Origin of the sequence: Saccharothrix longispora, from assembly GCF_030852425.1 — a bacterium.
Lineage (GTDB): Bacteria > Actinomycetota > Actinomycetes > Mycobacteriales > Pseudonocardiaceae > Actinosynnema > Actinosynnema longispora.
Window position 1 is genome coordinate 115,343 of the sequence record NZ_NSDM01000002.1, and the last position, 57,671, is coordinate 173,013.

Below are 57,671 nucleotides of genomic sequence, written 5' to 3' on the forward strand. Positions count from 1 at the left end.
GGGAGTCCACGGACAGCACCGGCCCGCCGGTGGCGTCGGCGATGTGCAGCGAGATCGAGTCCGGACCGGTCGGCGACACGCGGACCCGCAGCTCCGACGCGCCCGCGGCGTGCAGGGTGACCCCGGTGAAGGCGAACGGCAGCATCGGCCGGGCCCCACCGTCCTCCGGGCCGTCCTCCGGGGCCGGGCCGAGGAGCTGCGCGTGCATCGCGGCGTCGAGCAGCGCGGGGTGCAGGCCGTAGTCGCGCGCTTCGGCGCCGCCGGGCAGGGCGACCTCGGCGTACACGTCGTCGCCGTGCCGCCACATGGCGCGCAGGCCCCGGAACGCCGGGCCGTAGTCGTAGCCGAGTTCGCCGAGCAGCGCGTACGGGTCGGTCAGCCCGACCTCGACGGCGCCCGGGGGCGGCCACTCGGCGAGGTCGAACGACGGCGGGTCCGCCTCGGGCGCCACGAACCCGCCGGCGTGCCGGGTCCACGCGTCCGCGCCGTCGGGTCGGGAGTGGACGGTGACGCGGCGGCGGCCGTCCTCGTCGGCGGCGTCGACCAGGACCTGGATCGCGGCGCCCGCGTCGGGGGCCAGGGCGAGCGGCGCTTCGAGCGTCAGCTCCTCGATGCGGGCGGCGCCGGCCTCGTCGGCGGCGCGCTGCACCAGTTCCACGAACGCCGTGCCGGGCAGCAGGACCGTGCCGAGCACCACGTGGTCGGCCAGCCACGGCACCGTCCCGGCGGACAGCCGCCCGGTGAGCACCAGGGCGTCGGTCTCCGGGACGCGCACGACGGCGGTGAGCACCGGGTGCCCGGCGGGCGACTGGCCGTGGTCGGCGGGGTCGCCGGTCGGCGTCGTGGCGGGCAGCCAGTAGCGGGTGCGGCGGAAGGCGTAGGTGGGCAGCGCGACCCGGCGTGCGCCGGCGTAGAACGCGGGCCAGTCCACCGGCACCCCCCGGGCGTGCAGGGTCGCGAGCGCGGTCACGGCGGCGCGGGCCTGTCCCCGGTCACCGCGCTGGGCGGGGACGAACGCGAGCGCGTCGTCGTCCAGCGCGGCCTGCCCGGCGGCGGTGAGCACCGCGTTCGGCCCCACCTCGACGAACGTGCGGACGCCCTCGTCGGCCAGCACGCGCAGGCCGTCGTGGAACCGGACGGTCGCGCGGACCTGGCGCACCCAGTACTCGGGCGAGGTGAGGTCGGCGCCCTCGGCCACCGTCGAGACCACCGGGATGGCGGGCGCGGAGTAGGCGAGCCCCTTCGCGACGGCGGAGAACTCGGCGAGCATGGGTTCCACGAGCGGCGAGTGGAAGGCGTGCGACACCCGCAGCCCGGTGGCCTTGCGGTCGGGGAACGCGGCGGCCACCGCCCGCGCGGCGGCCTCGGTGCCCGAGACCACCACCGAGTCGGGGCCGTTGATCGCGGCGATGCCCACGTCGTCGGTGAGCAGGGGGGTCACCTCGGCCTCGGTGGCGCGGAGCGCGATCATCACGCCGCCCTCGGGCAGGGCCTCCATCAGCTTCGCGCGGGCGGCGACCAGCGCGGCGGCGTCGTCGAGGGTGAGGATGCCGGCGACGTGCGCCGCGACCAGCTCGCCGATCGAGTGCCCCAGCAGGTGGTCCGGTCGCACGCCCCACGACTCCAGCAGGCGGTACAGGGCGACCTCGACGGCGAACAGGGCCGGCTGGGCGGCCCCGGTGCGCGCCAGCGCGTCCTCGTCGTCGAGCACCGTCCGCAGTGGACGGTCCAGGTGCGGGTCGAGCGCGGCGCACGCGGCGTCGAGCGCCTCGGCGTACACCGGGTACCGCCGGGCCAGCTCCGCGCCCATGCCGGCGCGCTGGGCGCCCTGGCCGGTGAAGAGGAACGCGGTCCGGCCGCCGCCCGCGCGGTCGCGCACCACACCGGGCGCGTCGGCGCCGTCGGCGAGCGCGGCGAGGCCGGCGAGCAGTTCGCCGCGGTCGGCGCCGACGACGACGGCCCGGTGGTCGAGCGCCGAGCGGGTCGTGGCGAGCGACAGCCCGACGTCCGCCGGGGCGTGCTCGGCGTCGACCCGGGCCGCGAGCCGCCGGGCCTGGGCGGCCACCGCGTCCGCGGCGTCGGCCGACAGCGGCCAGGCGAACACCGGGAGCGCCGGCGGGTCCGCCGGCACCGAATCCGCCGGCCCGGGGTCGGCCTGCTCGACGATCACGTGCGCGTTGGTGCCGCTGATGCCGAACGAGGACACCGCGGCGCGGCGGGGTCGTCCCGCGGCGGGCCAGGCGCGGGACCCGGTGAGCAGCTCCACCGCGCCGGAGGACCAGTCGACGTGCGGCGACGGCGCGTCGACGTGCAGGGTCCTGGGCAGCACGCCGTGGCGGAGTGCCTGCACGACCTTGATCACGCCGCCGACCCCGGCGGCGGCCTGGGTGTGGCCGATGTTGGACTTGAGCGACCCGAGCCACAGCGGCTCGTCGCGGTCGCGGCCGTAGGTCGCCAGCAGCGCCTGCGCCTCGATCGGGTCGCCGAGCTTCGTGCCCGTGCCGTGGGCCTCCACGAGGTCGACGTCGGCCGCGGTCAGGCCGGCGGACTCCAGGGCCCGGCGGATCACGCGCTGCTGCGCCGGGCCGTTGGGCACGGTGAGCCCGCTCGACGCGCCGTCGGAGTTGACCGCGCTGCCCCGCACGACCGCGAGCACGTCGTGGCCGAGCCGCCGGGCGTCGGACAGGCGTTCCACCACGAGCACCCCGACGCCCTCGCCCCAGCCCGTGCCGTCGGCGGCGGCGGCGAACGCCTTGCAGCGGCCGTCGTCGGACAGGCCGCCCTGTTCGCTGAAGTAGACGAACGTGTCCGGCGTGGCCATCACCGTCACGCCGCCGACCAGCGCCAGGGAGCAGTCGCCGCGCCGCAGCGCCTGCGCCGCCCAGTGCAGGGCGACCAGCGAGGACGAGCACGCCGTGTCCACCGACACCGCCGGGCCCTCCAGCCCGAGCGCGTAGGCGACCCGGCCGGAGACGACGCTGCCGGCGGCGGCGTGCCCGGCGTAGTCGTGGTACATCACCCCGGCGAACACGCCGGTGCTGCTGCCGCGCAGGGTCTCCGGCACGATGCCCGCGCGCTCCAGCGCCGTCCAGGAGACCTCCAGCAGCAGCCGCTGCTGGGCGTCCATCGCGAGCGCCTCGCGCGGCGAGATGCCGAAGAACTCCGCGTCGAACTCGGCGGCGTCGTGCAGGAACCCCGCCTCGCGGGTGTTCGTGGTGCCGGGGCGCTCGCCCGTCGGGTCGTAGAGGCCGCCGAGGTCCCAGCCCCGGTCGGTCGGGAAGCCGCCGACCGCGTCGGTGCCGGTGGCCACGAGGTCCCACAGGTCCTCGGGCGAGGCGACCCCGCCGGGGTAGCGGCAGGACATGCCGACGATCGCGATCGGCTCGACGTCGCGCTCCCGCGTCTCCCGCAGGGCGCGCTTGGCCTCGCGGAGGTCCGTGGTGGCGCGCTTGAGGTAGTCGAGCAGCTTCTGCTCGTTCTCGGTGGTCACGTCGTCGCCCCCGTTCCGGCGGCGAGCCGGGAAATGGCCGGCCGGCAATTCCTGCCGGCGCAGTTTTCGGTACTCACGTAATCGACCCACCTAACCGAGAAAAGGGGTGGAACGTGCCACGCGGAAAACGCTACCCACGCATCGGGGGTGCGCCGTACCCCTAACGGGGCCGCGCGGCCCCACAATGGGGTTCCCCGGCGCGGGACGGGCCCGCGCGGCCCGCCCCCTACCGGGCGCACCCGGTCACCGGGTCAGTTCGGCCACCACGGCGCGCGGTGCGGGGAGGGCGGCGATCTCGTCCCGGAGCGCGGCCGCGCGGGCGCGCAGCCCGTCGTCGGTCAGCACGGCGCCGATCCGGTCCGCGGGGCCGACCACGCCGGCTCCGGTGTCGGCCACCCGGGCCGCGAGGTCCGACCCGGTGAGGCAGAGCTGGGGCAGGCCGTGGGCCGCCGCGGCCAGCGCGAGGGCCGCGTCGCCGTCGTGGACGAGCGCGACGCACGTGCGCAGCAGCGCCGCGGGCGGGGCCGAGTCGACGAGCTTGACGTTCACCGGCACGGTGACCCCGGCCGGGACGCGCCCGGGGTCGGTGGCGCACAGCAGTTCGACGCCCAGGCCGGTGACGGCCTCGAAGACCGGTCCGAGCGAGGCGGGGTCGGCGAGCGAGAGCAGGACGCGGTCGCGTCGCGCCGTGCGGCGCAGCCAGCCCGGCACCTCGACCGGGCCGAAGTACGGCACGTGCCGGATCGGGCGGGTGTCCGCGCCGGCGGGCCGCAGCGACGGCGGCACGGCGTCGAACGTGACGTCGGCGTCGAACGCGTCCGTGCCGGAGGGGTCCGCACCGGCCGCGCCCGGTTCGTCCAGTGCGCCGAGCAGCCGCACCGCGCGGGCCGACACGGCGCGGGCGGCGGTCACCCCCGCCGGCGCCAGGCCGTCCGAGACGACGACGTCCGGCCGCCACAGCTCGGCGAACGCGACGAGGGCCGCGGACTCGGCGAGCGGGGTCCCGTCCCCGTCCTCCAAGTCCACCGCCACGCAGCCGGTGCGGAGGACCTCGTCGACGAACGACGGCCGGCCGGCGATCTTCACGTCGTGACCGGCGGTCCGCAGCGCCCACGCCAGGGGAACGAGGTTGTGCAGCCGGGCGGCCGACGACGGAGCGGCCAGGAGTACGCGCATGGGAACCACTCCACAAAAGGAAACGGGGCCACCCCCGGGCGGATCAGTCGAATTCGAGACTAATCACCCGGAAGTGGCCCGCGTACCCCTAGAAATCCTTGCCGGTGCCGTTCGGCACCCCTTCCCCGGCTCCAGTGGGAACCGGGTCGGGAGGTCACTGCCCCGGCAGGGTCACCGCTTCGATCGGACTGCTGCGCATGGCGAGCCGCGCGGACAGCGCGGTGACCGGCCAGACGATCAGGAACACCGCGAGCACCACGGCGAGGAACACCCAGATCGGCCCGGACGGGAGGATCTGGCCGGTGGTGAGCGCCATCGGCAGCACGGTGAACAGCGAGATGGCGATCCCGAGGACCAGGCCGACCACCGCGACGGTGCCGCCCTCGATGAACAGCATCCGGCGCACCTGGTCGCGGTTCGCGCCCGCGAGCCGTTGCGCGCCGAACTCCCGGCGGCGGGCCAGCACGGCCACCGCGAGGGTGTTCACCGCCGCGATCGCCGCGTAGGCGATCGCGAGCACGGCGAGCAGGTAGTTGATCATCGCTTCGACGTCCGCGCCGGCCTGGAAGTTCCGGATCAGGGCGCCGTCGTCGTCGACGGTGAGGCCCGGCCAGTCCTTCACCCGGTCCTCCAGCGCGGTGACCAGGTCGTCCGGGTCCTGGTCGGCGCCCGCCACCACCAGCACCTGGCCGGGCAGGCCGCTGCTGCTGTGCTCCGTGAGCAGGTCGGCCGACAGCACCATGCTCGCGTAGCTCGACGGGCTGTCGAGCAGCGCGACGACCTCCACCTCCGCCTGCGCGCCGTCGCCGAGCCGCATGGTGATCCGGTTGCCCAGGGCGAGCCCCAGGTCGTCGGCCACGTCCTCGGGCAGCGCGACCGCGTCGTCGTCGAGGTCCTTGAGCGACCCCTGGGTGACCTCGGTGGCGAGCACCGTGCCGCCCTGTTCCTCCCGGGCGATGCCGAGGAGGCGCAGCGGGTCGCTGCCGTTGCCGTCATAGGGCTGCTCGATCCAGCCGGAGCTGGTGACGAGCGGCGACGCGGCGCCCACCCCCGGCGTGCTCCGGATGCGCTCCAGCGCCTCCGACGCGATGCCCCCGGTGTCCGTGGCGATCACCGCGTCGGCCCGCAGCTGGCCGGCGTAGGCCGCCAGCTGGGCCGACTGGGAGGTGGTCATCGAGTACACGTTGCCGAGCGAGACCGCGGTGGCGAGCGTGATCGGCGTGAGCACCGCGGCGAACGCCACCGCCCGGGCCCGCGAGTTGATCACGGCGAGGGTGGCCTCGCTGCCGGCGAACCGCCGGATGAACGGGCCGTAGCGGTCGACCGCGAACACCATGATCTCCGGGCCGATCAGCGCCACCGCGATGGCGCCGGTGAGCACCGCCGGGCCACCGATGGCCGCCGCCGTGTCGGCCGGCATGAACACCGTCGTGGCGGCGAGCACGACCGTGGCCGCGGCGAACACCAGCGCGCCCGTGCGGCGCAGCGGGTTCACCGCGACGCTCGGGATCGCCGCCTCGGCCAGCGCCTGGATCGGCCGGGTCCGCGACGCGGCCAGCGAGCTGAACCACGCGGCCGCGAAGGTGATCGCGAGGGTGGCCAGCACACCGGCGGCGAACGCGATGACGCCCTGCCGGAAGACCAGCTCCTCGGGGACGATGCCGATCGCCGAGCTGATGCCGAAGATGATGTTGCCGAGCACGAAGCCGAGGAACACGCCGCCCAGGGCGGCGAGCGCGCCGACGGCCATGGTCTCGAACAGCACCATCCGGTGCGCCTGCTTCGGGGTCGCGCCGGTGGCCCGCAGCAGCGCCAGCTCCTGCTGCCGCTGCCGCACGGTGAGGCTGATCGTCGCGGAGACGACCAGCGCCATGACCACCAGCACCATGCCGCCGAACACCGCGGCCAGCAGGATCAGCGGCAGCCGGCTGCCGTCCACGCCGTGGAACTCGGCCGAACCGCGGTCGTCCCCGGTCAGCACGCTGGTGCCCGGCACCTGCTCCGCGATGCGCGCGGCCAGTTCGTCGACGTCCACGCCGTCGTCCGGGAAGACGCCGACGAGGTCGACGCCGTCCGGGTGGGTGCCGAAGCGCTCCACGTCGGACCGCGAGAAGAAGAACGCGGACGCGCGCACGTCCTCGGCCGGCTCGGCGATCCCGCTGACGGCGAAGGACTGCTTCTGCCCACTCACCACCAGCTCGACGTCGGAGCCGACGTCGATGCCGGCCGCCTCCGCCGTGGTCGAGTCGAGCACGACCTGACCGGCCGACCCGGGCTCGCCGCCGTCGCGCACCCGGTAGCCGCCGAGGGCGGCGGACTCCCAGCCGTGTCCGGAGAGGACGGACGTGTCGGGCACCTGCGGCGTGCCGTCGCTCAGCAGCACGGCGGGGAACGAGACGTCCGGCACCGCGCTCCGCACGCCCGGCACGTCGTCGATCCTGTCGACCTGGTCCTCGCCCAGCCTGGCGCGCTCGGCGTAGGGGACGACCTCCGACTCCTCGTCGGGCAGCTTGAACCCGGACGACCCGCCGACCACGACCGGCGCCGCCGCGAGCCGCTGCGGCTTGGCCTCCAGCACGATGGCCGTCTCGAACAGCCCCGCGCAGGCGATCAGCAGCCCGCAGCCGATCAGGATCGCGACGAACGACGCGAGCGACGCGGCGGCGCGGAACCGCAGGCTCGACAGGGCGAGGTCGAGCACCACCCGCCGCGAGTTCACCGCTGTCCCCGTGCCCGCTTGGCCTGGGCGCCGAGCTTCGCCAGGGTCGACGCGACCGCCTCCACGCCCGGGTCGGCCAGCTGCATGACGATCCGGCCGTCCACCAGGAACAGCACGTTGTCCGCGAAGGAGGCCGCCACCGGGTCGTGGGTGACCATGACGATGGTCTGGCCCGCGGCCACCAGCTCGCGCATCAGGTTCAGCACTTCCAGCGCGGTGTTCGTGTCGAGCGCGCCGGTCGGTTCGTCGGCGAACACCACGGTGGGCCGGGCGGCGAGCGCGCGGGCGATCGCGACGCGCTGCTGCTGACCGCCCGACAGCTCGCCGGGGCGGTGCTTCACGCGCTGCGACAGCCCGACGCGCGCGATCACCTGGTCCACCCACGCGCGGTCCGGCTCGCGGCCGGCCAGCAGCATCGGCAGGGTGACGTTCTGCTCGACGTTCAGCGCGGGCATCAGGTTGAAGGACTGGAAGATGAAGGCGACGTGCTCGCGCCGCAGCTCCGTCAGCGTGGTCTCGCTCTTGCCCTTCAGGTCGGTGCCCACCAGTGTGACGCGGCCGGAGGTCGGCTCGTCGAGGCCCGCCGCGCAGTGCAGCAGGGTGCTCTTGCCGGACCCCGACGGGCCCATCACCGCGGTGAAGCTGCCCGCGGGGAAGCCGAAGGAGACGCCGGACAGCGCCTCCACCGCGCTCTCACCGGAGCCGTAGGTCTTGTGCACCGAGTCCAGCCGGACCGGGGACTCGACGGAAGCCATCGTGGGCACGTCGTTCACTCCGTTCGTTCCCGGTCGCGCCGGGCCGGGTCGAGGAACCACCACAGCAGCAGCGCGCCGCCGCCGAGACCGACCGTCCACAGCCAGAAGGGTGTCTTGAACGACGTGCTGATCAGGCTCATCAGCAGCCAGATCGTGAACTGGACACCGCTGATCACCACCCAGGCGATGGTGAGGAAACCCCGGATTCTTCCCCGTAACGACCGGGTCTCCCCTGAGCTCTCCGGCATGAGGCCCCCCAAATATCGGCTCGTGGAGCGGCTAATTAACTGTGTAAAGCACACACAGATTAGCGGAATCGCCACGCCCCGGGAAGCCACCCCCCTACTCCGGGCCTGCTTTCACCCGTTGGGGTAGCAGGGGTTCACGGGGTGCCGTGCACCGCCGCGCGGATGCGGCGGTCCCAGTAGCGGACACCCCAGATGCCGCCGACCAGGACCGCGCCGGCGAGCAGCACCCAGAACAGCCACGTCGGGTCCCACTGCCCGCTGATCGCGCCGATGAGCAGCCAGATGACGACGTTGACGGCACCGACGGACGCCCACACGGCGCCGGCGACGCGCGGGGCGGCCTCCACCATCGGCAGCACGGCGGCGTCGGCCCGTCCGGCGACCGCGACCCGCAGCGCGGCGTGCGTGGTCGCGACGCTGGCGTGCGCGAGCCGGCGGGCGGCCTCCTCGTCGCCGCACTCGCCCCGGGCGCGGGCGTACTCGATCTCGGTCGCGGCCAGGTGACGGTCGAGTTCGGTGACCCGCCCGAGCCGGAACCGGTTGGTCTCACCCACGCCGCTCGCCCCCAACCTCGATCAGTGCAAGACTTGCACAGTTTACTGAACGACCCAGCGGAGCGATAGATGCCGACCGACCACGAACCGCGCGCGCGTCCCGACCCGTCCCCCGGCCTGCCGCCCGGGCTGGTGCCGGCGTGGGCCGCCGCGCCGCGACCCCGCCGCGGCCCGAAGCCGGCCCACACCGTGGCGCAGGTCGTCGCCGCCGCCGTGGAACTGGCCGACGCCGAAGGGCTCGCCGCCGCGTCGCTGCCCAACATCGCGGCCGCGCTCGGGTTGACCACCAACGCGCTGTACCGCTACGTCGACTCGAAGGACGAGCTGCTGGTCCTCCTGGCGGACGCCGGGTTCGGACCACCCCCGCCAGTCGGGGACGACGCCCCCGACTGGCGTGCCGCCGTCCGCGCCTGGGCGCACGCGGCACTCGACCGCTACCGGGCCCGGCCGTGGCTGCTGGACGTCCCGTTCCGCGGCGGGCCGGTGACGCCGCACCGGCTCGCCTGGACCGAGCGGCTGCTGGCCGTGCTCGCCACCGCCGGGGTGTCGGGCGCGGAGGCGCTGGGCTGCGCCACGCTGGTCGCCGACGTCACCCGCACGACGGCCGAACACCTGCGCGCCCGCACCGACCCCGACGCCACCGACCCAGATCCCACCGACGCAGACGCCACCGGGCGGGCGGCCGACGTCCGCGCGTTCCTCCGGCCGCTGCTGGCCGAGCGCGGCTACCCCCACCTCGCCGCGCTGGTCGACCGGGGCGGGTTCCCGGCGGCCACGGCGGTGGACTTCGGCCTGGACCGCGTCCTGGACGGCATCGCCGCGCTCGTCGCCGCCTCCCGCGCCTGACCCGAGACGTGCGCGGACCCCGAGGGCGTGCCCCGGGGTCCGGCGAGTGGTGCGACGGGCTCAGCCGAGGTCGTCCAGCCAGGCGCCGACGGCGGCGGCGGTGGTCCCGGCGTCGGCGGCGACGACGCTGAAGTGGTCGCCCGGCACGGTGACGACCGCGTCGGCGCGGTACCACGTCGTGCGCCACGAGGAGTCGTCCGCCGGGGCCGGCGCGTCACCGCCGGTGGTGAACCGGCGGTCGGGTCGGACGAGGACCGTGGGCACCCCCACGTCGACCAGGTCCGCGGACTCCAGCAGGCCGAGGTAGTGCGCCATCGCGGTCAGCTTGTCCCGGTCGAACGGGCCGTACTCCTCCTCGCGCTCCAGCATGCCCGCCGCCATGTCGGCCGCCGTGTCGGCGGTCGCGTCGCCGCCGGCGTCCATCTCGTAGCTGTCCAGCAGCACGACCGCCGCCGGTGGGAGGCCCGCCTTCTCCATCCTGGCGGCCAGCGCGTACGCCAGCACGCCGCCGGAGGAGTAGCCGAACAGCGCGTACGGCTCGTCACCCGCGCCCAGCCGGACGCTCGCCTCCAGCACCTCCAGCACCGCGTCGATCCCGGCGGGCACCGGCTCGCCGGCGCCGAAACCGGGCACCGGCAGCGCCGCGAGCGCCCGCGTGCCGCGGAACTCCGCCGCGAGCCTCGCGTACTGGTAGGCCCCGCTCATCCCGGCGGGCGGCGGCACCGCCAGCAGCCGGGGACCGCGCGGCCCGTCCGCCAGGGTCAGCGGGCGCGGCGACCCGCCGAAGTCCGCGAGCCCGTCGAACTTCGGGCGCAGGTCCGCCGCCGCGCCCAGCAGCGCGAGGCCCTCCTCGACCCGGCCGTCCCGGACCGCCTCGACGAACGACGCCTTGACCGGGTCGTCCCCCGGGCCGTCGTCGCCGGCGAGCACCTCCAGCAGCCGCGTCGCCAGCCCGGTGGGGGTCGCGCAGTCGAACACCACGGACGCCGGCAGCGCCACGCCGGCCGCGGCCGCGATCCGGTTGCGCAGCTCGACCGCGGTGAGCGAGTCGAAGCCGGACTCCAGGAAGTGCGCGTCCGGGTCGATCGCGCCGGCGTCACCGTAACCGAGCAGCGCCGCGGCCTGGTCGAGCACGAACCGCCGCACCCCCGGTCCGGTGCGGTCGAACGGGGCCGGCTCCGGGACCGCGCCTTCGGCGGCCACGCGACGCCGCACCACCACCGCCGTCGCCGTCCCGGCAGGGGCCGCGACGACCTCGGGGAGCGACACCCCGCGCAGCACCACGGACGCGGCCTCCGCCACCGGCGCGCCGGTGTGGTCGGCCAGCAGGACCGACACCGCGTCCCCGCCCACCGGGGTGATCCGCACGCGCAGCCGCGCCGCGCCGACGGCGAGGAGCCGGAAGCCCGTCCACGCGGCCGGGACCGCGCCGGCGGTGGCGCCGCGGACCAGCGCGGCGGCGTGCAGCGCCGCGTCGAGGGCCGCCGGGTGCAGGCCGAACCGGTCCGCGTCCGCCCCCGGGTCGAGCGCCACCTCGGCGAACACCGACCCGTCCGCGACCCAGGCGGCCCGCAGCCGCCGGAACGCGGGGCCGTGGTGCAGCCCGGCGTCGTCGAGCAGGTCGTAGAGCCGCGTGACGTCCGCGGGCACCGCGCCCACCGGCGGCCACTGCGTCAGCGCTTCCGGCTCGGCGGCGTCGCCCGCGTCGGTGGACAGCAGGCCTTCCGCGTGCCGGACCCAGCCGTGGCGCCCGTACGAGTGGACCGCCACCGGCCTGCCCGCCGGACCGGGCTCGCCGACGACCACCTGGAGCCGCACCTCGTCCGCGCCGAGCACCAGGGGCACGTCGGCGTCCAGCCGCACCAGCGTGGCGCAGCCGACCTCGTCACCGGCCCGCACCGCCAGTTCCACGAACCCGGCGGTGGGGAACACCGCCGTCCCACCGGCCAGGTGGTCGGCCAGCCACGGGTGCGTGGTCGTCGAGACCGCGCCCGCCAGCACGACGGTCGACGAGTCCGCGACGGGCAGCACGGCGCCGACGAGCGGGTGGTCGCCCGCGCTCAGCCCGCTCGACGAGAGGTCGCCGGTCGCCCGGCGCGCCTCCATGTCGACCGCCGGCCAGTAGCGCTCGCGGTGGAACGCGTAGCCGGGCAGCGGCACGGTGCCGGGCGCGCGCCCGGTGAACATGCGGCGCACGTCCAGCCCGGCGCCCGTCACGTGCAGCCGCGCCGCGCTCGTCAGCACGTCGCGGACCTCGTCGGCGTCGCCGCGCAGCACCGGGACGAACAGGGCGTCGACGTCGTCGGGCAGGGCCGCCTGCGCGAGCGCCGTGAGCACCCCGTCCGTGCCCAGCTCCACGAAGCGGGTCGCCCCGCTCGCCCGCACGGCGTCGGCGAACAGGACGGTGTCGCGGCAGTTCGCGACCCAGTGCCGCGCCGTGCGCAGCTCGTCGGCGACCGGGGTCCCGGTCACGGTGGACACCACCGCGATGCGCGGCTCGTCGTAGGTCAGCTCCTCGGCGATCTCCTCCAGCTCGGCGAGCACGTCGTCGAGCAGCGGCGAGTGGACGGCGCAGCCGATCGGCAGGCGGCGCGTGCGCCGGCCCAGCGCGGTGAAGTGCGCGACGACCCCCGCGACCGCCCCTTCCGCCCCGGACACCACCACGGCCCTCGGGCCGTTCACCGCGGCCAGCGCGACGTCCGCGCCGAGCAGCGGCCGCACCTCGTCGGCGTCGGCCTCGACCGCGACGACCGCGCCGGCCGGCGCCTCCGCCATCAGCTCGCCGCGGTGGGCGACGAGCTTGACCGCGTCGTCCAGGGACAGCACCCCGGCCAGGTGCGCCGCCGCGATCTCGCCGACGGAGTGCCCGACCAGCACGTCGGGCCGCTGGCCCCACGATTCGAGCAGGCGGCACAGCGCCACCTCGAAGGTGAACACGGCGGCCTGGCCGAACTGCGTGCGGTCGAGCAGCTGCCCGGCGGCCGAACCGGCGTCGGCGAACATCACCTCGCGCAGCGACCGGCCGAGGTGGGGGTCGAACCTGTCGGCGACCCGGTCGAACTCGGCCGCGAAAGCCGGGAACGCCGCGTGCAGCGCGGCGCCCATGCCGGGCCGCTGGACGCCCTGGCCGGGCAGCAGGAACGCCGTGGCGCCGCCGGACCTCGCCCGGCCCGTCACGACGTTCCCGGCGGGGACCGGAGTCGGCTCGGCCAGCGCGGACAGCGCGGTCCGCACCTCGTCGGGGTCGGTCCCGACGACGGCGGCCCGGTAGCCGAACAGCGGGCGGCGGGCGGCCAGCGAGTGGGCGACGTCCAGCGGGGCGAGTGCCGGGTCGGCGTCCCAGTGGGCGAGCAGGGCCCGCGCCTGGTCGGGCAGCGCCGCGGCGGTCCGGGCCGACAGCACGAGGGGCGGCAGCACGCCGCCGCGGTCCCCGGCCGGCGCGGGCGGCTCGGCGGCCTCGACCGCGGGCGCCTGTTCGAGGATCACGTGCGCGTTGGTCCCGCTGTAGCCGAACGCCGAGACGGCCGCGCGGCGCGGTCGACCGGTCTCCGGCCACGGCCGCGTCCCGTCGAGCAGCCGCACGGTGCCGGCGGCCCAGTCGACGTCGGCGGTGGGCTCGTCGGCGTGCAGCGTCGGCGGCAGCACGCCGTGCCGCAGCGCCTGCACGGTCTTGATCACGCCGGCGACGCCCGCGGCGGCCTGGGTGTGGCCGATGTTGGACTTCACCGAGCCCAGCCACAGGGGCCGGTCCGCGGACCGGCCCCGGCCGTAGGCGGCCATCAGCGCCGAGGTCTCGATGCGGTCGCCGAGCGGGGTGCTGGCGCCGTGGCCCTCCACGGCGTCCACCTCCTCCGGGTCGAGCCCGGCGGCGGCGAGCGCCCGCTGGATGAGCCGCTCCTGGGCCGGTCCGCTCGGCGCGGTCAGGCCGTTGGACGCGCCGTCGGCGTTGACCGCGCTGGACCTCACGACCGCGAGCACGTCGTGGCCGTGGCGGCGGGCGTCGGAGAGGCGCTCGACGACCAGCACGCCGACGCCCTCGCCCCAGCCGAACCCGTCGGCCGCGGCGGAGTACGGCTTGCAGCGGCCGTCACGGGCCACGGCGCCGTCCACGAACTGCGCGAACGGGGCGGGCGAGACGAGCGCGGACACGCCCGCGGCCAGGGCCAGCGCGCAATCGCCGGCCCGCAGCGCCTGCACCGCCTGGTGCAGGGCGACGAGCGACGACGAGCACGCCGTGTCCACCGACACCGCGGGACCCTCCAGCCCGAAGGCGTAGGCGACGCGACCGGAGACGACGCTGCTCAGCGCGCCGGAGCCGCGGTAGATGCCGCCGCCCCGCTCCAGGGCGTCGCCGGGGTCGTAGTCCGTCTGCATCACGCCGACGAACACGCCCGTGGTGCTGCCCCGCAGGGACGACGGGTCCAGCCCGGCGTCCTCCAGCGCCGTCCAGGACGCCTCCAGCAGCATCCGCTGCTGCGGGTCCATCATCACGGCCTCGTTCGGGCCGATGCCGAAGAACGCGGCGTCGAAGTCGGTGGCGTCGTGGACGAAGCCGCCCTGCGGCGTGCCGCCGTCCGGCGCGACCTGGTCGAGCCAGTGCGCCATGTCCCACGCGCGGTCGGCGGGGAAGTCGCCGATGCCGTCGGCGCCCGCGGCGACCAGCCGCCACAGGTCGTCGGGCGACTCGACACCGCCGGGGAAGCGGCAGGCCATGCCGACGATCGCGATCGGCTCGTCGGCGCTCGCGGGCCCGGCGGCCTCCTCCGCGTGCGCGTCGTCGCCGAGGTCGCCGAACAGCGACTCGTGCAGGTGCGCGGCGAGGTCGGCCGCGGTCGGGTGGTCGAAGACCAGCGTCGCGGTCAGGTTCAGGCCGGTGGCCTCCCGCAGGGTGTTGCGCAGCTCCACGGCCGTGAGCGAGTCGAAACCCAGGTCCTTGAAGGCGCGTTCGGCGTCGAACACGTCGTTCGGGCCGTGCCCGAGCACCGCGGCGGCGTGCCGGACCACCAGCTCGCGCAGGTGGTCCAGGCGCCGGTCGGCGGGCAGCCGGACCAGCTTGCCCAGCAGCGTGTCGCCCTCCGCCTCGCGGTCGGACACCGCCCGCCGGGCGGTCGGCACGAGGGCGCGCAGCACGTCGGGGACCGCGCCGGCGGCACGCCACGCGGCGAGGTCGAGCTTGACCGGCACGGACAGCGCGTCGTCCGCGCCGAGGGCGGCGTCGAACAGCGCCAGGCCCTCCTCCGCGGTGAACGCGCCGAGACCGCGCTTGCCGTGGGTCTCCCCGGCCATGCCGTCCGCCGACTCCCACATGCCCCAGGCGAGCGAGTGCGCGGGCTTGCCCTCGGCCCGCCGGTGCGCGGCGAGCGCGTCGAGGAAGGCGTTGGCGGCGGCGTAGTTGCCCTGTCCGGGCGCGCCGAACACCCCGGCGGCCGACGAGAACGTGACGAACGCCGTGAGGTCGCCGGCGAGCTGGTGCAGGTGCCAGGCGGCCAGCGCCTTCGGGTCGAAGACGCGGTCGACCCGCTCGGGCGTGAGCGACGGCAGGATGCCGTCGTCGAGCACGCCCGCCGCGTGGACGACCGCCGTCACCGGGTGCCTGGCCAGCAGCCGCCGGGCCTTCGCCCGGTCCGCGAGGTCGGTGGCGACCACCTTCACCTCGGCGCCCAGGTCGGTCAGCCCGGCGACCAGCTCGGCCGCGCCGGGGGCCTTCGCGCCGCGGCGGCTGACGAGCAGGAGCCGGCGCACGCCGTGCCGCCGCACCAGGTGCGCGGCGACGAGCCGGCCCAGCGCGCCGGTGCCGCCGGACACCAGGACGGTGCCGGCCCGCCAGTCGACGGGCTCGGCGGCGGCACCGGGCACGGCGCGGGCCAGCCTGGGAGCGGACACCGCGTCACCGGAGATCCGGACGGACGACTCGTTCGCGGCGGAGACCGCGGCGAGCTGCCGCGGGGTCGCGTCGCCCTCGACCAGCACGATCCGGCCCGGGTTCTCCACCTGGGCCGAGCGGACGAGCCCGCCGACGGCGGCGCCGGCCAGGTCGCCGCGGGTCAGCACGACGAGCCGGCCCGACGAGGAGCCGGGGTCGGCCAGCCAGTCCTGCACGACGGCCAGCGCGCGGTGGACGGCCGCCTTGGCGGTGGCGGCGTCGGTCCCCGGCTCGACCTCGTGCACGACGACCCGCGGGTCACCGGCCGGGTCCGGCAGCGTGACGGGGACCCAGTCGACCCGCAGCAGCGAGTCGTGGCCGCCGGGCACCGCGCGGGCGGCGGCGAGCTGCTCCTCGCTGATCCGGCGCAGCGCCAGGGCGCCGACCCGGGCGATCGGCGTGCCGGTCGAGTCGGCCAGCCGCAGCTCGACGGTGCGCCCGCCGATCGGCCGGACGTGCACCCGGGCCGTCGCCGCGCCGGTGGCCAGCAGTTCGACGTCGGACCACGAGTACGGCAGCGCGGTGCCCTCGTCCCCGGTCCCGCTCAACCCGATGGCGTGCAGCGCCGCGTCGAAGACGGCGGGGTGCAGCCCGAATGCCTCGGCGGCGAGCCGGTCCTGCTCGGGCAGCGCGACCTCGGCGTAGACGTCGTCCCCGGCGCGCCAGGCGGCGCGCAGGCCCCGGAACACCGGGCCGTAGGCCGTGCCGTGCTCGGCGAGCAGGTCGTACATGCCATCGACGTCGACGGTCTCGGCGCCGGCGGGCGGCCACTCGGCCAGGTCGAACGGCGTGCCCGCCGAGGCGGGGGCCAGGGTGCCGTCGGCGTGCCTGGTCCAGCCCGCGGCGGCGGCGAGGTCGTCCGGTCGCGAGTGGACGCCGATCGGGCGGGAGCCGTCGGCGGCGGGCGGGCCGACCCGGACCTGGATGCGGGCCGCGCCCCGCGCGGGCAGGACCAGCGGGGCGTGCAGCGTGAGGTCCCGGACCCGGCCGCAGCCCACCTCGTCGCCGGCCCGCACGGCCAGCTCGACGAACGCGGTGCCGGGCAGCATGATCGAGCCGCCGACCACGTGGTCGTTCAACCAGGGGTGCGTGGTCGCCGAGACCCGCCCGGAGAGCACCACCCCGTCCGCGTCGGCGAGCAGCGTCGCCGCTCCGAGCAGCGGGTGGTCGATCGCGTCGAGCCCCATCGACGTCGCGTCACCGGCGTCCGACCCGACCTCCAGCCAGTACCGCCTGCGCTGGAAGCCGTAGGTCGGCAGGGCGGCCGGGCGGGCGCCCCGGGAGGCGAAGTGCGCGCCCCAGTCCACCACGACCCCGCGCACGTGCAGGGTCGCGAGCGCGGTGGCGAACGCGACGTCCTCCGGCACGTCCCGGCGCTGCGCGGGCACGGCGACGGCGGTGTCGGCGGCCGAGGCCGGGACCACCGCCGTGAGCGGCGCGTCCGGGCCCAGTTCCAGGAAGCGGTCGACGCCCTCGGCGGTGAGCGCCCGCACGGCGTCCGCGAAGCGCACCGTCCGCCGGACGTTGCGGACCCAGTGCTCGGGGTCGGTCAGCTCGGTGAAGACCTCGCCCCCGGTGACGGCCGACACGACGGTCAGCGACGGTGGCGCGTACGCCACGCTCCGCGCGACCGCCCGGAACTCGTCGAGCACGGGTTCCACCAGGCGCGAGTGGAAGGCGTGCGAGACGCGCAGCCGGGTGGTGCGCCGACCGGCCCCGGCGAACTTCGCGGCCACCGCGAGCACGGCGGCCTCGTCGCCGGAGAGCACGACGGAGCGCGGCCCGTTGACCGCGCCGATGTCGACCGTGCCGTCGGGGTCGTGCGCGGAGACCTCCTCGGGCGTGCCCTCGACGGCGACCATCGCGCCGCCCTCGGGCAGCGCCTGCATGAGCCGGCCGCGGGCGGCGACGAGCCGGGCCGCGTCGGCGAGCGAGAACACCCCGGCGCAGTGCGCGGCGGCCAGCTCGCCGACGGAGTGCCCGCAGAGCGCGTCGGGCACCAGGCCGCACGACTCGACGAGGCGGAACAGCGCGACCTCGAACGCGAACAGCGCCGCCTGGGCGTTCCCGGTGCGTCCCAGGGCTTCGGGGTCGGTGTCGACCACCTCGCGGATCGGCCGGTCCAGGTGCTCGTCGAGCGCCGCGCAGGCCGCGGCGTACGCGTCGGCGAACACCGGGTACGCCGCCGCGAGCCCGCGCCCCATGCCGGGCCGTTGCGCGCCCTGGCCGGAGAACAGGAACGCGGTGGTCACCCCGCCCCGGGCGACCCCCGTGATCGCGCCCGGTCCGCCGTCCGCGACGCCGCCCAGGGCGGCCAGCAGCCCGGCGCGGTCGCGGCCGACGACGGCGGCGCGGTGGTCCAGGTGCGTGCGGGCGGCGGCCAGCGTGCGCGCGACGTCGAGCGGCGGCAGCGCGGGGTCCGCCTCCAGGTGCGCGACCAGCCGGGCGGCCTGCGCCCGCAGCGCCTGCGGCGTCCGACCGGACAGCACGAACGGGATCGCGGCGTCGTCGCCCGGCCGGTCGGCCGCCTCGTCCGGTTCCGGGGCCTCTTCGATGATGACGTGCGCGTTGGTGCCGCTCAGGCCGAAGCAGGAGACGGCGCCGCGGCGCGGGTGCCCGTTGCGGGGCCACTCGCGCCGCTCGGTCAGCAGCTCGACCTCGCCGGCGGTCCAGTCGACCCGCTCGGTGGGCTTGTCGACGTGCAGCGTCTTCGGCAGCACGCCGTTGTTCAGCGCCAGCACGACCTTCAGCACCCCGGCGACGCCGGAGGCGGCCTGGGTGTGGCCGATGTTCGACTTGACGGACCCCAGCCACAGGGGGCCGTTCCCGGCCCGGCTGCGGCCGTAGGTCGCGAGCACCGCCTGCGCCTCGATCGGGTCGCCGATCCTGGTCGCGGTGCCGTGGGCCTCCACGACGTCGACCTCTTCGGCGGGCACGCGCGCGTTGGCGAGCGCCTGGCGGATCACGCGCTGCTGCGCGGGGCCGTTGGGCGCGGTCATGCCGTTGGACGCGCCGTCCTGGTTGATCGCGGTGCCGCGGACGACCGCGAGCACCGGGTGGCCGTTGCGGCGGGCGTCGGACAGCCGTTCGACGAGCAGCATGCCGCAGCCCTCGGACCAGCCGGTGCCGTCGGCCGCGTCGGCGAACGTGCGGCAGCGGGCGCTGCGGGCGAGCGTGCCGTCGAGGCTGAACTCCACGAACGTGCGCGGCGTCGACATCACCGTGACCCCGCCGGCGAGCGCGAGCGAGCACTCCCCGGCGCGCAGCGCCTGCACCGCCATGTGCAGCGCGACGAGGGAGGACGAGCACGCGGTGTCGATGGTGACCGCGGGCCCTTCGAGGCCGAACGTGTAGGCGAGCCGGCCGGAGATGACCCCGGACGAGCCGTAGCTGCCCTGGTAGTTGTGGTACATCGTGCCGGCGAACACCCCGGTCGGCGTGCCCTTCACCGAGTGCGGCGCGATGCCCGCGCGTTCGAAGGCCTCCCACGAGGTCTCCAGCAGCAGCCGCTGCTGCGGGTCCATCAGCAGGGCCTCGCGCGGGCTGATGCCGAACAGGTCGGCGTCGAAGTCGAGGGCGTCGTGGAGGAAACCGCCTTCCCGCACGTAGCTCGACCCCGGTCGCTCGCCGGTCGGGTCGTAGAGCCGGTCGAGGTCCCAGCCTCGGTTGGTCGGGAACTCCCCGATGGCGTCGACGCCGCCGTCGAGCAGCCGCCAGAGGTCCTCCGGCGTGTCCGCGCCTCCCGGGAACCGGCAGGCCATGCCGATGATCGCGATCGGTTCCCGGGCGGCCTCGGTCAACCGGCGGTTCTTGTCACGCAGCCGTTCGGTCTCCTTCAGGGACGCCCGGAGCGCGCCGACGAGTTTGTCCTCGGAGTTGGCCACGTGTCCTCTTTCCTTCCACATCGCCTGTGCTGGAAAGGGGAATTCGCGCGAACCCCCACAGCGGTCGGGTGTGACGATACGAGCGCGGGGTGGGCGCACCCACCCCTAAGCCGGGCGGCACAGGGGCGGTGCGGCCCCTAGTCGGGGACGGCCCGGACGCGCGGCGGCGCGGCGCCGCGGTGCCACGCGGTCCACTCGGGACTTCGCCGGAGGGGTGCCGGTCGGTCCTCCGGGACAAGGGGTTCAGATTCGCCGAAGGTCTGCTTTAGAGCCGCTTTAGGGGTTGTCGGCCGCCCTCGGCGGATGACAGGTTTTCCCCAGCTTCGAAGGACTTCTTCACCTCTCCACCGCACCGCGCCCACCAGTTCCCCCGGCAGTGGCCGGTTCGGAACGGGACCTGCCCGGATCGACCCGGCAGGCCGTCGGGGCTCGCCCATCGGACTAAGGCTGGGGATCGGTATGCACAGGCAGATGCGAAGGCTCCTGGTCGTGGGAGCCCACGGGGACGACGAGACCCTCGGCGCGGGCGGCACGATCGCCCGGCTCGCCGAAGAGGGCGTGACCGTGTCCCTCTGCGTCCTGACCAACGACGACGGCTCGCGCTCGGAGACCGGGAGCGGCGTCATCAACCGTACGGCGGCGATCGAACTCGCGGCGAAGACGCTCGGGATCGAACGGCTGCGCATCCACGAGTTCGGCGACAACCGGCTCGACACGGTCGGCCACCTCGAGCTGAACCGGGTCGTGGAGCGCGAGGTGCGCGACTTCGAGCCGGACACGATCTTCACCACCGGCATGAGCGACCTGAGCACCGACCACGCCCTGGTCAGCCGCGCGGCCCGGGTGGCCGGTCGTCCCGGCAAGGGCAGCGTGCGGGAGCTGCGCACGTTCGAGGTGCGCTCGGCCACCGACGTCGGCGAGGCGTCCGGCCTGCCGATCACGTTCCGCCCCAACTGCTGGCAGTGCCTGGACGAGACGCACCTGGAGCGCAAGGTCGAGGCGCTGCGCGCCTACGGCAAGGAGCTGGAGCCCTGGCCCAACCCGCGCAGCGAGCGGGGCGTCCGGGCCCTGGCCGAGTACCGGGGGTCGCAGATCTCCGTCGGCCTCGCCGAGGCGTTCGAGATCGTCCGGTTCGTCCACCACTGACCACGCCCGCGGGGTCGCGCACCCCGCCCCTCCCGCGATTCCCACTGCCTGCCAGAGACGGGTGACCAGCAATGACCAGTACTGTCGTCGAACACCAGACCGTGGCCGAGCCGACCGAGCTGAAGTCCGTCGCGGTCGTCGGCCTGGGCTACGTCGGGCTCCCGACCGCGCTCGGCCTGCACGCGGGCGGGATCGAGGTGATCGGCATAGACCTCTCCCAGAACAGGTTGGACGCCATCCGCGCCGGCGACGTCGACCTCATCGACTCCGACCAGCGCCAGCTGGAGAAGACCCTGCACCAGGACTTCCGGCTCACCACCGACTCCAGCCGGATGGCCGAGGCCGACGCCGTGCTCGTGTGCGTGCCGACCGGCCTCGACGAGTACCTGATGCCGGACCTCGGCCCGCTGGAGGCCGCGTGCGCGGCCCTGGTCGCCAACGCCCGCCCCGGCCAGACGCTGATCCTGACCTCCACCAGCTACGTCGGCACGTCCCAGCGGCTGCTGGTGGCGCCGCTGACCGCCAAGGGGTTCAAGGTCGGCCGCGACATCTTCGTGGCGTCCAGCCCCGAGCGCATCGACCCGGGCAACGTCACGCACACCCAGGCCGGGACGCCGCGCGTGCTCGGCGGCGTGACCCCGGCGTGCACCGCGATGGCGCAGCGCGTGATCAACGTGCTGACGCCCGCCGTGCACTGCGTCAGCTCGCCGGAGGCGGCCGAGATGACCAAGCTGTACGAGAACACCTTCCGCGCGGTGAACATCGCGCTGGCCAATGAGTTCGCGGAGATCAGCGACGGGTTCTCGATCGACCCGATCGAGGTGATCGAGGCGGCGGCCAGCAAGCCGTACGGCTTCATGGCCTTCCACCCCGGCCCCGGCGTCGGCGGCCACTGCATCCCGTGCGACCCGCACTACCTGCTCTGGCAGCTGCGGGCGACGCGGAGCAACGCGCCCCTCGTGACCCAGGCCATGCACGCCATCGCGGAGCGGCCCAAGCAGGTCGTCGACCGCCTGGCGGACACGCTGTCCCGCAACGGCAAGGGCGTGGTGGGCACCCGCGTCCTGGTGGTCGGCGTGACCTACAAGCCGGGGGTGCGCGACGTGCGGTCGTCCTCGGCCCTGGACATCATCGACCTGCTCGCCGCGAAGGGCGCGGTGGTGGGGTACCACGACCCGCTGGCGCCCAACGTGCGCGTGACGGGCGGCTCGCTGGACAGCGTCGTCGAACCGGACGGCGCCGACTGGGACATCGCCCTCATCCACACCGTGCAACCGGAGCACGACTACCACTGGCTTGCCCGGTGCCCGGTGGTGGTCGACGCGACCTACCGCTTCGACCCTGCCCTGTTCGCGCTCTGAGAGGAACCCGACATGCGCTACCTGATCACCGGCGGGGCCGGGTTCATCGGCTCCCACCTGACCGAGCACCTGCTGGAGCGGGACCACGAGGTCGTCGCGCTCGACAACCTCAGCACCGGCACCCTGGACAACCTCGCGGGCGTGGCCGGGCACGCCGGCTTCCGCTTCGTGCGCGGCTCCGTGACCGACCCGGAGGCGGTCGAGGCCTGCATGGCCGGCGTCGACGCGGTGTTCCACCTCGCGGCGGCCGTGGGCGTGTTCACCATCCTGGACAAGACGCTGGAGAGCCTGCGGACCAACCTGCACGGCACCGAGGTCCTGCTGGAGGCCGCGCTCCGGCACGACGTGCCGATCCTGGTGGCCTCCACCAGCGAGATCTACGGCAAGAACACCGCGGACGGGCTCACCGAGGACTCCGACCGGATCATCGGCTCGCCGCTGAAGACCCGCTGGTCCTACGCCGAGGCGAAGGCGCTGGACGAGACGCTGGCCCACCTGTACGCGGTGGAGCACGGACTGCGCGCGGTGATCGTGCGGCCGTTCAACACCGTCGGTCCGCGCCAGACCGGCCGCTACGGCATGGTGATCCCGCGCTTCGTCACCCAGGCGCTCGCGGGCGAACCCCTCACCGTGTTCGGCGACGGGCAGCAGACGCGCTGCTTCTGCCACGTGCACGACGTCGTGCCGGCGCTGGTGCGGCTGCTGTCCGACGAGTCGGCCTACGGCAAGGTGTTCAACCTGGGCAGCAACGAGCAGACGACGATCTCGCAGCTCGCGGAGCGGGTGATCGCCGCGACGGGCTCCACGAGCGCCATCGCGAAGGTCCCGTACGAGGAGGCCTACGGCGAGGGCTACGAGGACATGCAGCGCCGCATCCCCGACTGCTCCAGGGCCCGCGAGCAGATCGGCTTCGCGCCGGTGCACACCCTCGACGGCATCATCGAGGCCGTGGTCGCCGACCGCCGCCGCTGACCGGTACGACCCCGACCGGCACGACCCCGACCGGGAAGCGCCCGGGGGTCGTGGGTGCGGCCGACTCGCCACACCCACGCCCCTCGGGCGCTTCCCGCGTCCCGGCACGTTCAGCGTCCTCCCTCGGCCGCGGTGAACTCGCCGGCCAGGGCCGAACGGCCGGGCACGCCGAGCTTGCGGTAGACGCGGGTCAGGTGCTGCTCCACCGTGCTCACCGTGATGTACAGCGTCTCCGAGATCTGCCGGTTGGTGCGGCCGGCCGCCGCCAGCTCGGCCACCCGCAGCTCGGCCTCGCTGAGCACCGCCGGCGTCGTCGCCGGCGCGCCGACCGCGACCGGCACGGTGACCGGGGCCGGCACGCCCGCCGTCGCCCGGCTGCCGGCCCGCTCGGGGCGCGGTCCCACCGACCGGGAGACGGCGACCCTCGCGAGCTGCCGCCGCACCCGGACCGGTGCGACCGGGCCCCTGGCCCGCTGCGCGTCCTGGCCCAGCCGGTTGAGCATCCGCGTCGTCCGCGCCAGCTCCAGCCGGTCGCCGGAGGCCCGGAACTCCTCCGCCGCCCGGTTCAGCATGCCCTGGCGCTCCGCGGCGTCACCCGCCTGCGCCAGCACCCGCAGGGCGGCGCCCCGCGAGCCGTGGTCGGACGGCGCCGCGTAGGCGAGCTGCTGGTTGGCCAGCTCCACGGCGAGGGTCGGGTTGCCCAGCCGCAGGTTCGCCTCCGCGAGGTCGGTGCGCCACGGCACGAGCACCGGCACCTCCAGGTCCCACCCGCGCAGGGTCCGCTGGCACTGCTGGAAGTCGCTGACCGCCGCCAGTCCCCGGTTGGTCGCCAGGTGGAACCGGCCGCGCGCCCGCAGGTACCGGACGCCGCCCAGGGTCGTCAGCGCCGCGTCCGGCAAGGGCCTGCGCAGCACCGCCGCGGCCGCCTTGAACGCGCCTGCCTCGGTGTGCGCGCTCAGCAGCGTCGCCAGCGGGTGGCTGATCGCGACGCCCCAGTTCGGCCCGTCCAGCAGGGCCAGCGCCCGGTCCGCCCGCTCGGCGGCTCCCGCGACGTCACCCCGGCGCAGCACCAGGCTCGCGGCGATCGCGTCGAGCATCGCCTTCCAGGTCACCGCGCCGCGGTGCTCGGCCTCCTCGCTGAGCGAGGCGCACCAGCCCTCGGCGCGATCGGCCTTGTCGTCGTGGGCCAGCGCGAGGATCGCCGTGCAGAGCGCTTCGAGCGAGGTGTCCGACAACCGGCAGCTGTGCAGGATGCGTTCCGCGCCGGCCGACGCCCGCTCGGTCCCCTCCGCGCGCCACACGGCGGAGAGCGCTTTCACCGTGTGCAGCCAGGGGTCGTCGCTGTCCGGCAGGGTCACCGACGCGCCGTAGTGCCAGTGGCCGGCGAGGCTCAGCTCGGCCACCGTGCGCGGGTCGAGCGGCTCGTCGTCGACGAGCGCCGCGAACGCGCGCTCGAAGGTGTCCCGGTCCCCGAACCACAGCGCCTGCCGCGCGAGCGCGACCCGGTCGGAGCGGTCCAGCGAGTCGCCCGCCGCCCACCGCGTCCTCAGGTGCGGCGCCGCGGCGGTCGGGTTCACCCGCCAGGTGATCTTGGCGAGCAGCTGGGAGATCCGCTGCCGCACCCACCCCGTGGCCGGTGCCGAGGCGGCGAGTTCCAGGCACCGGGTGGCGAACTCGACGTCGTCGTCGAGCATGACCTGTTCCGCCGCCTCCAGCAGGGTCCGCGGCGCCCAGTCGACGTCCGCCTCGCCCGCGGCCACGAGGTGACGGGCGATGTCGGGGGACGCCAGCCCCAGCGAGTGCTTGACGTCGGCGGCCCGCGAGTGCAGTCGCGCCCTGGCCGGGCCGCGCAGGCCGCCGATGATCGCGGCGGCGGCCGCCGGCTGCCGGAACCGGACGCCCTCGACCAGGCCGGAGTCGGCCAGCCGGCAGGCGGACGCCTCGGCGTCGCCCGGGTCCACGCCGGCGACGACGGCCAGCGCGTCCAGGCCCATGTCGGTGTCCAGCACCGCGATCGCCGTCGCCACCTCGCGCAGCGGCGAGCCGCAGCGGTGCAGCAGCTGCCGCACCGCCTCGGCGTACGCCGCGTCGGCGTCGGCGCCGGCGCGGTGGGCGTCGACCAGCGCGTCGGCCAGCAGCGGGTTCCCGGCGCTCAGCTCGTGGACCTGCCCGGGCAGCCAGTCGGGCCCCTCCCCCACCAGCTCCGCGATGGCCCGCTCCGACAGCGGCGTCAGCTGCACGTGCCGGTGCGGCTGGGCGGCGAACGGCAGGCCGCCACCGGAGCCGGAGCCGCTGAGCACCAGCAGCACGGCGGCGGACCGGGTCCGCCGCTGTAATCGCAGCAGCAGCCGGACCGAGGTCCCGTCCACGTGTTGGAGGTCGTCGACGGCCACCAGCACCGGGCGTTCGCGCGCCAGCCGGTGCAACGCGCCGCACACCCCGGCGATCCGCTCGTCGTCCCAGTCGCCGAACTGCTCCGCCAGCGCCCGGGGCACCCCGGGGCACGCCAGCAGCTGGTCGATCACGCCGCCGTCGACGTCCTGCTCGTCGGCGGCCCCGGACGCGGTGAGCGTGAGGATGCCCAGCTCGCCGGCCCTGGCCACCACCTGGTCCTGCAACCGCGTCTTCCCGCTGGCCGGTGCTCCGTCGACCAGCACGGTCTCCCCCGTGCCCCCCTCGCATCCGATCAGCAGACCCCGCAGGAAGTCCGACGCCTCCCGCGGATCGATCCGGTGGTTCTGCTGCCCCCAGTTCACGCCCATCGCTCACTCCTCGAACGAGGCGGGTCTTCTTCTGGCGGTACCGACGGTCGCAGCACGTCCCTAAGCCGAACCAACCGCAATCTAAATCACACGATGAGGTGAACTTGAGCAGGTGTCGCCCGGCGTGCCCGGCCGCGCGATAGGGGTTGCCCACCAGGGGGAGGTGGCCGAAGACTCCGTGAACTGTGACTGCCGTGAACGAGAGAACGAGCCGATGGATTCGGCGATTCCACGCGGCCGAGGCCGCTGCCGTGCGGTTGGTGTGCCTGCCGCACGCCGGCGGGTCCGCCACGGCCTACTTCCCGTTCTCCCGGGTGGCCGCCGAGGCCGGGGTGGACGCCGACGTCGTCGCCGTGCAGTACCCGGGCCGCCAGGACCGGCGGGGTGAGCGCTGCCTCGACGACCTGGCCACCATGGCCGACGCGGTCGCCGACGACCTCGGCCCGTGGTTCGACCGGCCCGTGGCGCTGTTCGGCCACAGCATGGGCGCGACGCTCGGCTACGAGGTCGCGCGCCGGCTGGAGGCGCGGGGCACCCCTCTCCTGGGGCTGTTCGCCTCCGCGTGCCGGGCGCCGTCCGCGCAGCGCGTCGAGTACGTCCACCAGCGCGACGACGACGGCCTGATCGCCGCGCTCCGGGAGCTCAGCGGCACCGACAGCGCCGTGCTGGGCGACGACGAGCTGCTGCGCATGGTGCTGCCCGCCATCCGCGGGGACTACACCGCGGTCGAGACCTACCGGCACCGGGCGGGGCGGGAACTGGACTGCCCGATCCACGTGCTGGTGGGCGACGACGACCCGGTCACCGACCTCGGCGAGGCGGAGGCGTGGGGCGCCCACACCACCGGCGGCCACGTCGTGGACGTGCTCCCCGGCGGCCACTTCTACCTCAACGCCCAGCTCGACCGGGTCCTGGCCACGGTCGCCGCCCGCCTGCGCGAGTGGCACGACGCCGCCGCCTGACCGGGGGTGGGGAAACCTCACCCCCGGGTTCGGGGGTCGGCCTCATGTCCCGGCGGGGTCGGGTTCGCGACACTGGGTACATCGGGGAGACAGCCCCACCTCTCGGAGGTAGTGATGATGGCAATCCAGACCGCTCCCGGTGTCACCCAGCGGATGCTCCCCAGCGGCCACCTCGAACTCTTCTGCCGCGGCACCGGTCGTCGGATCGACTGCGAGCCCGTCGCCGCCACCATGTGGATCGCGCTCAAGCAGCACAACGGCGACGTCGACCGCGCCGGTGCCGCGCTGGCCGCCGTGTGGGAGACCGACGTCGAGGAAACCCGTTACGACGTCATGGTCTTCGCCGGCTCGCTGTGCTCGCTGGGACTGCTCACCGAGACGTGAGCCCCGCTCCACCGCTTCCCCCGGAACCACCCCCGACGTCCGGGCGACCCCTGGCCCGGTCATGCCGGTGAGGCCACCTCCACCCCCTCGGGTGGCCTCACCGGTCCACTGCTCCCCCACCCCGCACGGCACGGCGTCGAGCCGCCCGGCACCACGCGCCGGGCGGCTCGACGGCGGGAACCCCGTGAGGGGCCCTCAGCCCTGCGACTCCAGTTCCTCGTCCAGGAGGGCGAACAGCTCGTCCGCGCCGACCTCCGCGATCGCCACGTCCTCCGGGGAGAGCGCGGCCACGAGCGCCTTCAGCCGGGCCCGCACCAGGGTGCGGGCGTCCTCGTCCAGCACGCTGTCCCGCAGCGCGGCCTCCAGCCCGCTCAGCCCGGACTCCACCGGGGACGAGGTGTCGGTCAGGCCCTCGCCCAGGAAACCGGCCAGCGCGACCGCGGACGGGTGGTCGAAGATCAGCGTCGCGGGCAGCCGGCGGCCCGTCACCGCGTCCAGCCGGTTGCGCAGCTCGATCGCCGTGAGCGAGTCGAAGCCGAGTTCGATGAAGCCCTTGCGCGGGTCGACGGCGTCCCGCCGCTCGTGCCCCAGCACCACCGCCGCGGTGTCGCGGACCAGGTCCAGCAGGGCGCGGTCCCGTTCCCCGGCGGGCAGCGCGACGATCCGCGGCCACCGGTCGTCGACCGGCTCGGCCCGCCGCCGCGCACCGCCGCGCACCAGGCCCCGCAGCATCGCGGGCACGCCGTGCGCGTCGGCCCGCACCCCGCTCATGTCCAGCCGCACGGGCACCAGCGACGGCTGCCCGCACCCGAGGGTCGCGTCGAACAGTTCGAGCCCGTCCGCGAACGACAGCCCGAGCACCCCGGACCGCGCCATCCGGAGCAGGTCGGTCTCCCCCAGCTCGCCGGACATCCCGCCCTCGGACCACAGCCCCCAGGCCAGCGACACCGCCGGCAGCCCGAGCGCGGCCCGGTGGTGCGCCAGCGCGTCGAGGAACACGTTCGCGGCCGAGTAGTTCGCCTGCCCGGCCGCGCCCAGGGTCCCGCCGGCGGACGAGTACAGCACGAACGCCGCGAGGTCGAGCGAGGCCGTCAGCTCGTGCAGGTGCCAGGCGGCGTCGACCTTGGGCCGCAGGACCGCGTCCACCCGCTCGGGGGTCAGCGCGAGCAGCACCCCGTCGTCCACCACCCCGGCCGTGTGCACGACCGCCGTCAGCGGGTGCTCCGCCGGCACCCCGGCCAGCAGCGCGGCGACCGCGTCCCGGTCCGCCAGGTCGCAGGCCGCGAACGAGACCGACGCGCCCAGCTCCGCCAACGAGGCCGACAGCTCCGCGGCGCCGGGGGCGGCGGCGCCGCGCCGGCTCGTGATCAGCAGGTGCCGCGCGCCGTGCGCGGTCACCAGGTGCCGCGCGATCAGCTGTCCCAGCACGCCGGTGCCGCCCGTGACGAGCACCGTCCCCGCGGGGTCCGGGCGGACCGGGTCGCCGGGTGCGGGCGTGAACTTCGCCAGCCGGTGCACCAGGACCGCTCCGTCGCGGACCGCGACGCCGGGTTCGTCGGCGTACATCGCGCCGAGGACGACGTCCACCGGCGGGGCGGCCCCGTCGACGTCCACGACCATGAACCGGTCCGGGTACTCCAGCTGGGCCGTCCGGATCACGCCCCACAGCGCGGCGTGCGTCAGGTCGTCGACGCCTTCCTCCGGTCGGGTGGCGATCGCCCCCGACGTCACGACGACCAGTCGTGAGGCCGCCGGCACGTCGTCGCCCACCCACGCCCGCGCGAGCTCCAGCAGCCGGTGGGTCGCCTCGCGCGCCCGCTCCGGTGAGGTCCGTCCGGGCGTCGGGAACGGCGCGACCACCACGTCCGGGGCGATCGCGCCGGCCCGCACCGCCGCGACCAGCGCGTCGAGGTCCGCGAACGACGGGCCGCCGAACCCGAACACGTCCTCGCCGAGCACGGCCGACGTGGTCCCGGTGACGGCGTCGCCGGTCCACGGCGTCCACTCGACCCGGAACAGCGAGTCGTCCACCGCCGAGCGGGCCGTCGCGGCGAACGCGTCGTCCGCGATCGGCCGCAGCGCCAGCGACCCCGCGGTCAGCACCGGGACGCCGGTCGGGTCCGTGGCGGTCAGCGACACGGAGTTCTCCACGTCGGAGGTCAGCAGCACCCGCAGGGCCGACGCGCCGGTGGCGTGCAGGGACACCCCGGACCACGCGAACGGCAGCACCGGGACGTCCGCGGTCGGCCCGGCGAGCCCGATCGCGTGCAGCGCGGCGTCCAGCAGCGCCGGGTGCACCCCGTACGACGCGGCGTCCGCGTGCTCCGGCAACGCCACCTCGGCCGCCACCGCGTCGCCCACCCGCCACGCCCGGCGCAGCCCGGCGAACACCGGCCCGTAGTCGAACCCCTGCTCGGCGAGCCGGTCGTAGCGGTCGGCCACGTCGAGTTCGACCGCGCCCGGTGGCGGCCACGCGGCCGGCGCGGCGGGCGCGTCGGCGTCGGGCGAGAGCCTGCCGCCGCCGTGCCGGACCCAGTCGTCGGAGCCCTCGGCCTGCGAGTAGAGGTCCAGCGGACGGCCGCCGGAGTCGTCCTCCGCGCCGACCACCACCTGGAGCCGCACCCCGCCCTCCCGGGGCAGGACCAGCGGCGCGGCCAGCGTCAGCTCGTCGAGGCGTCCGCAGCCCACCTCGTCGCCGGCCCGGGTGGCGAGTTCGACGAACGCCGTGCCGGGGAACAGGACCGAGCCCCGCACCACGTGGTCGGCCAGCCACGGCTGGGTCCGCAGCGAGAGCCGGCCGGTGAGCACCGCGCCGCCGGAGCCGGCCGTGACGACGACGGCGCCCAGCAGCGGGTGCTCCGCGTCGCGCTGGCCCACCTCGGCGACGCCGCGCACGCGGGCGCCGGTCGGGTTCTCCAGCCAGTAGCGCTTGCGCCGGAAGGCGTACGTCGGCAGTTCGACGGCCTTGCCGCCGGCGTGGAAGGCGGGGAAGTCCACCGCCGCCCCGGCGACGAACAGCGACGCCACCGCGGCCGCCGCCGACTCGTCCTCGGGCCGGTCCTCGCGCAGCACCGGGACGAACGCCGCGCGGTCGTCACCGGTCAGGCAGGTCTGCCCCATCGCCGTCAGCACCGGGCGCGGCCCGACCTCCACGAACGTGGTGACGCCCGAGTCGAGCAGCGCCCGGACGCCGTCGGCGAACCGGACGGCGTCGCGCACCTGGCGCACCCAGTAGTCCGGCGTGGCCGGGTCGCCGCCGCCGGCGGCGGGGATGATCGGGATCGTCGGCTCGGCGTAGGCCAACCGCCGGGCGACCGCGGCGAAGTCCGCCAGCATCGGCTCCATCAGCGACGAGTGGAACGCGTGCGACACCCGCAACCGGGACGTCCGGGCGAACGCGCCCGCGACCGCGAGCACCGCGTCCTCGTCGCCCGACAGCACCACGGACGCGGGGCCGTTGACCGCCGCGATCTCCACGCCGTCGGTGAGCAGCGGCGCGACCTCGGCCTCGGTCGCCGCGACGGCGACCATCGCGCCGCCCGGCGGCAGGGCCTGCATCAGCCGCGCCCGCGCCGCCACCAGCTCGCAGGCGTCCGCGAGCGTGAGCACCCCGGCGACGTGCGCCGCGGCCAGTTCGCCGACGGAGTGGCCGAGGAGGTGGTCGGGCCGCACGCCCCAGGACTCCAGCAGCCGGAACACCGCGACCTCGACCGCGAACAGCGCGGGCTGCGCGGTCCCCGTCCGGTCCAGCGCCGCGCCGTCGTCGAGCAGCGCGCGCAGCGGCACGTCGAGGTGCCGGTCGAGTTCGGCGGCCACGAGGTCCAGCGCGGCGGCGAACACGGGGAACGCGGCGGCCAGCCCGGCGCCCATCCCGGCCCGCTGCGCGCCCTGGCCGGTGAACAGGAACGCCGTCCGCCCCGTCCCGGCGACACCGTCGACCACGCCCGCGGGGGTGCGGCCGTCGGCGTACTCCGTGAGCGCCCGCAGGGCCGCGGCCCGGTCGGGGGCCACGACGCCCGCGCGGTGCTCGGCGCGCGTCCGGGTGGTCGCGAGGGAGAACCCGAGGTCCGCGGCGGAGGCCGGGGCCGACCCGGCGAACGCCGCCAGCGCGCCCGCCTGCGCCCGCAGCGCCTCCGGGCCGGTGGCCGACAGCAGCCAGGTGACCGGCCCCGGCCCGTCGGGCGCGGCCGCCTCGACCGGGTCGCCCTGCTCGATGACCACGTGCGCGTTGGTGCCGCTGATGCCGAAGGACGACACCGCGGCCCGCCTGGGGCGCCCGGTCTCCGGCCAGGGCCGCTCCTCGGTGAGCAGGGAGACGGTGCCGGCCGACCAGTCGATGTGCGGCGACGGCTCGTCGGCGTGCAGGGTCCGGGGCAGGACGCCGCGGCGCAGCGCCTCCACCACCTTGATGACCCCGCCCACCCCGGCGGCGGCCTGCGTGTGGCCCACGTTCGACTTGAACGACCCGACGTGCAGCGGCCGTTCCGCCGTGGCCGCCTTGCCGTAGGTGGCGATCAGGGCCTGCGCCTCGATGGGGTCGCCGAGCGTCGTGCCGGTGCCGTGCGCCTCCACGGCGTCCACGTCGGACGGGGTGAGGCCGGCGTCGGCCAGCGCCGCCCGGATCACGCGCTGCTGCGCGGGCCCGTTCGGCACCGTGATGCCGCTGGACGCGCCGTCGGAGTTCACCGCGCTGCCGCGCAGCACCGCGAGCACGTGGTGCCCGTTGCGCCGCGCGTCCGACAACCGCTCCAGCAGCACCATCCCGGCGCCCTCGGAGCAGCCGACGCCGTCGGCGCCGCTGCCGAACGCCTTGCAGCGCCCGTCGGACGACAGCCCGTGCTGCTCGCTGAAGTACACGAACATGTCCGGCGTCACCATCACGGTCACGCCGCCGGCCAGCGCCAGCGAGCACTCGCCGCGCCGCAGCGACTGCGCCGCCCAGTGCAGGGCGACCAGCGACGACGAGCACGCCGTGTCCAGCGACACCGACGGCCCTTCCAGGCCGAGGGTGTAGGACACGCGGCCGGAGACGAGGCTCCCGTCGCTGCTGCCGGTGCCGTAGTCGTGGTACATCACGCCGGCGAACACGCCGGTCCTGGAGCCGCGCAGGGTGGCCGGCACGATCCCGGCGCGCTCCACGGCCTCCCACGCCGTCTCCAGCAGCACGCGCTGCTGCGGGTCGAGCGTGAGCGCCTCGCGCGGCGAGATCCCGAAGAACTCCGGCTCGAAGTCGGCGGCGTCGTGGAGGAAACCGCCGTCCGTCGAGTACGTCGTGCCGGGTCGGGCGCCGGTCGGGTCGAACAGGGCCGGGGTGTCCCAGCCGCGGTCGTCGGGGAACCCGCCGATCGCGTCCACCCCGCCCGCCACCAGGTCCCACAGCCGGCTCGGGCTGGTCACCCCGCCGGGGTAGCGGCAGCCCATGCCGATGATCGCGATCGGCTCGGACGCCGCGGCGGCGAGCTCGCGGTTCTCCGCCCTGAGCCGTTCGTTGTCCATCATGGACTGCCGCAGTGCGACGACGATCTGCTCCGTCGAGGGCGCCTCGGTCACCGTGATCCACCTCGTTCGTCCGTCGGGGTGCCGCCCATCGCCGACCTGACCAGTTCGGCCAGGTCCATGTCGGCCACGGCGGCGATCGCCGTGTCGTCCGTGCCGTTGGCCCGGGCCGGCTCCCGCGCCGGCTCGTCGAGCTCCGGCAGCAGCTCGCCCAGCAGGTACCGGGCCAGCGGGTACGAGCTCGGGTAGTCGAACACCAGCGTGGCCGGCAGGCGCAGCCCGCAGGCGGCGCCGAGCCGGTTGCGCAGTTCCAGCGCCGCCAGCGAGTCGATGCCCAGGTCGGTGAAGCCCTTCTCGACGCCGACCGCGGACGCGTCGTCGTAGCCGAGCACGGCGGCGGCGTGCTCGCGCACCAGCTCGACCGCCGCCGCGTCCCGTTCGTCCGCGGACAGCCCGGTCAGCCGCTCGGCGAAACCGGCCTGCGGTGCGGCGGCCTCGGCGACCCGCCGGGGCGTGGTCGGGACGAGGCCGCGCAGCAGCGGTGCCACCCGGTCGGCGTCGCGGAGCCCGGTGAGCCTCACCGGCACCAGGACCGGCTCCCGCGCCGCCAGCGCGGCGTCGAAGAGCGCCAGGCCGTCGTCCGCGGACAGCTCCCCGACGCCGGACCGGGCGATGTGCGCCAGGTCCACCTCGCCGTCGGTGCCCTCCCACGGTCCCCAGGCCAGCGACGTGGCCGGGAGCCCCCGGGCCGCGCGGTGCTCGGCCAGCGCGTCGAGGAAGACGTTGCCCGCCGCGTAGTTCGCCTGCCCGGCGGCGAGCAGCAGGCCGCCCGCCGAGGAGTACAGGACGAACGCGGCGAGGTCGTGCGACGCGGTCAGCTCGTGCAGGTGCCAGGCCGCGTCGACCTTCGGGCGCAGGACCGCGTCCACCTGCTCGGGCGTCAGCGAACCGAGCACCGCGCTGTCCATCATGCCCGCGGCGTGCACCACCGCGGTGAGGTCGTCGAGCGAGCCGATCAGGGCGGCCAGCTCGTCGCGGTCGGTGACGTCGCACGCCGCCACGTCGACCCGGGCGCCCTGCCCGGCCAGTTCGGCGACCAGCTCCTCCGCCCCCGGCGCGGCGAGGCCGCGCCGGCTGGTGAGCACGAGGCGCCGGACGCCGCGGGCGACGAGGTGCCGGGCCAGCAGGCCGCCGAGCAGGCCGGCGCCACCGGTGATCAGCACCGTGCCGTCGGGGTCCCACTCGACCGGGTCGCCGACCGCGGTGACCTTCGCCAGCCGGGGCACGCGGATCTCGCCCTCGCGGACGACCGCCTCCGGTTCGCCGGAGGCCACCACGGTGCGCAGCGCGCGCATCGACGCGGCCGACCCGTCGACGTCCACCAGCTGCACCCGTCCCGGGTTCTCCGCCTGCGCGGCCCGCACCAAGCCCCACACGGGCGCCTGGGTCAGGTCCACGCCGTCCGGGGTGGGCACCGCGTTCCTCGTGACCACGAGCAGCCTGCCGTCGGCGAGCCGGTCGTCGGCCAGCCACGCCTGCAACCGGGCCAGGGTGTGCCGCACGGTCGCGTGCACCCGGGCCGGCACGTCGTCGCCGTCACCGGAGCCGACCGGCAGCACGAGCACGTCGACCGGCGTCGCCTCCCCCGCGCCGGGGTCGTCGTACGACGGGAGGCCGAGGCCCAGGTCGTCGGCGCCGAGCACCGCCCAGCGGTCCATCGCCACGACCAGCCCCAGGCCGGTCACCGGCTGCCAGTCGACGCGGTGCAGCGAGTCGGGCACCGCGGCGCCCAGTTGGCTGCCGGACACGGGCCGCGTCACGAGCGCCTCGATCCACGCGACCGGCTTGCCGGCGGCGTCGGCCAGGGCCAGCGACGAGCCGCCGTTCTCCGCGCGCACCCGGACCCGCAGGGCGGGTGCCCCGGCGGCGTGCAGGGAGACGCGGTTCCAGGCGAACGGGATCGTCGTCGCGGTCAGCGCCTTCGGGCCGCCGGGGACGAGGAAGTCCGTGGCGCCCAGCGCCGAGTCGAGCAGCCCCGGGTGCAGGCCGAACCCGGTCGTCGCGGTGCTCTCGGGCAGCGCGACCTCGGCGAACACCTCGTCGTCGCGCAGCCACACCGCTTTGAGGTTGCGGAAGGTCGGGCCGTAGTCGAAGCCGAGCCCGGCGAGGTCGTCGTACAGCCCGCCGAGGTCGACGGGCTCGGCCCCGGTCGGCGGCCAGGCCGTGAGGTCGGCCTCCTCCGGGCCGAACCCCTTCGCCCCGTCCCCGGCGGCCAGCGTGCCGGCCGCGTGCCGGGTCCAGGCCCCGCCGGAACCGCCGGTGCGGGAGTGCACGGACAGCTCGCGGCGGCCGGCGGGGTCGGGTGCGCCGACGACCACGCGGAGGTCGACGCCGCCCTCGTCGGGCAGCAGCAGCGGCGCCTGCTGGGTCAGCTCCTCCAGCACGTCGCAGCCGACCTGACCGCCGGCGTGGAGGGCCAGTTCGACGAACGCGGTGCCGGGCAGCATGGTCCGGCCGAGCACCACGTGGTCGGCCAGCCACGGCAGGCCGTCCACGGCCAGCCGACCGGTGAGCACCACGCCGCCGTCGGGCAGCTCCACGAGCGCGCCGAGCAGCGGGTGCGCGGCGGACGTGGCGCCGAGCGAGCCGATGTCGCCGGTCGGCTTGGTGGCGTCGAGCCAGTAGGACCTGTTCTGGAAGGCGTACGTCGGCAGGTCCACCGCGGACGCGCCCCGGCCGGCGAACAGCGCCCGCCAGTCGATCGCCGCGCCGCGCGAGCCGAGCGTGCCCAGCGCGGTCAGCAGCGTGGTCACCTCGTCGCGGCCCCGGCGCAGCGCCGGGACGCCCACGACCCGCTCGGGCCGGTCGGCCCGGGCCGTGCCGCACTCGCGGGCCATGCCGGTGAGCACCGCGTCCGGGCCCAGCTCGACGAACCGGGTCACCCCGGCCGCCAGCAGGGCGTCGACGCCGTCGGCGAACCGGACGGCCCCCCGGACGTGCCCCACCCAGTACTCGGGCGAGGTCAGCTCGGCGGCGGTGGCGATCCGGCCGGTGACGTTCGAGACGACCGGGATCGCCGGCGCCGCGTAGGCCAGTCGCCGGGCGACGGCCCGGAAGTCGTCGAGCATCGGTTCCACCAGGGCCGAGTGGAAGGCGTGCGAGACGACCAGCTGCTTCGTCCGCCGCCCCTGGTCGCCGAAGATCGCCACCGCGGTCCGCACCGCGTCCTCGGGGCCGGAGACGACCACCGAGCGGGGTCCGTTGACGGCGGCGACGTCCACCTCGACCCCGGCGGTCGACAGCACCGCGCGCACCTCGTCCTCCGCGGCCGCGATGGCGGCCATCGCGCCGCCCGCCGGCAGCGCGTCCATGAGCCGGCCCCGTGCCGCGACGAGCGAGCACGCGTCGGCCAGCGAGAACACGCCGGCGACGTGCGCCGCGGCCAGCTCGCCGATGGAGTGCCCCGCCACGTAGTCGGGCGTCACGCCCCACGACTCCACCAGGCGGTAGAGTGCCACCTCGATCGCGAACAGCGCGCACTGCGTGTACGCGGTCCGGTTCAGCAGCCGCCCGTCGGCCGAGTCGGCGTCCGCCCAGACCACCTGCTTGAGCGGCACGTCCAGCTCGGCGTCGAACAGGCCGCACGCCTCGTCGAACGCGCCGGCGAAGACCGGGAAGGCCTCGTGCAGGCCGCGGCCCATGCCCGACCGCTGCGCGCCCTGCCCGGTGAACAGGAACGCGGTGAGGTCGGCGGCGCTGATCGTGCCGCTCACGGTGCCCGCCGGGGTCTGCCCGGCGGCGAGGCCGTCGAGCGCCTTGAGCGCGGCGTCGCGGTCGGCGGCCAGCACCACCGCGCGGTGGTCGAGCGCGGCGCGGCCGGTGCCCAGCGAGTAGCCGACGTCGGTCAGGTCCAGCTCCGGGTGTGCCCGCAGGTGCGCGGCCAGCCGCCCGGCCTGGTCGGCCAGGGCCGCGGCCACCGCGCCGGACACCGGCAGCGGCACCACCGGCAGCGGCGGCGCGGTGCGCCGGGGCGCCTGCGCCGTCGACGGGGGCGCCTCCTCGATGATGACGTGCGCGTTCGTCCCGCTGATGCCGAAGGACGAGATGCCGGCGCGGCGCGGACGCCCGTTCGGCAGCCACGGACGGGCCTCGGTGAGCAGCTCGATGCCGCCGGTGCTCCAGTCCACGACCGGCGACGGCGCGTCGACGTGCAGCGTCTTCGGCAGCAGGTGGTGCCGGAGCGCCTGCACGACCTTGATCACCGCGGCCGCGCCGCCGGACGCCTGGGCGTGGCCGATGTTGGACTTGACCGAGCCCAGGTAGAGCGGCCGGTCGCGGTCCTGGCCGTAGGTCGCCAGCAGCGCCTGCGCCTCGATCGGGTCGCCGAGCTTCGTGCCGGAGCCGTGCGCCTCGACGGCGTCCACGTCGGCGGGCCGCAGCCCGCCGGCGGCGAGCGCCGCGTGGATCACGCGTTCCTGCGACGGGCCGTTCGGCGCGGTCAGGCCGTTCGACGCGCCGTCCTGGTTGACGGCACTCGACCGGATCACCGCGAGCACCTCGTGGCCGTTGCGCCGGGCGTCCGACAGCCGCTCCAGCAGGACCAGGCCCGCGCCCTCGGCCCAGCCGACGCCGTCGGAGGCGGCGGCGAAGGACTTCGACCGGCCGTTGGGCGAGAGCACGCCCTGCCGGCTGGAGTCGACGAACAGGTCGGACTGCGAGAGCACGGTGACGCCGCCCGCGAGCGCGAGCCCGCACTCCCCCGCCCGCAGCGCCTGCACCGCGAGGTGCAGCGTCACGAGCGAGGAGGAGCACGCCGTGTCGACCGTCATGGACGGGCCTTCCAGCCCCAGCAGGTAGGAGATGCGGCCGGAGACGACCGCGCCCGAGCTGCCGTTGGGGATGTAGGCGGCGACGTCGGCGGGTGCGGCGGGGGCCCGGCTGCCGTAGTCGTCGTACATGGCGCCGGTGAAGACGCCGGTCAGGCTGCCGCGCAGCCGGGTCGGGTCGATCCCGGCGTGCTCGATGGCCTCCCACGCGGTCTCCAGCAGCAGCCGCTGCTGGGGGTCCATCGCCACCGCCTCGCGCGGGCCGATGCCGAAGAAGGCCGGGTCGAAGTCGGCGGCGTCGTGCAGGAAGCCGCCCTCGCGGGCGTAGGTCTTGCCGCGCTTGCCCGGTTCCGGGTCGTAGATGCCCTCGACGTCCCAGCCGCGGTTGGTCGGGAAGCCGGTGACCGCGTCGACCTCGTCCACCAGCAGCCGCCACAGGTCGCCCGGCGACCGGACGCCACCGGGGTAGCGGCAGGCCATGCCGACGATCGCGATGGGCTCCTGCATGGCCGCGGCGGTCCGGGCCGGGCCGGCGGGGACCTTGGCGACCGCGCCCAGCAGCTTGCCCCGGACGAACCCGGCGACCGCCTCGGCGGTCGGGTGGTCGAAGACGAGCGTGGCGGGCAGCGACAGGCCGGTCGCGGCGCCGAGCAGGTTGCGCAGCTCCACGGCGGCGAGCGAGTCGAACCCGAGTTCCTTGAACGCCTTGGCCCCGTCCACCTCGGACTTGTCCGCGTAGCCGAGCACGGTGGCCACCTGCGTGCGGACGACGTCGAGCAGGAGGCGGTCCCGCTCGCCGTCGGCCAGGCCGGCCAGCGAGGCGGCCAGCGCGTTCTCCGCGCCCGCCCCGGCCGCGGCCACCCGGCGGGTCTTCGGCGGGAGGAGGCCGCGCAGCAGCGCCGGCAGCTCGTCGGTGCGGGCCAGCAGCGCCGGGACGTCCACCCGCAGCGGGGCGAGCACGGCGTCGCCGGCGCCGAGCGCCGCGTCGAACAGCCTCAGCCCCTGCTCCGCGGTGACCGCGGGCAGGCCGAGCCGCGCCATCCGGGCCAGGTCGGCCTCGGCCAGCTCGCCGCCGAGACCGGTGTTCTCGTCCCACAGTCCCCAGGCCAGCGCGGACGCCGCGAGGCCCGCCGTCCGGCGGTGCTCGGCGAGGCCGTCGAGGAAGGCGTTGGCGGCGGCGTAGTTCGCCTGACCGGCGGGCAGCACCTGGCCGCCGGCGGAGGAGAACAGCACGAACGCGGCCAGGTCCAGGTGCGCGGTCAGCTCGTGCAGGTGCCAGGCCGCGTCCACCTTGGGCCTCAGCACGCGGTCGAGCTGCCCGCCGGTCAGCGAGTCGAAGACCCCGCTGTCGGCCGTGCCGGCCGCGTGCACCACGGCGGTGAGCGGCGCGTCGGCGGGCACCCCGGCGATCAGGTCGGCGACCGCGGCGCGGTCGGTGACGTCGCACGCGGCGACGGTGACCCGCGTGCCCAGGTCGGTGAGGTCGTCGACGAGCTGCGCCGCACCGGGCGCGGCGAGCCCGCGCCGGCTGGTGAGCAGCAGGCCGTCCACCCCGTGCACGGCCACCAGGTACCGGGCCAGCAGGCTGCCCAGGCCGCCGGTGCCACCCGTGATCAGCACGGTGCCGCCCGGTCGCCACGGCGATCCGCCCGCGGACTCCGCCTTGGCGTACCGCGGCACGAGCACCGAGCCCGCGCGGACCGCGGCTTCCGGCTCACCGGAGGCGACGACCGCCGCGACGGTCTCCACCGACGTGTCGGCGTCCGCGTCGACGAGGAACACCCGACCGGGGTGCTCGGCCCGCGCGCCGCGCGCCAGGCCCCACAGCGGGCCTTGCGCGACGTCGACGGGGGTACCGCCGGCGGGCACCGCGCCCCGCGTCACGACCGCGACCTTCGTGTCCGCGAACCGGGGGTCGGCCAGCCACGCCTGGAGTTCGGCGAGCAGCCAGGCGGTGTTCCCGCGCGCCGCGTCGGGCACGTCGCCCACGTGCCCGGGAACGGTCAGTGCCACGAGGTCCGGCGCCGGCGCGCCGCCGTCGAGCGCGTCGACGAGGTCCGCGACGCCGGCGTGGGCGGCCCCGCCCCCGCCGACGGCGACCACGTCGCCCGCCCCGGTGTTCGGGACGGACGCGGACTGCCAGGCGATCCTCAGCAGCGAACCGTCCGCGCCGGAGGCCGGCGACGCGGTGAGTTCCCGCAGCACCGGGCGAGAGACCAGCGCCTCGATCGACGCGACGGGCCGGCCTTCGAGGTCGGCCACCTCGATGGCCGACACCTCGTCGCCGTCCAGCCGGGCGATCCGCACCCGCAGCGCGGTGGCGCCGACGGCGTGCAGCGTGACACCGGTCCACACGAACGGCAGCAGCGTCGAGCCGCCCGGGTCGCCCAGGAGGTCGGCGTGCATCGCGGTGTCGAGCAGGGCGGGGTGCAGGCCGTAGGCCCTCGCCGAGGCCGCCGCCGGCTCCGGCAGCGCCACCTCGGCGAACACCTCGTCACCGCGGCGCCAGGCGGCCCGCAGGCCTTGGAACGACGGCCCGTAGCCGTAGCCGCGGGCGTCGAGCAGCGCGTAGGCGCCCTCGGTGTCGATCGGGCTCGCGCCCGGCGGCGGCCACTCCCCGAGCCCGGCGGGCTCGGGCCGCGTCGCCGACGACAGCGTGCCCAGCGCGTGCTGAGTCCACTCGCCGTCCACCGGCGCGCCGGCCGGGCGGGAGAAGATCGTGACCGGGCGGCGGTCGTCCGTCGCGGGACCGACCACCACCTGGAGCGCGACCGCGCCGTCCGGCGGCAGCACGAGCGGCGCCTGGAGCGTCAGCTCCGCCACCACCGGGTGCCCCACCCGGTCGCCCGCCGCCGTGGCCAGCTCCAGGAAACCGGTGCCGGGCACCAGGATCGCGCCCTTGACCACGTGGTCGGCGAGCCAGGGCACCGACCCGGCCGAGAGCCGGCCGGTGAGGACCGTGGTGTCCGAGCCGGGCAGCGTCACCGCGGCGCCGAGCATCGGGTGCGCCACCGGCTGCTGGCCCACCGCCGTCACGTCGTTGACCGGCGTCGCGTCGAGCCAGTAGCGCTTGTGCTGGAAGGCGTACGTCGGCAGGTCGAGGCGGATCGGGCCGTCGCCGAGCAGACCGTCGAGACGTGCCGCGCCACGGGTGTGCAGGCTGCCGGCGGCGGCCACGGCCGTGCGCACCTCGTCCTGGTCGCGGCGGCCGAAGGGCACGAACGCGACCGCGTCGGGGTCCGGCACGTTCTGCGGCCCGAGGGCCGACAGCACGCTGTCGGGGCCCAGTTCGAGGAACGTCCGCACGCCGTCGGCCGCGAGGGCGGAGATCGCGTCGCCGAAGCGGACCGCCTCGCGCACGTGGGCGACCCAGTAGTCCGGCGAGCACAGCTCCTCGGCGGTCGCCGGGCGGCCGGTGACCGTGGAGACGATCGGGATCGTCGGCGCGGAGAACGCCAACCCGGCGGCGACCTCGCGGAACTCGTCGAGCACCGGCTCCATCAGCGGCGAGTGGAACGCGTGGCTCACGCGCAGCCGGTGCGTCCGCACGCCGGCGGCCGAGGCGGCCCGCTCGATGCCCGCCACGACGTCGGCCACCCCGGACACGACCACCGAGGTCGGTCCGTTCACCGCGGCGACGCCGACCTCGGCCTCGTGGCCGCGCAGCAGCTCGCGCACGGCCTCCTCGGAGGTGGCGAGCGCGACCATCGCGCCCGGCGGCTCGCTCAGCGAGCCCATCAGCCGGCCGCGCGCGGCGACCAGCGTCGCGGCGTCCGCCAGGGACAGCACCCCGGCGACGTGGGCCGCGGCCAGCTCGCCGATCGAGTGCCCGGCGAGCGCGTCGGGGACGATCCCCCAGGACTCGACGAGCCGGTAGAGCGCGACCTCCACCGCGAACAGGGCGGCCTGCGTGTACTGCGTCTGGTCCAGCAGCCCCCGGTCGGCGAGCGCCGTGGTGCCGAAGACGACGTCGCGCAGCGGCACGTCCAGCAACGGGTCGAGCGCGTCGCGGACGGCGTCGAACGCCGCCGCGAACACCGGGTAGGTCTCCCACAGGCGGTGGCCCATGCCGACGCGCTGCGCGCCCTGCCCGGAGAACAGGAACGCGAGCGTGCCCTCGGCGCCGGCGGACCCGGTGCGCACGTGGGCGGACGGCTCGCCGGCGGCCAGCGCGTCCAGGCCGTCGGCCAGCTCGGCGGCGGTGCCGGCGAGGACGACCGCGCGGTGCTCCAGCGCCGCGCGGGTCCTGGTCAGCGACCGGGCCAGCTCGGCGGCCGGCACGTCCTCGTGGTCGGCCACGTACGCCCGCAGCCGCGCGGCCTGACCGCGGACCGCGGCCGGCGACCGGCCGGACAGCGCCACGGGGACGGGAACGCCCCGCGCGGGGGTCGACGGGTCCGCGGGCGCCGGCTCGGTGGGCTCCGGCTCGGCGGGCTCCGGCTCGGCGGGGGCCTGCTCCAGGATCACGTGGGCGTTGGTGCCGCTGATGCCGAAGGACGACACGGCGGCGCGGCGCGGGCGCCCGGCCGTCCAGTCGCGGGCCTCGGTGAGCAGCCGGACGGAGCCCGCGGTCCAGTCGACCATGGTGGACGGGCGGTCCACGTGCAGGGTCCGGGGCAGGTGTTCGTGGCGCATCGCCATGACCATCTTGATGATGCCCGCGACACCGGCGGCGGCCTGCGTGTGGCCGATGTTGGACTTGATCGAGCCGAGCCACAGCGGCTCGTCCTCCGGCCGGTCGCGGCCGTAGGTGGCGAGCAGGGCCTGGGCCTCGATCGGGTCGCCGAGGGTGGTGCCGGTGCCGTGGCCCTCGACCGCGTCCACCTCGGACGCCGCGAGGCCCGCGTCGGCCAGCGCCTTGGCGATCACCCGCTGCTGCGAGGGGCCGTTCGGGGCGGTGAGGCCGTTCGACGCGCCGTCGTGGTTGACCGCCGACCCCTTCAGCAGCGCGAGCACCGGGTGGCCGTTGCGGCGGGCGTCGGACAGCCGCTCGACGAGCAGCACGCCCGCGCCCTCCCCCCAACCGGTGCCGTCCGCCGCGTCGGCGAACGAGCGGCAGCGGCCGTCGGCCGAGAGCCCGCGCTGGCGGCTGAAGTCGACGAACGTGTCGGGGGTGGACATCACCGTCACGCCGCCGGCCAGTGCCAGCGAGCACTCGCCGCGCCGCAGCGCCTGGACCGCCCAGTGCAGGGCGACCAGCGACGACGAGCACGCCGTGTCGATGGTGACCGTGGGGCCCTCCAGGCCCAGCGCGTACGACACCCGGCCGGACACCACGCTGGCGAGGCTGCCGTTGCCGAGGTAGCCGGCGATGTCGTCGGAGACCGTGCCGAGGCGGGTGCCCCAGTCGTGGTACATGACCCCGGCGAAGACGCCGGTGTCGCTGCCGCGCAGGGACACCGGGTCGATGCCGGCCCGTTCGAACGCCTCCCAGGACACCTCCAGCAACAACCGCTGCTGCGGGTCCATGGCGGCCGCTTCGCGCGGGCTGATCTCGAAGAACTCGGCGTCGAACTCGGCCGCGCCGTGCAGGAAGGCGCCGTGCTTGACGTAGCTGTGGCCGGGCTTGCCCGGCTCCGGGTCGTAGAGGGCGTCGGTGTTCCAGCCGCGGTCGACCGGGAACGGGGTGAGCGCCTCCCGGCCGCCCGCGACGAGCCGCCACAGGTCCTCCGGGGTCTCGACCCCGCCCGGGTAGCGGCAGGCGATGCCGACGATCGCGATCGGCTCGTCCGGGTCGCCGGCGACGACCGGCGGGACGGGTGCGACCGGTCCGGCCGGGGCGAGGCCCACCAGCCGCGTGACGATGTGCCCGGCCAGCGCCCGCGGCGTCGGGTAGTCGAAGACGAGGGTCGCGGGCAGCCGCATGCCGGTGACCGAGTCGAGCACGTTGCGCAGCTCCACGGCGGCCAGCGAGTCGAACCCGATCTCGCCGAACGGGCGGCCCGGGTTGATCGCGCCGGCGCTGTCGTGGCCCAGCACGGCCGCGACGTGCGTGCGCACGAGGTCGAGCACGGCCCGGTCGCGGTCGGCCTCGGACAGGTGCGCCAACCGGTCGGCGAACTGCTGCTCCGGTGTGCGGTCCCCGGCCGGGGCGGCGCCGGCGCGCCGGCGGCCCGCGGGGGCGAGGCCGCGCAGCAGCGCCGGGACGTCGTCGCCGCGGGCCCGCAGCGCGGCGCGGTCGACGCGGGTCGGCACCACCAGCGGCACGCCGGTGGTGAGCGCGGCGTCCAGCGCGGCGAGGCTCTCGGAGACGGTCAGCGGCGCGAGGCCCAGGCGGGCGATCCGGTGCAGGTCCACCTCGGACAGCGTCGCGCCCATGCCGATGGCCTCGCCCGCGTCGGGCGCCCACAGGCCCCAGGCGAGCGACGTCGCCGGCAGGCCCAGCTCGTGGCGGTGCGCGGCGAGGCCGTCGAGGGCGGTGTTGGCCGCGGCGTAGTTCGCCTGGCCGGTGCCGTCGACCAGGCCGGCGGCGGAGGAGAACAGGACGAACGCGGACAGGTCGGCCCCGGCGGTCAGCTCGTGCAGCGCCCAGGCCGCGTCGAGCTTCGGTGCGAGGACGTGGTCGAGCCGGGGGCCGGTGAGGTCGCCCACGAGGGCGTTGTCGAGCACCCCGGCCGTGTGCACCACGGCGGACAGCGGGTGCTCGGACGGGACTTCCGCCAGGGCGGCCGAGAGCGACCGCGCGTCGGTGACGTCGCAGGCGACGACCCGCGTGGTGGCGCCCAGCCCGGTCAGCTCGGCGACCAGCTCCGCCGCGCCGGGCGCGTCGGGTCCCCGGCGGCTGAGCAGCAGGAGGCTGCGGACGCCGTGGGCGGTGACCAGGTGCCGGGCGACCCGCGCGCCGAGCCCGCCGGTCCCGCCGGTGATCAGCGCGGTGCCGTCGGCCCGCCAGGCGGTCCCGTCGGCGTCGGCGTCCGCGTCGGCGGTGAGGCGGACGAGCCGGGCGGCCCGCACCTGCCCGCCGTCGATCCGCAGTTCCGGTTCGCCCGACCCGAGCGCGGTGGCCAGCGCCTCCCGCGACAGCCCGCCCTCGACGAGGACGACCCGGCCGGGGTGCTCGGCCTGGGCCGAGCGCACCAGCCCGCGCACGGCGGCGTCGGCCGGCGTGCCGGAGGTGGCGACCACGAGCCTGGACCCGGCGTGGCGGTCGTCGCCCAGCCAGTCCTTCAGCACCGCGAGCACGCGGTGGACGGCGTGCCTGGCCGCGGCGGGGACGTCGCCGTCCCGCGCCGGGATCGGCAGCAGCACGGCGTCCGGGACGTCGGGGAGCGAGTCGAGCGAGTCGACCACGGGGACGTCCAGGCCCGCCGGGTCACCCAGTGCCACCACCGACGGCGTCACGTCCGACGCCGGCACCGGCGTCCAGTCGACGGTGTGGAGCAGGTCCCGCGCCCGCGCACCGAGGTCGCCGCCGCGGACCGGGCGGGACCGGAACGACTCCACCGACAGCACCGGCGCGCCGGCCGGGTCGGTGAGCTCCAGCGCGACGCCGCCGGTCGCGGGCGAGGTGATGCGCACCCGCACCTCCCCGGCGCCGACCGCGTGCAGCCGCACGCCGGTCCACGCGAAGGGCAACCGGATCTCGTCGGCCTCCCGGGCCTCGCCGGGGGCGAAGTCCGTGGCGTGCAGCACGGCGTCGAGCAGCGCCGGGTGGACCCCGAACGCGCTGTCGCGCCCGCCGGCGGGCAGGGCCACGTCCGCGTAGACGACGTCGTCGCGCCGCCACGCCGTGCGCAGGCCCCGGAACAGCGGGCCGTACCCGTAGCCGTGCGCCGCCAGCTCGTCGTACAGCTCGCCGGTGGCCACCACCTCGGCCCCGGCCGGCGGCCACTCGGTCGCCGGCGCGGGTTCCGCGTCCGGCGCGCCGGCGAGCACGCCGACGGCGTGCCTGGTCCACACCGCGTCGTCGTCGTGGTCGGGGCGCGAGTAGAACTCGACGGTGCGGCGGCCGTCCTCGTCGGGGCCGACCACCGCCTGGAGGACGACCCCGCCCACCTCGGGCAGCGCCAGCGGCGCGTGCAGGGTCAGCTCGTCGACCACGTCGCACCCGGTCCGCTCGGCGGCGTGCAGGGCCATCTCGACGAACGCGGTTCCGGGCAGCAGGACCGTGCCGGCGATGGTGTGCTCGGCCAGCCACGGGTGCGTCCGGAGCCCGATGCCGCCGGTCAGCACCAGGCCGCCGTGGTCGGCGAGGCCCACCGCGGCGGCCAGCAGGGGGTGGCCGGAGGTGAGCGGGCCCAGGTCCGCCGCGCCGGCGGGGGCGGTGAGCCAGTAGTGCGAGCGCTGGAAGGCGTAGGTCGGCAGGTCGACCCGCCGGGCCGCGCCGAAGACCGCGGTCCAGTCGACCGCGACGCCGCGGGCGTGCAGCCGGCCGAGCGCGCCCGTGAGGGTGGCGACCTCCGCGTGGTCGCGGCGCTGCGCGGCGACGAACGCGATGTCGCGGGCGTGCGGACCGGTGGCGGCCAGCGCGGCGAGGATCGCGTCCGGGCCGACCTCGACCGCCGTGGTCACGCCGGCCCCGGCGAGGGCCGCGACGCCGTCGGCGAACCGGACGGGGCGGCGCACGTGCCACAGCCAGTACCCCGGCGAGCACAGCTCCTCCGGCGTCGCCGGCCGGCCGGTCACGTTGGAGATCACCGGGATGGTCGGCGGCGCGTAGTCGACGATGTCCAGGATTTCGCGGAAGTCGTCGAGCATCGGCTCCATCAGCGGCGAGTGGAACGCGTGCGAGACCCGCAGTTCGCTCGTCTTCCGGCCCTGCGCCTCGAACAGCGCCACCACGGCGGCGACCGCGTCGGCCTCGCCCGAGACGACCACGGACGACGGGCCGTTGACGGCGGCGATGCTCACGCGCTCGTCGAGCAGCGGCAGGACCTCGTCCTCGGTCGCGGCGAGCGCGACCATCCGGCCGCCGACGGGCAGCGCCTGCATGAGGCGTCCCCGCGCGGCGACGACGAGGCAGGCGTCGGCCAGCGTCCACACGCCGGCGACGTGCGCGGCGGCCAGCTCGCCGATGGAGTGGCCGAGCAGGACGTCCGGCCGCACGCCCCAGGACTCCAGCAGCCGCGCGAGCGCGACCTCGACGGCGAACAACGCGCACTGGGCGTACTGGGTGCCGTTCAGCTCGTCGGCGTCGTCGCCGAACAGGACGTCCCGCAGCGGCCGGTCCAGCTGCACGTCGAGGTGGTCGACCGCCTCGTCGAAGACCTCGGCGAACACGGGGTGGGCGAGGTACAGCTCCCGGCCCATCGCGAGCCGCTGGGAGCCCTGGCCGGTGAACAGCATCGCGAGCTTGCCCGGCGTGCGGGTGCCGGTGACCACGGCCTGGTCCGGTTCGCCCGCGGCGAGCGCCCGCAGGCCGCGCACGGCGTCGGCGGTGCTCCCGGCGACGACCACCGCGCGGTGGTCGTGCGCGGCCCGCGTGGTGGCGAGGGAGAAGCCGAGGTCGGTGAGGTCGGTGGACGCGGCGGTGGCGACCAGCCGGTCGGCCTGGGCCCGCAGCGCCTCCTCGCCGCGGGCCGAGACCACGAGCGGGACGACCGGGAGCGGGTCGCCGGCGCCGTCCTCGTCCGCGGTGGCGGGCGCCTGCTCCAGGATGACGTGCGCGTTGGTGCCGCTGACGCCGAAGGAGGACACGCCGGCGCGGCGCGGACGGTCGGGGGCGGACCACTCGCGGGCCTCGGTGAGCAACTCCACCGCGCCGGAGGACCAGTCGACGTGCGGGGTCGGCGCGTCCACGTGCAGCGTCCTCGGCAGCACGCCGCGGCGCATGGCCTCGACCATCTTGATCACACCGGCCACGCCGGCCGCCGCCTGGGTGTGCCCGATGTTGGACTTGATCGAGCCGAGCAGCAACGGGGTCTCGCGGCCCTGGCCGTAGGCGGCGAGCAGGGCCTGCGCCTCGATCGGGTCGCCGAGGCGGGTGCCGGTGCCGTGCGCCTCGACCGCGTCCACGTCGGCGGGCCCGAGGTCGGCGTCGGCCAGCGCCCGGTGGATCACGCGCTGCTGCGACGGGCCGTTCGGGGCGGTGAGGCCGTTGGACGCGCCGTCGGAGTTGATGGCCGAGCCGCGGACGACGGCGAGCACGGTGTGCCCGTTCGCCACGGCGTCGGAGAGCCGTTCCAGCACCAGGATGCCGACGCCCTCGGCGAAGCCCGTGCCGTCGGCGGACGCGGCGAACGCCTTGCAGCGGCCGTCCTCGGCGAGGCCGCGCTGGCGGCTGAACGCGGTGAACGTGCCGGGCCCGCCCATCACGGCGACGCCGCCGGCGAGCGCGAGGTGCGTCTCGCCGCTGCGCAGCGCCTGCACCGCGAGGTGCAGGGCGACCAGCGAGCCGGAGCACGCGGTGTCGACGGTGAGGGTGGGGCCTTCGAGGCCGAGCGCGTAGGCGACGCGGCCGGAGACGACGCTCGGCGCGTTGCCGGTGAGCAGGTAGCCGTCGAGGCCGTCCGGGGCTTCGTGCAGCCTCGGGCCGTACTCCTGGGCCTCGGCCCCGACGAACACCCCGGCGGGCGTGCCGCGCAGGTCCGTCGGGTCGATCTTCGCCCGCTCCAGGGCCTCCCAGGCCGTTTCCAGCACGAGCCGCTGCTGGGGGTCCATCGCGGACGCCTCGCGCGGCGAGATGCCGAAGAAGCCCGCGTCGAACTCGCCGGCGTCGGGCAGGAAGCCGCCGGAGGTCACGTAACTGCTGCCCGGCCGGTCGGGGTCCGGGTCGTAGAGGCCGTCGAGGTCCCAGCCGCGGTCGGTCGGGAACCCGGAGGTGGTGTGCACCTCGTCGGCGACGAGCCGCCACAGCTCCTCCGGCGACGTCGCGCCGCCGGGGTAGCGGCAGCCGATGCCGATGATGGCGATCGGGTCGTCCGCGCCGGCCGCCGACCCGCGCCGGACGGGGTCGGGCGCCTCGGCGCCGAACACCTCCGCGTGCAGCAGGCGCGCGACCGCGCCGGGGGTCGGGTGGTCGAAGGCCACCGTGACCGGCAGGTCGAGCCCGGTGGCCTCGGTGAGCCGCGCGTGCAGCTCCACCGCCGCCAGCGAGTCGAACCCCAGGTCGGAGAAGGCCTTCTCCGGGTCGAGCACCGCCGGCACCTCCGGCAGCACCGCCCGCAGCGCGTCCCGGGTCGCGCCGTGCACGACGTCCGCCAGGAACGCCGCGCGGTCGCCGGGCGGCAGGTCGCCCAGCCGGTCGGCGAACCCGGATTTCCGATTCGATGCGTCCCCGGCGCCGGAAGGCGCGGAAGCTGCCGTCTCAAACTCACGCATTGCGCACTCCACCGCTGTAGCAAGCCAGCACTCATGGTCTGTTCGTCGGATCGCGGGTCGGCCCTTCCACCGGCCCGACCCCGGGAAGCGGGGCTCCGGGTCAGGGGTTCACCAGGCGACGCGCAGGAGCGAGGGCCCCCGCACGATCACGCCGAACTCCCACTTCACGCCCTCGGGCCCGTCCGCGAGGCGCAGGTCCGGGAACCGCTCCAGCACCGCCTGGAGCGCTTCCCGCAGCTCCAACCGGGCCAGCTGGGCGCCGATGCAGTGGTGCGGGCCGTGCCCGAACGCCAGGTGCGGGTTGGGGCTGCGCCGCAGGTCGATGCGGTCCGGGTCGGCGAACACCTCGGGGTCGCGGTTGGCCGCGTGCAGCGCCGGCAGCACCGGGTCGCCCGCGCGCACCACGACGTCGCCGACGCGGACGTCCACGGTGGCGTAGCGGGCGAACATCGCCGCCGTGTTGATCGGCACGTACCGCAGCAGCTCCTCGACCGCGGTGGGGATCAGCTCCGGCTCGGCGCGCAGCGCCGCCAGCTCCTCCGGGTGGGTGAGCAGGGTGTAGACGAAGCTCGGCAGGGCCGAGGAGACCGTTTCCACGCCACCGGTGAGGAGTCCCGCGCCGGCGATCGAGATCAGCTCGTTCTCGCTGAGCTTGTCCCCGGCGTCGCGGGCGTAGACCAGCGCGCCGAGCAGGTCGTCGGTGGGTTCCTCGCGCCGGCGCGCGACCAGGTCGGCGATGTAGCCGTCGAGCTGGTCGCCGTACACGTCCAGCACGTCGCCCTTCGCCGTGGCGTCGCTGACCAGCGCCTGCGTCCACTCGCGGAAGATCCCGTGGTCCTCCCGCGGCACCCCGAGCAGGTCGCAGATCACGGTCACCGGCAGCGGCCGGGCGAGGTCCTCGACCAGGTCCGCGGTGTCGCCGCGGGCCACCATGTCGTCGATCAACCGGTGCACCAGCTCCCGCACGCCGTCGCGCATCCGCTCCATGCGGCGGGCGGTGAACGCCTTGCCGACCAGGCGGCGCAGCCGCGAGTGGTCCGGCGGGTCCATCCCCATGATCCCGTCGCCCATCTGCTGGCGGCGCATCCGCGGTTGGTCGAGCCCCTGCGCGAGCTCCCGGCTGAACCGCGGGTCGGTCATCACGAGCTTCACGTCGGCGTACTTCGTCGCCAGCCACGCCGGTTCGCCGAACGGCAGCTGCACGCGGCTCATCGGCTCGTCCCGCTGGAGGCGGTGGTACTGCTCGGAGACGGAGATGTCGTGCATGTCGAACGGGTACTCCCGGATCGTCCGCCGTGTGCTCATCGCGCATCCATTCCGATCGCGGGCATCGGTCGTTCCAATGCCCGGGCGTCATAGGTGTTCTGGACGTAGGAGAGGGCGGACATCAACGTCGACGACGTGATCGGGCCCGCCCGCGCGCGCTCGACGACCCGCCGCAGCGGCAGCGACCCGAGTTCGGACCAGCCGAGCCGGCCGTCCGGGGCGAGGTGGCTGCGGGCCTGCCCGGCGTTGTCCGGGTGCAGGCAGTACGGGATGTCGAGCAGGCCGCGCTTGAACGCGATCACGATCGCGCGGCCCAGGTCGGCGTGGCTGTTCAGCACCGCGTCGACGAGCGCGTGCGCCTCGCGGTAGACCTGGTTGTCGGCGTCCACCGCGGCCACGGCGGTGCCGGCGACGGAGGCCGCCTGCGTCAGCGCCGCCACGTTCTCGGCGACGGTGGGGATGCGGTGCGCCTCGGCGACGGTCTTCACGATCAGCCGCTCCGACCCGGTGGTCACGGCCAGCTCGGCCGCCGAGCGCAGCAGTCCCCGCGCCCCGTCTGCGGTGCGCGGGAACAGCCCCATGTACGCGTAGACCACCACGTGCCAGGTGGTGCCCGGCAGCAGCTCGGCGCACAGCCGGCGCAGCGCCGCCACCGCCTCCTGGTCCTGCGCCAGGTTCGTCTGCTGCGCGTAGCTCACGGAGAGGCTGCGGAACCCGGCCCGGTGGAAGAACAGCGCTTCGAGCACGCTGAGCGCGACCAGCTCGCTCGGCGGGCACAGCTGGCCCAGCATGCAGCCGCCGAAGGTCTCCAGGTGCGGCCGGCTGCCCGGTCGTTCGGCGGCCAGCAGCAGCTCGCAGCACTCGGACCAGTTGCGCACGGACTCGTCGAGCGGGGTCCGGCTGTAGGGCAGGCAGTAGGAGACCGGGCCGCCCTCGGTGGCGTGCAGACCGGCGGCGATCATCGCGCGGAAGATGTCCGCGGGACGTGCCGAACCGTGCCGCACCTGCACCGGGAAGTCGGGGCCCTCGATGCCGTCGAGCATCGCGCGGGTGACCTCGGGCGGATGGTTGACGATGGGGTAGCCGTTCAGCGGGTTCCCGTCGCGCAGCGCGCGGGAGACGGAGTCGGTGTCGCCGACCCGGGTGTAGCTGTCGAGCGTGATGGTGCCGACCGTCGCGGCGGCGACGTCCCTCGTCGCGACCAGCCCGGCGCGCATGGCGGCCGGGTCGGCGAAGCCCATCCGGGGCTGCACCACGAGTTCGCCGGCCGCGTGCCGGCTCGCGACGAACCGCTCGAAGCTCACGCCTCGGCCCCTTCCACCCGCACCGGCAGCTGCGCCGAGCCGGTCGAGAGCTCGGCGGCGAGCCGGCGGAACGGGGCGGGGTCCCGCTGGTCGTCGAACACCGCGTCGAAGCCGGCGAGCAGCAGCTGCCCGACCTCGTCCTCGGTGAGCGCCCCGCCGATGCCGAGCTTGCCGCCGATGACCACGGGCGCCCGGTGCGCCCCCGGGAACTCCCGCAGGCACCGGATCACGCGCAGGCCGTCCTGGTAGCCGTGCCCGTTCACGCTGCTCAGCACGAGCAGCGCGGGCCGGCGGCTCAGGTACTCGGACCTCAGCAGCTCGTCCGGCACGCACGCGCCGAGGTTCACCACGTCGAACCCGAGTTCGCCCAGCAGCAGCTCCAGGTACACGAGGTTCCACGTGTGCGAGTCGGACGCCATGCTGCTGACGATCACGGTCCGCCTGGCCGCGTCCGCGTCCACCACTGCCCCGCAGGGGGGCGCCTCGTCGTTCACGGCGTCACCTCGTACGTCCGGTGGTAGTCCAACCGGGACACCGAGACGACGTCCTCGCCGCGCACCACGACCTCGACCGGCGCCGGACGGCCCAGGAAGCCGATGAGGCTCGCGGTCACGCCGTACGCGCCCACGTTCGGCACGGTCACCACGTCGCCGGGCACCAGCTCGGGCAGCCTGGCCGCCTTGGCGAGCGAGTCGCCGGGCGTGCACAGCGGGCCGACGAGGCTGCCGGTGCGCAGGTCGTCGTCGTCGACGCCGTCGAGGTCGACGGCGGCGGGCAGCAGCCGGCCGATGCCGGACAGGCCGCCGAGCACGTTGATGCCGCCGTCGAGGATCACGAACCGGTGGCCCCGGCTCTCCTTCACGTTCACCACCCCCGCGAGCAGCGCGCCGCAGCTGCCGGCCAGGTAGCGGCCGGACTCGCAGGCCAGCCCGACCGCGCCGGAGCGCCACTCGGGCAGGTGCAGGTCGAGCAGGACCTCCAGGCCCGCGCGCAGCTTCGGGTAGTCGGTGCGCGGGCCGGGCACGGCGTAGGGCGAGGAGAATCCGCCGCCGATGTCGAGCAGCTCCAGCGGCAGGCCGACCTCGTCGCGCAGCCGCGCGGCGGAGTGCAGCACGAACTCGTACTCGCCGAGCAGGCTGTCCTCGTCCTGGGCGTTGCTCATGGTGAAGAAGTGCGCCCCGACGAGGCGGGTGCCGGGCACGGCCCGCAGCTCGGGCATGAGCGCGGGCAGGGTCTCGGCGTCGATGCCGAACTGCGAGGGCCGGCCCATCATCCGGATGCCGCTGGAGGCGTTGCTCGCGGTGGTGTTCACGCGCAGCAGGCACGACGCGGTCACGCCGTGCTTCACCGCGGCGGCGCCGACGTGCCGCAGGTCGGTCGCCGACTCGACGGAGAACAGCCGGACCCCGGCGGCGACGGCCCGCTCCAGCTCGGCGTCCGTCTTGCCCGGGCCGGTGTAGAGGATCTCCTCCGGCGCGAAGCCGGCGGCCAGGGCGTTGCCCAGCTCGCCGGTGGAGCTGATCTCCGCGCGGCACGGCCGGTCGCCCCCGGCGCGCAGTTCGCGCGCGATCTCCGGGTGCGGGTTGGCCTTGAGCGCGTAGAACAGCTCGACGCCGTCGGGCAGCAGGCCGAACAGCTGGTCGCGGGCCTGCGCGACCACGTCGAGGTCGTAGACGTAGGTGGGTGTGCCGAACTTCTCGGCCAGGGTGCGGTACTTGCTCACTGGTGGGCGCCTTCCACGAGCCGGGCGAGTTCGTCCGTGGCGTTCTTGCCGTGCGCCGTGAGCGGGAGCTCCTCCACGACGTGGCACAGGGACGGGACCTTCTGCGGCTCCAGCCGCTTGGCGAGTTCCCGCAGCACCGTCGTGGGCGACAGGTCGCCCTCGACGCAGATGGCGAGGTCCCGGGTGTCGCTCGGCGGGATCGCGCCGGCCGCGCGGACACCGGGGATGTCCATCGCGGCGGCCTCGATCTCCAGCGTGGACATCCGGATGCCCTTGCGCTTGAACATGTCGTCGCGGCGGCCCTCGAAGTAGAGGTAGCCGTCGGCGTCGAGCCGGCCGTAGTCGCCGGTGTGCAGGCGGAGCGCGCCGGTGGCCTCGTCGCGGCGGAAGGCGCGGGCGCTCAGCTCCGGCGCGCGCCAGTAGCCCGGCATCACGTGCGGACCGGCGGCGACGATCTCGCCGATGTCCCCGGCGGGCAGCTCGGTGCCGTCGGCGGCGAGGATGTGCACGGACGTGCCGGGCAGCGGGAGCCCCGAGGAGCCGGGGCGGTCGAGGTCCTCCTCGGGCGGCATGATCGTGATCCGCTTGCACTCGGTCTGGCCGAACTGGCGGACCACCCGGACGCCGGGGAAGGCCGCGCGGAGGGCGGCGATCGTGGCGTCGGGCAGCGCCGCGCCGGTGTTGGTGAACAGCCGCACGGGCGCGGGCGGTTCGTCGTCGCGCCCGGCGAGCGTGGCGATCATGGTGGCGAGCGACGGGACGATGGGCACCACCGTGGCACCGACCTCGCGCATCCGCCGGAGCAGCCGCAGGTCCGACTCGGCGTCGGCGAGCACGATCTCACTGCGCCCGCCGCACGCCAGCAGCACCTTGTAGAGGCCGTAGTCCCAGGACATCGGGAACCGGCAGAACACCACGTCGTCGCCGCGGTAGCCGAGCACGGCCTGGATCGCCCGGGTGGCGAAGACGACCTGGCGGTGCGGCCCGACCACGCCCTTCGGCGTGGCGGTGCTGCCGGAGGTGTAGACGAGGACGGCGACGTCGTCCTCCGCCACCTCGGTCGGCTCGGCCCGCTCGCCCGCGGCGAAGGCCCGCTCGACCTCCGTCCACAGCGGACCGAACTCGGCCGGAGTGACGACCAGCACCGGTTCGGCGTTCGCCGCCACGGACCCGAACTGGAACGGCTTCATCGCCGGGTTCACCGGGACGAACACCGCGCCGCGACGGGAGGTGCCGTAGAGCAGCGCGACCAGCTCGCGGGTGGTGGGCAGTTGCAGGAGGACGCGGTCGCCGCGGCCGACGCCCCGGCGCGCCAGCACCGCCTCCGCGGCACGGCTCCACGCGGCCAGTTCGGCGTAGGTCCAGGCGCCGGCGCCGTCGCGCACCGCCGTCGACGCGGGCGCGTCGGCCACCGCCTCGTCGAGCAGGGAATGGATGAGCGGACCGCCAGGAGAATCGTTCACGACTGCTGCTCCCGTATGGACTCGAAAGAATCACGTGCGGCGCACGAACGATGCCCCGATGTCGGAAAATTAACCGCGACGACGTGGCCCGCCACACCCCTAGCGGCCCCCTAACCGCACGGACCCCGAAATGCGCCAGGTCACCCCGGAGGACGTGGGAGTCCTCCGGGGTGACCTGGTTCGACAGGGGCGTGACCTGCGGGTTCAGCCGACCGGCACGGGACTGAGCAGCTCGGCCGCTTCCGCGGCCAGCGCCTTGCGGTCGATCTTCCGGTTGGAGTTGAGGGGGAATTCGGCGACGTTGCGGTAGTGGCGCGGGATCACGCCTTCGGGCAGCACCTCGCGCAGGGCTCGGACCAGTTCGATCACCGGCCGGGTCGGGCCGGTGTAGAACACGAACAGCTCGGTGCCCGCGTCCGAGGCGACGCCCAGCGCCACGGCGTCGTGCACACCGCAGGCGCGCAGGGCGTGCTCCACCTCCGTGAGCTCGACGCGCCAGCCGAGCACCTGGACCTGCGAGTCGAGGCGGCCGAGGTAGGCGAGGCCGCCGTCGTCGAGCCGGCGGACGCGGTCGCCCGTGCGGTAGTAGCGGCGACCGCCGCGGTCGAGGAACCGGCCGCGCTCGTCGGCCGGGTCGAGGTAGCCCGGGGTCAGCTGCGGGCCGGCGACGCACAGCTCGCCCTCGGCTCCCGGCTCCTCGGCCACCGCGACGTCGTGCTCGCCCAGCAGCAGGTGGTCGTGGCCCGCGTGCACCTCGCCGATCGGCACCACGCCGTTCACCGCGATCCGGGGCGTCTCCACGTCGTCCCAGCGGTAGCCGGCGACGGTGATGGTGAGCTCCGTGGGCCCGTACAGGTTCTCCACGGTCGAGGAGGACGCGGCCCGCCAGTCGGCCGCGTCCCGCACGTTCAGCGCCTCACCGGCGAAGAAGCTCCACCGCAGCCCCGACAGGGCGCCGGGGCGCAGCCCGCCGGTGCGGCGGACGAGGTCGATGGCGCTCGGCGTGGAGAACCAGACCGTCACCCCGCGGTCGGCCACGAACTCCGGCAGCGCGCGGTAGGCGGCTCGCGGCGGCACGACCGCCGGCGCGCCGGCGCCCCACGCGCAGAACAGGTCGAACATCGCGCAGTCGAAGTTCAGGTCGAACGTCTGGGAGAACACGTCGTCCGGCGTGAAGTCGTAGCGCGCGTCGAGCAGGCCGAAGTAGTGGTCGGTGGCGCCGTGGCTGATGCGGACCCCCTTGGGGCGGCCGGTGGAACCCGAGGTGAACAGCACGTACGCGGTGTCCTCGGGGCTCACCGACAGCGGCGCGGCCAGGGCCCGGGAGAAGTGCGGCCGGACCACCGCCGCCGTCGTCCCCTCCGCTTCGGGTGCGAGCACGATCGTCCGCCGCCCGGCCGGCACCTGCGGGCACTGGGCGAGACCCCGCGCGTCGGCGACGATCGCGTCCACCCCGGCGGCCTGGACCATCTGCGCGGTGCGCGCCGCCGGGAAGTCGGGTCGCAGCGGCACGACGGTCGCGCCGGCGTAGAGCCCGGCGAGGACACCGGCGTACGCGGTGACCCCCTTGTCCGCCAGCACCCCTACCGTGCGGGCGCCGGCGTCGACCAGCGCGCCGCCCCAGAGCAGGGCCAGGTCGTGCAGCCGGGCGTAGTCGATCCGCTGTTCGCCCAGGTGGAGCGCGACCCCGCGCTCCGACCGGGCCAGGCCCCGCAGGAACCGGGCGTGCAGCCCGGTGGAACTCGTGTCCATCGTCGTCCTCCGCCGTGGAATAGGGGTGCCGATGCGTCGATCCGGAGCGGCGACGCGAGGTAGGGTCCAAAAACGAACCGGACGGTCGGTTTTGCCGTCCGCCGAACCCAGCGATCCGGAGTTTGCCATGTGGGACAGCACTTTCGACGAGACGCTGCGCTCGTTCCTCCCGTTCCTGTCCACCGAGGAGGCCTTGGCGGCCGACACCCCGCTCCGGGAGTACGGCCTCGACTCGCTCGCGACCGTGGAGCTGCTCGCCGTGCTGGAGCAGAACTACGGGGTCCGCTTCCAGGACGACGCCCTGAACCTGGAGACCTTCGAGAACCCCGGCCGGCTGTGGACCACGTTGGCCGGCTTGCAGCCCGCTAGCTGACGTGCGACGGTCCGGTGCCCCGCCGCCGCGGGTGCAAGGCCAGGCGGGGGTTCACCGTGACCACCTCGAACCGGCTCGTGGTGGCCCGGACGCGACCGAACAGCGTGTCCGGGCCCGCCACCCAGAGCTTGCGCACCCCCAGCTGCTCCAGCGACGAGACCACCTGCAACCAGTTCAGCGGCTTGACGATGCTGTCGAGCAGCATGGTGCGCACCTGCTCGCCGGAGCGCAGGATCGAACCGTCCTGGTCGGCGATGATCGGCAGGAGCGGGTCGTGGAACCGCAGGTCGCCGATGACCTCGTCCTCCACCTTGCGGCGCAGCGCGCCGAACGCCCGCGAGTGCAGGGGCGGCCGCATCGTGTAGAGGGAGAGCCCGCCCATGGCGCGCACCGCGTCCTTGAGCCAGTCGAGGTTCCGCTCGCGCAGCGACACCATGTAGAAGTCGTGGTCGATGTAGCACGAGATGTCGTGCCACTCGCCGCGTGCCGCCAGCTCGGCGAGCGCCTCCTCCAGCTTGTCCTCCGGCGTCCGGACGAACGAGTGCGTGACCACGTCCGTGTACTCGGTCGCGAAGAACTCGGTGAGGCAGCGCGCCAGCTCGGCGGTCATCCACACGGCGTCGGGGAAGGTCAGGGAACCGGCGTACACGCTGGCGGGCTTCTCGCCGAAGCTCGGCCCGGTGCAGTAGTCGGGGCTGATGCCGTACTCCTGCTCCGCCCACTCGGCGAGCGCGACGCAGGTGAGCATGAACCCGACCTGCGCGTACTCGGAGTAGTCGCCCTCGGCGTCGCGGAAGCGGTCGATCAGCGGGTAGCCGAGCCGGTCGCCCGCTTCCGCGGTCAGCCGGCGGGCGAAGGGGTTGAGGAGCAGGAACTTGCCGAAGTCGGCGAACCTGCACGGGCTCATGCCGGGGAAGACGATCGCCGACCCCGGCCCGGTGGCCTCATCCATGTCTGGCGACCTCTCTTCCGGCGGTCCGGCTCGCGGACCCGCAGGCGTGGACTTCTCGCAGGAAACCGAGCAGGA

General features: G+C 75.6%; 24 protein-coding genes and 1 pseudogene (2 of these 25 running past the window's edge). 7 read left to right on the forward strand and 18 right to left on the reverse strand.

The window, feature by feature from the left end:
- From CKY47_RS06050 to CKY47_RS06075, 6 genes are all read right to left on the reverse strand, one after another.
- A protein-coding gene (locus tag CKY47_RS06050) for an SDR family NAD(P)-dependent oxidoreductase (RefSeq protein WP_371320628.1) crosses the window boundary here: on the reverse strand, window positions 1-3,538 show its 5' portion. 1,769 nt of this gene lie to the left of the window's left edge; only the first 3,538 of its 5,307 coding nucleotides appear in the window; its start codon is at window positions 3,536-3,538; its stop codon lies off the left edge, out of view.
- A gap of 195 nt (window positions 3,539-3,733) precedes the next feature.
- Complete coding sequence (locus CKY47_RS06055) at window positions 3,734-4,666, reverse strand: nucleotide disphospho-sugar-binding domain-containing protein (protein ID WP_306744648.1); 933 nt, start codon at window positions 4,664-4,666, stop codon at window positions 3,734-3,736.
- Between the two features lie 154 nt (window positions 4,667-4,820).
- Window positions 4,821-7,385 carry an ABC transporter permease gene (locus CKY47_RS06060; RefSeq protein ID WP_306744649.1) on the reverse strand — a complete coding sequence of 855 codons (2,565 nt, stop codon included), beginning with the start codon at window positions 7,383-7,385 and terminating at the stop codon, window positions 4,821-4,823.
- Window positions 7,382-8,140, reverse strand: coding sequence for an ABC transporter ATP-binding protein (locus CKY47_RS06065; RefSeq protein ID WP_306744650.1), 759 nt, complete (start codon window positions 8,138-8,140; stop codon window positions 7,382-7,384). Before CKY47_RS06065 ends, CKY47_RS06060 begins: the two co-directional genes overlap by 4 nt.
- A gap of 14 nt (window positions 8,141-8,154) precedes the next feature.
- Window positions 8,155-8,319 (reverse strand): hypothetical protein, encoded by a 165-nt coding sequence (locus CKY47_RS06070; RefSeq protein ID WP_306744651.1) that lies wholly within the window; start codon window positions 8,317-8,319, stop codon window positions 8,155-8,157.
- Window positions 8,320-8,522: 203 nt separating this feature from the next.
- On the reverse strand, window positions 8,523-8,942 hold the full coding sequence (locus CKY47_RS06075; protein WP_306744652.1) for a hypothetical protein: 420 nt from the start codon (window positions 8,940-8,942) through the stop codon (window positions 8,523-8,525).
- A 69-nt stretch (window positions 8,943-9,011) separates the two neighbouring features.
- Here CKY47_RS06075 and CKY47_RS06080 point away from each other — a divergent pair, with 69 nt between their 5' ends.
- Window positions 9,012-9,788: a TetR/AcrR family transcriptional regulator gene (locus CKY47_RS06080; RefSeq protein ID WP_306744653.1), complete on the forward strand. Its 777-nt coding sequence runs from the start codon at window positions 9,012-9,014 to the stop codon at window positions 9,786-9,788.
- Window positions 9,789-9,848: 60 nt separating this feature from the next.
- Here CKY47_RS06080 and CKY47_RS06085 read toward each other — a convergent pair.
- Window positions 9,849-19,595 (reverse strand): annotated as a pseudogene (locus CKY47_RS06085) (SDR family NAD(P)-dependent oxidoreductase); the annotation flags it as partial.
- A gap of 471 nt (window positions 19,596-20,066) precedes the next feature.
- Here CKY47_RS06085 and CKY47_RS06090 point away from each other — a divergent pair.
- The 3 genes from CKY47_RS06090 to CKY47_RS06100 all read left to right on the forward strand — a co-directional run bounded on the left by CKY47_RS06090 (window position 20,067) and on the right by CKY47_RS06100 (window position 23,074).
- A complete protein-coding gene (locus tag CKY47_RS06090; protein WP_306744655.1) occupies window positions 20,067-20,741 on the forward strand; it encodes a PIG-L deacetylase family protein in 675 nt (224 codons plus the stop codon).
- 71 nt (window positions 20,742-20,812) lie between these two features.
- Entirely contained in the window at window positions 20,813-22,102 is a 1,290-nt protein-coding gene (locus CKY47_RS06095) for a nucleotide sugar dehydrogenase (RefSeq protein ID WP_306744656.1), read from the forward strand.
- A gap of 12 nt (window positions 22,103-22,114) precedes the next feature.
- A complete protein-coding gene (locus tag CKY47_RS06100) occupies window positions 22,115-23,074 on the forward strand; it encodes an NAD-dependent epimerase/dehydratase family protein (RefSeq protein WP_306744657.1) in 960 nt (319 codons plus the stop codon).
- A gap of 110 nt (window positions 23,075-23,184) precedes the next feature.
- Here the strand turns inward: CKY47_RS06100 and CKY47_RS06105 are convergent, their stop codons facing one another.
- Entirely contained in the window at window positions 23,185-25,836 is a 2,652-nt protein-coding gene (locus CKY47_RS06105) for a LuxR family transcriptional regulator (RefSeq protein WP_306744658.1), read from the reverse strand.
- 194 nt (window positions 25,837-26,030) lie between these two features.
- Here CKY47_RS06105 and CKY47_RS06110 point away from each other — a divergent pair, with 194 nt between their 5' ends.
- On the forward strand, window positions 26,031-26,798 hold the full coding sequence (locus CKY47_RS06110) for a thioesterase II family protein (RefSeq protein WP_306744659.1): 768 nt from the start codon (window positions 26,031-26,033) through the stop codon (window positions 26,796-26,798).
- A gap of 117 nt (window positions 26,799-26,915) precedes the next feature.
- The gene (locus CKY47_RS06115; protein WP_306744660.1) at window positions 26,916-27,182 is read left to right on the forward strand and encodes a hypothetical protein; all 267 of its coding nucleotides are present in this window, start codon (window positions 26,916-26,918) and stop codon (window positions 27,180-27,182) included.
- 195 nt (window positions 27,183-27,377) lie between these two features.
- Here CKY47_RS06115 and CKY47_RS06120 read toward each other — a convergent pair whose 3' ends face one another.
- From CKY47_RS06120 to CKY47_RS06155, 8 genes are all read right to left on the reverse strand, one after another.
- A complete protein-coding gene (locus tag CKY47_RS06120) occupies window positions 27,378-32,732 on the reverse strand; it encodes a type I polyketide synthase (protein WP_306744661.1) in 5,355 nt (1,784 codons plus the stop codon).
- Complete coding sequence (locus CKY47_RS06125; protein WP_442638262.1) at window positions 32,729-48,775, reverse strand: SDR family NAD(P)-dependent oxidoreductase; 16,047 nt, start codon at window positions 48,773-48,775, stop codon at window positions 32,729-32,731. Before CKY47_RS06125 ends, CKY47_RS06120 begins: the two co-directional genes overlap by 4 nt.
- 96 nt (window positions 48,776-48,871) lie before the next feature.
- Entirely contained in the window at window positions 48,872-50,068 is a 1,197-nt protein-coding gene (locus CKY47_RS06130; RefSeq protein ID WP_306744663.1) for a cytochrome P450, read from the reverse strand.
- Entirely contained in the window at window positions 50,065-51,333 is a 1,269-nt protein-coding gene (locus CKY47_RS06135) for a methylaspartate mutase (protein WP_306744664.1), read from the reverse strand. The genes CKY47_RS06130 and CKY47_RS06135 overlap by 4 nt, the downstream gene beginning before the upstream one ends.
- Entirely contained in the window at window positions 51,330-51,827 is a 498-nt protein-coding gene (locus tag CKY47_RS06140) for a cobalamin B12-binding domain-containing protein (RefSeq protein ID WP_306744665.1), read from the reverse strand. The genes CKY47_RS06135 and CKY47_RS06140 overlap by 4 nt, the downstream gene beginning before the upstream one ends.
- Window positions 51,824-53,056, reverse strand: a complete 1,233-nt coding sequence (locus CKY47_RS06145; RefSeq protein ID WP_306744666.1) for a type III PLP-dependent enzyme domain-containing protein — start codon at window positions 53,054-53,056, stop codon at window positions 51,824-51,826. Before CKY47_RS06145 ends, CKY47_RS06140 begins: the two co-directional genes overlap by 4 nt.
- Complete coding sequence (locus tag CKY47_RS06150; RefSeq protein WP_306744667.1) at window positions 53,053-54,519, reverse strand: AMP-binding protein; 1,467 nt, start codon at window positions 54,517-54,519, stop codon at window positions 53,053-53,055. Before CKY47_RS06150 ends, CKY47_RS06145 begins: the two co-directional genes overlap by 4 nt.
- 204 nt (window positions 54,520-54,723) lie before the next feature.
- Complete coding sequence (locus CKY47_RS06155; RefSeq protein ID WP_306744668.1) at window positions 54,724-56,271, reverse strand: AMP-binding protein; 1,548 nt, start codon at window positions 56,269-56,271, stop codon at window positions 54,724-54,726.
- Window positions 56,272-56,398: 127 nt separating this feature from the next.
- Between CKY47_RS06155 and CKY47_RS06160 the strand changes: the two genes are divergently transcribed.
- A complete protein-coding gene (locus tag CKY47_RS06160) occupies window positions 56,399-56,644 on the forward strand; it encodes an acyl carrier protein (RefSeq protein WP_306744669.1) in 246 nt (81 codons plus the stop codon).
- Here the strand turns inward: CKY47_RS06160 and CKY47_RS06165 are convergent.
- Both CKY47_RS06165 and CKY47_RS06170 read right to left on the reverse strand, forming a co-directional pair.
- The gene (locus tag CKY47_RS06165; protein WP_306744670.1) at window positions 56,637-57,596 is read right to left on the reverse strand and encodes an ACP S-malonyltransferase; all 960 of its coding nucleotides are present in this window, start codon (window positions 57,594-57,596) and stop codon (window positions 56,637-56,639) included. The genes CKY47_RS06160 and CKY47_RS06165 overlap by 8 nt on opposite strands.
- Window positions 57,589-57,671: the 3' portion of a proline iminopeptidase-family hydrolase gene (locus CKY47_RS06170; protein ID WP_306744671.1), read on the reverse strand. The gene runs 868 nt beyond the window's last position; 83 of the gene's 951 nt are visible here — the last part of the coding sequence; the start codon falls outside the window, past its right edge; the stop codon is at window positions 57,589-57,591. The genes CKY47_RS06165 and CKY47_RS06170 overlap by 8 nt, the downstream gene beginning before the upstream one ends.

Coding starts and splice junctions, on each gene's coding strand:
- CKY47_RS06055 (WP_306744648.1), bottom strand. CDS start 4,666: ATGCGCGTACTCCTGGCCGCTCCGTCGTCGGCCGCCCGGCTGCACAAC.
- CKY47_RS06065 (WP_306744650.1), bottom strand. CDS start 8,140: ATGGCTTCCGTCGAGTCCCCGGTCCGGCTGGACTCGGTGCACAAGACC.
- CKY47_RS06080 (WP_306744653.1), top strand. CDS start 9,012: ATGCCGACCGACCACGAACCGCGCGCGCGTCCCGACCCGTCCCCCGGC.
- CKY47_RS06090 (WP_306744655.1), top strand. CDS start 20,067: ATGCGAAGGCTCCTGGTCGTGGGAGCCCACGGGGACGACGAGACCCTC.
- CKY47_RS06095 (WP_306744656.1), top strand. CDS start 20,813: ATGACCAGTACTGTCGTCGAACACCAGACCGTGGCCGAGCCGACCGAG.
- CKY47_RS06100 (WP_306744657.1), top strand. CDS start 22,115: ATGCGCTACCTGATCACCGGCGGGGCCGGGTTCATCGGCTCCCACCTG.
- CKY47_RS06105 (WP_306744658.1), bottom strand. CDS start 25,836: ATGGGCGTGAACTGGGGGCAGCAGAACCACCGGATCGATCCGCGGGAG.
- CKY47_RS06115 (WP_306744660.1), top strand. CDS start 26,916: ATGGCAATCCAGACCGCTCCCGGTGTCACCCAGCGGATGCTCCCCAGC.
- CKY47_RS06130 (WP_306744663.1), bottom strand. CDS start 50,068: ATGAGCACACGGCGGACGATCCGGGAGTACCCGTTCGACATGCACGAC.
- CKY47_RS06155 (WP_306744668.1), bottom strand. CDS start 56,271: ATGGACACGAGTTCCACCGGGCTGCACGCCCGGTTCCTGCGGGGCCTG.
- CKY47_RS06160 (WP_306744669.1), top strand. CDS start 56,399: ATGTGGGACAGCACTTTCGACGAGACGCTGCGCTCGTTCCTCCCGTTC.
- CKY47_RS06165 (WP_306744670.1), bottom strand. CDS start 57,596: ATGGATGAGGCCACCGGGCCGGGGTCGGCGATCGTCTTCCCCGGCATG.